Raw genomic sequence first — 57,671 nt, forward strand, 5'->3', positions numbered from 1 at the left:
ATTCATAATTCACAAAATATTCGATAGCGTTGGTTTATTTGTGTATAAATATAACTTATAATTATATAATATGTATTACTTGCTACTTTTTATATTGTGTACATGTTGGGGGAATATAACATGAACGATAAAGATTTAAGAGTGATTAAAACTAAAAAGGCATTAACTCGTAGTTTATATCTCTTACTTGAAAAAGAAATGTTCTCTAACATTTCTGTTAATAAAATTTGTGAAAATGCCCAAATCCACCGTACGACATTTTATAAGCATTTTTATGATAAATATGAATTATTAAATTACCTGCTACAGTTAACGCATAATGCTTACTTTTCAATAGATATTAAAGAGCGATTGAATAACCCTTTTCAAATCTTAGCCGACACTTTCAATAGAGACGAAATTGCGCGTATTGAATTGAAGCAACAGGGAGATAAAGAATTTGAAAAAGCACGACATCTTTATTTAATTGAATTTGTGAAAAATGAATTTAAAGACAATATGCATCAAATTGAGATAGATAATTCAGTACCTTCAAGCTTAGTCTTTTACGTCTTTGGCGCTGTTTTAACAAGTTTTTTGGAGTGGGAACGCAATGAAAATACGACATTTACTCCAAAAGAAATGGATGAGTTATTTCATAAACTTGTAAATATTAAAGCTAAGGAATAAGTAGATAATCGACTTTCCTGTCAAAATTATATAAAATGACCCTTGTAAGCCATTAATTTTAAAGGGGAAAGAAAATGACTGAATTACATCCATATTTGTCTTTTGAAAAAGCTAAAGATGCACTTGAGTATTATGAGAACGTGTTTGGTGCGACTAAAATCAATAGATTAAAAGTAGGAGAAAACCAAGCAGAAGATTTCGGAATGACTAAGGATCAAGTTGAAGATTCAACTATGCATGCTGAATTCGAAGTTCTAGGCGTTAAAATTCTTTGTTCAGACTCATTTGGACGTGTAGCAAATATTAATAATGGTATCTCATTATTAATAGATTTTGATGTTAATGACCAAGAAGATGCAGAGAAAGTTCAACAATTCTACGATAAGATTAAAGATCATGAATCACTTAATATCGAATTACCATTTGCGGAACAATTCTGGGGCGGTAAAATGGGCGTATTTACTGACAAATACGGTGTACGTTGGATGTTGAATGGTCAAGACTATTCTCAAATGCAATAATAAATAAATGAGAGAGATACTCTATTTGAAGTAGAGCATCTCTCTCTTTTTATACTAAAAATATATTTTATTTTAGATGAGTGGCTGTATAGTCATTAACTTTTTTCAATGAATCCGTATTGCAATGACAATCTGATTTGCAGCTACCACAATTACCACGTTTAGCACGTTTAAAGAATTTAACTAATGTGAAAAGCGTATAGCTAATGATAGCTATAAATATAATTAAATTAATTAGGATATACATGATAAGACTCCCTTATATAAATAATTTACTTATTTGATAAAATAAAAATGTTAAAACATAAGCTGTCACTATAGGATAAACTAATGCAAAACCAGTCCATTTCCATGATGATGTTTCTTTACGAATTGTAGCGACCGTCGAAATACATGGAACATAAAGTAAAATAAACACCATAAATGCATAGGCTGAAAGGGGTGTAAACTGTTGTTGTATAACATTAACGAGACCGTCTTCACTTGAAGAATAAAGAATCGCCATAGAACTAATAATGACTTCTTTAGCTAAGAAACCTGGAATTAATGTTGCCCCTGCTTGCCAGCTACCAAAGCCTAGTGGTGCAATTAATGGCGCAACCATTTCTCCTAAAATATGCATAAAGCTTTGATCTATTTTCACATTAACGCCATGTGGTCCAATGTAACTTAAAGTCCAAATAACAACTGATCCACCAAAAATAAAAGTTCCCGCTTTTCTAACAAATCCTTTTGCTTTTTCCCAAGTACTTCTCCATAAAGTTTTTATAGATGGAAAACGATAAGTTGGTAATTCAACGATAAAGATTGCGTCCTCATTTTTCAAAATAAAACGATTTAAAATTGTACTAACGATGAGCGCGACTACAATACCTAAAACATATAAGCTCAATACCACTAAAGATTGATAGTTTTTAAAGAATATACCAACAAATAATGCATATACGGGTAAACGCGCTGAACATGACATAAAAGGAGCTATTAAAATAGTAATTAATCGCTCTTTTTCATTCTCAATGCTTCGGGCTGCCATAATACTTGGAACGTTACAACCGAACCCTATTATCATTGGGATAAAAGATTTACCACTTAATCCTATCGATTCCATTGTTTTATCCATTAATACTGCGATTCTTGCCATATATCCCGAATCTTCTAAAAGAGAAATGAAGAAGAATAGCACCACAATTTGTGGAACGAATACTAGAACAGAACCAACGCCGGCAATAATACCATCCGTAATTAAATCTTGCAGAAATGGTAAAATATGCAAGTGACTCATTACTATTTTTATCCAATCTGTTAATTGATTGCTAATAAAGCTATCCATCTGATCGGATAGTGGCGTACCTACCCAAGTAAATGTAGTTTGGAAAATTAGCCACATTATGCCTAAAAATATAGGTATACCAAAATATTTATTCATTAAAATTTTATCTACTTTTTCAGTTAAAAATTGTCTTTCTTCTTGAGGATAGTTAATTACATCTTTTAATAGCATATCGATATAACTATTTCTAGTTTGTGCAATACGTTCATGTACATTAGTTTCAGATAAACTATTTAATTGATTTTTTAATGGTTTTAACTGTTCTAAAATTTGAGAATCTAATTCTTGAGATATTTTTAAGTTGTCTAATAAATATTGAATAGCAATAAATCTTAAACGCTCAGTTGGATAATCAGTATGTTCCTGAATAATTGAACTAATTTCTTGAATTGCATTTTCAATATCTTCATCGTATTTAATTTTAAATAATTGTCTTTCATCAGGTTTTAAATAATTTAATTCCTTTAATAAATCGTTAGTCCCCTTAGCATTTCTCGCTACTATTGGAAAAACAGGAATTTTCAATTTTCTCATTAGCATTTCATAGTCAATTTTGATGCCTCTTTTTGTAGCAACATCAATCATATTTAAACCAATAATTATAGGACTATTTAATTCTAATAATTGTATAGTTAGATGCAAATTTCTTTTTAATTGGCTCGCATCAATGATATTAATCATGCCTGAAAATGATGAGTTCATTAAATAATCAGTTACTACACTCTCATCTTTTGAAATAGGAGATAAATCATAACAACCAGGTAAGTCAATTAACTCTCCTAAATCTTGTTTCAATTTACCTATTTTTTTCTCAACAGTAACGCCGCTCCAATTTCCTACATATTCATACGAACCTGTTAATGCATTAAATAATGAGGTTTTGCCAACATTAGGGTTACCTAGTATACAAAAGCTATTATCCATATTGCTTACTCCTCTAATACAATAAGATGAGCGTCACGTTGACGGATACTAAGATATTGTCCATTAATTTCGACTACACTAGGACCATTTAACAGACATTTTTGTTTAATTTTAATCGTACTTCCTATTGTTAAACCAAATGCACTTAATCGGTACAACATACTTTTATTTTTTATATTTATTGCTTCAACCTTATAATTTCTATTTTTAATGCCCTTTGTTAGATTTAACATAAAATCACGCTTTCAACTTTCATTTGATAATCATTATCATATACCTATCTTTGCTTTTATACAATATCTCTCAATTCTAAAATATGTCGATTTAATGAAAATGATTTTCAATATTAATTACTCATTTAATTTATATTGTTATAAACAAAAAAATGCCATACAAAGGAAGAGTTTAGTAAGACTCTTCACCTTGTATGGCACTCGTATTGAAATATATTAGAACATTTCTGAAACGACTTTTTGTTCTAAGAAGTTTAATAAGTAGTCTGGACTACCAGTTTTGGCATCTGTACCTGACATTTTGAAACCACCGAATGGATGGTAACCTACAACTGCTGCAGTACAACCACGATTTAAGTATAAGTTACCTACATCAAATTCGTTTACTGCTTTAATCCAGTTTTCACGGTTATTAGTGATGACTGCACCTGTTAAACCGTAATCTGTATCGTTCGCAATTTCGATTGCTTCTTCAAAGTTATCAAATTTAGTAAAGCCAACTACTGGGCCGAAAATTTCTTCTTGCATTACTTGGTCAGAAGATTTTAAGCCTGAAATAATTGTTGGTTTAATGAAGTAACCTGTTGAATCGTCAGCTTCGCCACCGATTTCAATTTTACCTTCTTTACCACCAATTTCGATGTATTTTTTAATTTTATCAAATTGTTTTTTGTTAATAACAGGACCCATAAATGTATTATCTACAGTATTACCTACTGTAAGGTCTTTTGTTAATTCAATTGCTTTTTCTAATACTTCATCATATACAGAGCTGTGTACGATGGCACGTGAACATGCTGAACATTTTTGACCTGAGAAGCCAAACGCAGATGTTACGATTGATTGTGCTGCTAAGTCAGTATCAATATTTTCATCTACAACGATGGCATCTTTACCACCCATTTCAGCAATAACACGTTTTAAGAATGTTTGACCTTCTTGCACAACTGCACTGCGTTCATAGATACGTGTACCAGTTGCACGTGAACCTGTAAATGTTACAAAGTGTGTATGCACTGAATCTACTAAGTAATCACCAATTTCTTTAGGATCGCCAGGCACAAAGTTTACTACCCCTTTAGGAAGGCCTGCCTCTTCTAAGATTTCGATTAATTTATAAGCTGTTAAAACAGTGTCTTCAGCTGGTTTTAATAAGACAGTGTTACCTGCAACTACAGGTGCCATTGTTGTACCAGCCATGATTGCAAATGGGAAGTTCCAAGGTGGAATTGTTACACCAGTACCAATAGGTTTATAGAAATATCTATTGTGTTCGCCTTCACGGTCTAATACTGGTTTCCCATCTGCTAAGTCCATCATTGAACGTGCATAGTATTCAATGAAATCGATACCTTCTGCAGCATCGCCAACCGCTTCATCCCATGGTTTACCTGCTTCATATACCATTACAGCAGAAATTTCTTCTTTACGACGACGAATAATTGCTGCTACACGTAATAATAATTCAGCACGGTCTCTATGTGACCATTTACTCCATTCTTTATACGCTTTATTTGAAGATTCAAACGCTTTTTCCACGTCTTCTTTTGTAGCTTTTGAAACTTTAGCGATGACTTCAGAAGTATTCGCTGGATTAATTGAATCGAATGTATCATCTTTAGTAATATGCTCCCCATCAATGACGATTGGAAGTGTTTGACCTAATTCACTTTTAACTTGTTCTAATGTTTTTTGAAATCTTTCGACATTTTCTTGTACTGAAAAATCAATCCCAGGTTCATTTTTGAAAGGTACTACCATTCTTAATTACCCCCTATGTATTTGTAAGAATTTAAAACACTTGCTATAAAAATTGCCTTATATAAAATGATAATTCGTATCATTACACTCATTCTACTATGTAGTTACCACTTTTTGCAATCGCTTACACTCAGTTATCTGAAAAGTTTTACTTATCTAAATAATAGACACTTTTCCTTCACATTTACATTTTGTAAAATAATATTATTTTATATTCAATTCATATTTTTATAAAAATGAAGTATAATATAATCAGCACAAATTACCGACATCTAGAGAAAAGGAAGTATATTTATGAAAGTATTAATTACAGGGGGAGCAGGCTTTATTGGCTCTCACGTGGCAGAAAAATTTATTAACGAAGACATCGACGTCCACGTTATAGATAACCTTAGCACTGGCTTTTTGGAAAATATCCCTTTTGTCAAAAGAGAAAATATTTATATTAAAGATATCACAGATTATAACTTTGTAACTCATTTAATTAAAAAAGAACAATTTGATTATATTATTCACTTAGCAGCCATGGTAAGCGTGGTTGAAACGATTGAAAAACCTCAACTCTCTAATGAAGTAAATATCGAAGCAACAGTTAATTTATTAGAAGCAACACGCAAATGGAATCCAAATATTAAAAAATTAATATTTGCTTCTTCAGCAGCTGTTTATGGTAATTTACCTGATTTACCAAAATCAGTTTCTGAATCTAAAGTTTTCCCACTTTCTCCATATGCGATTCAGAAATTTTCAGGAGAACAATATGCTAAAATTTATAATAATCTCTATCAAGTCCCTTGCGCTTGTTTAAAATTCTTCAATATTTATGGTCCTAGACAGAACCCAAATTCTGATTATTCGGGCGTGTTATCTATTATGAACAGTAAATTTACTCACAAATCCGAATTCACATTCTATGGAGATGGCGAACAAACTCGTGATTTTGTCTATATTGATGATTTGATTTCTGCATTATGGTTAACCGTTCAATCTTCTGAGACTAATGGACAAATTTATAACGTAGGTACTGGATCACAAACCAATTTGAAAGCGGTCTTTAATGCTTTTGAAAAGGGCTTCGGATATAGCATTCCATATTCATTTAAAGCACCACGACTTGGTGATATTAAGCATTCTTGTGCTGACATTACGCCACTTAAAGCACTAGGCTATACACCTCAATATACTATCGATGAAGGTATCAAAGCCTATTTGGCGTATAATCATAAAAACAAAGTTACTTTCTAATATAAAACCACGGTCATCATATATCTACGTTGACCGTGGTTAAATTTTATTATTTTAAAAGTGAATAAAACTCTTCAATAGCTAATTTATTATATGCTTCAGCATCAAATTCATCGTATTTTTTATTTTGGTTTGTCATAAACACTTCGATTTGTTTAGCTATATCACCTGTATCATGACTAACCAAAGCTCCGTAATTCCCATCATTTAACACATATCTATTAGCTACAATATCTGAAGCTAATACATTCATTTTAAGCGTTAGTGCTTCAAGTAACACCATAGATTGCCCTTCGTAATGAGAAGTTAATGCAAAGACATCTGCTTGTTTCATAATATAAAATGGATTCTTTCTTTGACCTAATAAGTAGACGTGATTTTCTAGTTTTAATGATTTAATTAATTTCTTTAATGTTTTTCTTATAGGTCCCTCGCCCATAATATATAATTTAGTATTTGGATATTTTTTAACTACTTTACTCACCGCTTCAATTAATAAATCAAAACCTTTTTCAGGTGATAATCTACCCACCGTAACAATCTTAAAGTCACTATCATTAAACTCTGTAGCACTAATGTTTCCATTATCGATATTAACTAACACAGGTTTGTAATTTTTTTCGAAATGATCTGAGTCATCTACAACAAGTTGCTTAATTTTAGTTAAATTAATTGTATTTCTTGAGACTACAAATTTTTTATTTAATGATTTTACATTTAAGTTTTCTTTATTTTGATTTTTAGAAGCTTCAGAAACACATACTAGTTTATTAAATTTTGGATATAGTGAAATCACACCTTTTAAATTTTGATGATGTGGTCTAGCTCCATTCACTGTTCTATCCATATCCGCTTTAATATCACTGTGTAAATAAATTAATTTACGTTTTGTGTTTGTCGCTAGAATAAGATTTGCCCAGAACATAGAATAGCCACTGAAATCAATCGCATAATCAAATTGACTGTTACCGAATACCTTTCTTATTTCTCGCTCATATACATTCTTTGGATAAATGAAGCGTTCAATGGCACCTTTTAAGCCTCTTTGTCTAACGAAATCTACTTTGTATGTTTCTTTTAATGAAGCAGCCAATGGCCCTACTCTTAAAATAATTCGTACGTTCTTATTGACGTTACTAATATTGTTTAAAATTTCTTGATTATTACTTCTATTTGTAAAAATAGTTACATCATATTTATCGTAATCTATATTTTCTAATAAATTGATTACTGAAGAAGTTATCCCGTTATTTTTCATTCCTCCAGGATATATTAAAACTCGTTTTTTATTACATTTTTTTGGCTTAGAACTTGTTATTTTATTTTTGAAAAGTGATTTAACGAGTTGTTCTGTGACTTCTCCATTATCTAAATGAGTATATGTATTTTTAAAGTGAGCATATTTATTTTTCACTGATATTGAATTATAAGTCTTATTTTTTATATTCTTAATTACATCTTCAATAGTATGAATGACAGGACCAGGTAACTCGTCACTATTAATATACATTCCTCTTGATGTTTTATAATCTTCATAATCTGGCGTATAGAAGATAATTGGACGATCTGTTACTAGATAATCGAAAAAGATACTTGAATAGTCAGTAACCATTAAATCTACCACTGACAATATTTCATTTGTATCGAAATAATCAGGAATGAGATATGGTTTTAGTTGGTCATTTTTATTAGCCTCTTTAAATATGAATGGATGCACTTTTACGAGCACTTGATAATCGAGATTATTTTTTAGCTTTTCTATTTCATCAACAATATTCTTTAAACTTTCTTCGGGATTATCAACATCTTCCCCTCTCCATGTTGGACAATACAATAATATTTTTTCATCACTAATTTTTATATGTGCTTTCAATTCTTCTATAATTGTTTGAGGGTTTGTTTTTAAAGTTAAATCAATTCGAGGATAACCAATTTCTAAGATTTCCCCACCATAAATATTTTCAAGTTTAAATGCTTTTTTGAATATCTCAGTCGTATGGGGATTAGGACTAATTAAATAATCACTTGCTAGGAAGTTTTTAATAATATTTTGAGATCCTCGTAAGCCATTTTCAATATCTAATCCCATATATTTTAAAGGTGTACCATGCCACGTATTGATATAGACTTGATTTGGTTTTTTAATAAAATAAGCTGGAAAAGTGGAATTATTAAATAAATACTTACATTCTACTAACGCTTTTAAATAATCATTAGATTCCTTAATGACAAATTCAACATTACGATACTTACTCAATTTCTGTTTATAATAGTTCAACGTTTCTTCAGAATCTACTACCCATTTGTGTGAATATTTATTATATTTTTTGTTATTACTTAAGTATTTAAATACTGCATACGGACTGTCAGTAATGCTTTTTCCGTCTCTTACTTGATATAAAATAGAATGATTATCCACTTTAATATCTTCATAGTATTTGGCATACTTCATTATTTTACGCGTATAAGCTGATTTTCTTTGTCTTTTAACAGGTTCAGAAATAAATTTTAATTTGCGCTTGCTTTGATTCGCTATAAAGTTTTTAAGTGTCATACTTCATTTCCTTTCTCAGTTGTTTTATTCTTTCGATGTTTTTAAAGTAATGTGATTCACTTTATTATTTATTAAAAATTTGTTTTGGAGAACAATATCACTATCGTTCCTAATCTTTTTAATTATATCATTTATTTATACTATTTATTATATATTTAATTTCCGCCATAAGTTCTCGCTTTTATTTTCAAAAATAAAAATCCTTCCAATCTTTATCTAATTAATCTCAGACAACAATTGAAAGGATGGTTTTTACTCATCAAGCTTTGGCGCATCTTCTTCAGTGATTGTTCGTATCACTTTCGCTGGGACACCAGCAACTAAACTATTCTCTGGAACATCTTTCGTTACTACACTTCCCGCTGCAATTACTGAACCATCGCCGATAGTCACGCCAGGCGTAACTACTACATTCCCACCAAACCAAATGTTATTACCAATTGTAATGGGCTGTGCTAGTTCAAGACCTTTGTTGCGTTCCTTATATGTAAGTGGATGATGAGCGGTATAAAAGCCACATGAAGGACCAATAAAGACGTCATTACCTATAGTGATACCTCCACCGTCCATAAAATAACAATTACTATTTATGAAGACATTTCCTCCTAGTTTCACATTCCAACCGTAATCCGTATCAAACGGACTAATTAACGCTAAATTTTCCGCTTCATATCCAAATAATTCTGTTAGTATTTCTTTGCGTTTTTCTTTATTACTCGGACGGGTTTGATTGAGTTCAAAGCACAAATCTTTTGCGCGAACACGGTCTGCGTCTAATTCTTCATCAAAGTTAGCATCATACCATTGATTCGCTAACATTTTTTCTTTTTCAGTCATATGTCTCACCTACTTTTATAGTTAGTTAAAGTTTAAACAATCTTTACTTTTTTAGCACGAAAAATCCATTACTTATTAATTATGGCAATAAAAAATCCCCGGAAGTCATTTACTTCCAGGGATGATAATCTCTATATTTATGCCACGATTATGACGTAATATAATCTCCGCCGTTTACATGGATAATTTGACCTGTAATATAAGAGCTATCTGCATTTGTAGCTAAGAATACATATGCAGGAGCAAGTTCGGCAGGTTGGCCACGTCTACCCATTGGTGTGTCGCCACCTTGGTTTTCCACTTTGTCTTCATCAAATGTAGATGGGATAAGTGGTGTATAAATTGGACCAGGTGCTACACCATTTACGCGAATATTTTTCTCCATTAACGTTGTCGCTAATGAACGTGTGAATGATACAATCGCACCTTTAGTTGAAGAATAATCAATTAAATGACCTGAGCCACGATAAGCCGTTACACTTGTTGTATTAATGATGGCATCATTTTCATGCAAGTGAGGTACAGCTGCTTGTGACAAGAAGAACATACCAAAGATATTTGTATCGAATGTTTCTTTAAATTGTTCAGGCGTAATATCTAAGAAATCATCTTGTGGAAATTGAACTGCACCGTTATTGACTAAGATATTTAAACCGCCAAAGTCTTTAACTACATTTTCCACTAAATCTTTAGATTGTTGCGCATCTTTTAAATCATGTGAATAAGCTTTTGCTTCTACGCCGATTTCTTTAAGACGATTAACTGTTTCTTCAGCGTCTTCATGTTCATTGTAGTAACCGATAGCAACGTTTGCGCCTTCTTTCGCAAATAAGATTGCGACAGAGCGACCAATACCTGAGTCACCGCCAGTAATAAGCGCTACTTTACCTTTTAATTTACCCGCAGCTTTATATTCATCTAATTCTGAAACTGGTCTTGGATCCATATCCTTCTCGCTACCAGGTTGTTCCGATTGAGTATAGCCTTTTATTTTTTTATGAAATTCTAATAAATTCATTCATGCTCACTCCTTTGTTATTTACTTAACCGTTCCCATTTCTTGAAATTTTAAAACAATTACCACTCTATTTTTTATTTAGGAAAATTAGATTTAAACCTAAAAAAGTTTGTATTACATCATTCAATTTATTTACAACTTTTGAATGATAGTAAATCCGTACTATGGACGCATGAAATTTATTCAATAACCTTATATAATAAGATTAAATTAAAGAGAAAATTAATTATCCTCAGTAATTTGCCCTAAAAGAGAGAAAGACAAGGAGTGCGATATCACATGAAAGGTATATTCAAAGGAATTATTACGTTGCTCATTATCCTTGGTATTGTGAAAACATTCCAAGACCACGATATTATTAACGAAGCCAATCACTATTACGATGAAGTAAGAAATGGTCAATTTGTTCAAACAATTTCAAGTTATGATTTCAATAATTTAAAAAACTTACATTTTGATCACTTTAATCCATCAGATTTTTTCTAAAATAAATACAGCTTTATTTACAGCACACATGTTAGATTCCCCCTTCTGACATGTGTGCTTTTTATTTTTGAAAAATGGTCAAACAGAGTCATTGACTGAAATACCCTTAGGGGGTATATTAAACATGAACATTCGAGGAGGTGCACAAATGAGCCAAGATAGCAAAACTACGTTAGCGATTACTGGGATGACGTGTGCGGCATGCTCTAACAGAATTGAGAAACGTCTTAATAAAATGGATCATGTGGATGCCCAAGTCAATTTAACGACTGAAAAAGCCAATATTAAATATGCTTCAAGTGAATATAAGGTGAATGATTTTGTCGAGATTGTTCAAAAGTTAGGCTATGATGTTGCCACTGATAAGGCAGAGCTTGATATTACTGGCATGACCTGTGCTGCATGTTCTAACCGTATTGAAAAGGTGTTAAATAAAACTGCTGGTGTGAAACAGGCTACCGTAAACTTAACGACTGAACAAGCGGCGATTGATTATTACCCTGGACAAACAGATGTTGATACATTAATTGGTCGCATTCAAAAGTTGGGTTATGATGCTGAACGGAAACAAACTGAGGAAGAACAAACGTCACGTAAAGAGCGAGAATTGAAGCATAAACGTAACAAGCTTATTATTTCTGCGATCCTTTCTTTACCTTTATTAATGACGATGCTTGTTCATTTATTCAATATGCACTTGCCTGATATTTTAATGAATCCTTGGTTTCAATTTATTTTAGCGACCCCTATCCAATTTATTATCGGTTGGCAATTCTATGTGGGCGCGTATAAGAACTTGCGTAATGGTGGCGCCAATATGGATGTGTTAGTCGCTTTAGGTACAAGTGCTGCTTACTTTTACAGTATTTATGAAATGATTAAGTGGCTAGTCGGCACCACTACCACACCTCATCTATATTTCGAAACGAGTGCCGTATTAATTACACTTATTCTTTTCGGAAAATATTTAGAAGCAAGAGCGAAATCACAAACGACGAATGCGTTAAGTGAATTGTTAAATTTACAGGCGAAAGAAGCGCGTATTGTTAGTGATGATGGCACACAACAGATGGTACCTTTAGATCAAGTTAACGTGAACGATATTTTATTAATTAAACCAGGTGAAAAAATACCGGTAGATGGTCAAATTATTAAAGGCGAAACGGCTGTAGACGAATCGATGTTAACTGGTGAATCCATGCCGATTGATAAACAAGTTGATGATACGGTGATTGGTTCAACGATTAATACCAATGGCGTAATTACGATTAAAGCAACGAAAGTGGGTAAAGATACTGCGCTATCTAATATCATTAAAGTTGTTGAAGATGCGCAAAGTTCTAAAGCTCCTATTCAACGTTTAGCTGATATTATTTCTGGCTATTTTGTACCGATTGTTATTGGTATTGCCGTACTTACGTTTTTAATCTGGATTGTATTTGTTCATCCTGGACAATTTGAAGATGCCTTAGTCGCAGCCATCTCTGTGTTGGTAATTGCTTGCCCATGTGCGCTTGGTCTTGCTACACCTACGTCTATCATGGTTGGGACTGGTCGCGCTGCGGAACATGGTATTTTATTTAAAGGTGGCGAATATGTAGAACGTACTCACCAGGTCGATACGGTGGTGTTTGACAAAACGGGTACGTTAACACATGGGAAACCTGAGGTAACCTATTTCCAAGGAGCAAAAGAAATATTGTCATTGATTGCCTCTGTTGAAAGTAATTCTGAGCATCCGTTGGCTACTGCGATTGTCGGTTATGCGCGTGAACAAGGTGTGGACACTGCTGAGGTTTCTGATTACCGCACATTACCTGGTCATGGGGTGCAAGCGGTGGTTGAGAATAAAATGTTATACGTGGGCAATCGTAAATTAATGACGGATAATGGTATTAATATTAGCGATGTGCTGTCTAAGATGGAAGCACTTGAGGCGAAGGGTCAAACGGTTATGTTAGCGGCGTATGACGGCGACTTGAAAGGCATGATTGCTGTTGCGGATACGGTGAAGTCTTCTGCGAAAGAAGCGATTCAACAGTTAAATGATATGCATATTCATACGGTGATGCTGACTGGAGATAATGAACGTACGGCGCGAGCGATTGCGGATGAGGTTGGCATTGATCAAGTGATTGCGAATGTCTTACCGGAAGATAAAGCGGAACATATTGGCAAGTTACAAGCGGATGATCATAAAGTTGCGATGGTTGGCGATGGCATTAATGATGCACCTGCGTTAGTAAAAGCGGATATTGGTATAGCGATGGATACAGGAACAGAGGTAGCGATTGAAGCGGCTGACATCACTATACTTGGTGGTGACATTCACTTAGTCCCTAAAGCGATTCGTGCGAGTGATAAGACGATTCGCAATATTAAGCAGAATCTATTCTGGGCATTTGGCTATAATGTCGCAGGAATCCCGATTGCAGCGATGGGCTTATTAGCACCGTGGATTGCTGGTGCAGCGATGGCGTTAAGTTCTGTAAGTGTTGTAAGTAATGCTTTACGTTTAAAACGCATGAAATTATAAATGCATTTTATTAACATAATTCTATTTTATTTTTGTTTCATCTATTGAAAAGGAGTAAAATATGGGTATATATATAATAAGTTCTTGGAGGTGACGCAAAAATGATTAATGATGTAATTAAAGTAGATGGTATGAGTTGTGACCATTGCAGAAATACTATTGAATCAGCATTAGCTAAAATCAATGGCGTGAGAAGCGCTGAAGTAGATTTAGATAAAAATGAAGTTAGAGTAGATTACGATGACAATAAAGTTTCAATGAAAGAAATGAAAGATGCCATCGAAGATCAAGGTTATGATGTAAAATAATTCATAACTCTAATGATTGATTTATAGAACTCCTAGAGAGAAGGTTATGTTGCTCCTCCCTAGGAGTTTTTTATTAGTTTACTCTTAATTTTGTGGTGCCTGTGTTTAATACGTCTATGGTAGCGTCTAATGCGTCTACAATTAAATTTTTCACGGCTGCGTCAGTATAAAAAGCAATGTGTGGCGTTAGAAGAATGTCTTCACGTGCAATTAGCTCATCTAATAGCGCATCATCGAAAGCTTTGTCGCGATAATCGCCAGGGAATAATCCTCTTTCATGTTCGTAGGTATCTAGTGCTGCCCCTTTAATATGACCTTCATCAATAGCGCTGAGCAATGCTTTCGTGTCTACGATTGAGCCTCTTGCTGCGTTAACAAAGACAGCGCCTTGTTTGAATTGTGCGAAGCGGGAGGCATCGAACAAGTGATGATTATATTTCGTCGCAGGTATATGCACCGTAACGATATCGGCCTCTTTTAGCGCGTCTTCTAATGTATTTTTATATTCTACATATTGTGCGACGTGTTCATTTGGAAAAGGATCATACGCTACGACACGGCTGTTATAGCCTTTCGCGAATATCTTTGCAGTAATTGAACCAATACGTCCAGTACCAATAACCGCCACAGTTAGTTCGCTAATTGAACGAGATAAGATTGAAGGTTCCCATCTAAAGTCATGTGCACGTACTTTACGTTGAATATCATTTTGATTTCTAACAATATTAATCGCTTGTGTTACCGCAAATTCAGCAATTGAACTTGGTGAATACGACGGAACATTAGACACAATAATATTATATTTTGAAGCTAAATTTAAATCGTACATATCAAATCCTGCACTACGTTGTGCAATTTGTTTGATGCCGTATTGTTGTAACTTCGCAAATACTTCTTCTGATAAAGGATGTTGTTGTGATAAAGACAATCCATCAAATCCTTGAACACTATCCACGTTCTCTTCGGATAAAAAAGCTTTATTTAATTCTACTTCGACTTTATTTTCTGTTGCCCATTCTTCGATAAATGGAATATCTTCGTCTCGAACACTCATTATTTTGATTTTAGTCATGCTATCTCATCTCTTTTCTTCTTAGTTGTTAATCTTGATATAAATGTGATAAAGAGGCTAGTCTATCCGCCGCTTCGGCTAATTGTTCATTGTTAAGTGCTAATGATATGCGGACGTAGTAGCGTCCATTTTCCCCAAAAGGAATACCTGGTGCTACTAAAATAGATTGTTCTTGTAATAAATATTGTTCGAATGTTTCACTGTCATAGCCAGGCGGTGTTTGAAGCCATGAATAGATACCACCTTTAGAATGCACAAATGGTAACTTCGCTTCACTTAAACGTTGTTCGAAGGCATCGCGACGACGTTTAAATGTTTCATTCTGTTGGTCTAAAAAGTCATCATAATGATTTAATGCATAGGTTGCGGCATCTTGTAAGGCACCAAACATCCCTGCATTAGTATGCGTTTGATATTTTTTAAGGGCTTGAATCATATCTTTATTGCCCACTGCAAATCCTACACGGAAGCCTGACATATTATATCCTTTCGATAATGAAAAGATTTCGATTGCAACGTCTTTGCCATTTTCAGAAGCAAGAATACTTGGATTCTTAGCATCAAATCCGAAAGCACTGTAAGCGAAGTCATGAACAATCTTAGTGCGTGTGCCTTTAAATTTCTGAATGGCTTCATCAAATACTTCTTTCGTCGCCGTTGAGCCTGTTGGATTGTTAGGATACGTTAAATAAATGAGGGCAGTATTCTCTAATGTTTCTGGGTCTACTTTGTCCCAATCTGGTAAATAGTCTGGAGGATCTAAATTGAGCGGTACTGGATTAGCATCTGCAAGCATGACGCCCGCTAAATAATCTGTGTAACCCGGGTCAGGCAATAAGACATTCTCTCCTGAATTTACGATACAAGTTGGTAATGCGACTAACCCATTCTTTGTACCATAAAGAATACAGACTTCATCATCTTTATCTAACGTGACATGGTATTGACGTTGATAAAAATTGACGATGGCTTCTTTAAAAGATTCTTTACCGTGGAAGGCGCCGTATTTCTGATTCTCTGGTATGCGTATAGCCTCTGCGAAGTGGTCAACAATACCTTGAGGTGTTTCTCCGTCTGGAATGCCCACTGCCATATTAATAAGTGGAAGAGGTCCATGTTCAACTTTACGTCCCATCGTTTTACCAAAATAACTTTCCGGTATCGCTGCTAATCGTTTTGATATTACCATTTGTATCCATCCCCCTTTTAAAAAATAAAAAAGCTATATGTCATGCTTAGTTAAAAGTGACATATAGCTGATCATCATATATGACACTTACCTTCAGAGAGTTCGCTCTCGTTCCTCTGATTCTTTAAATAAGTTCTATCGAATTAATTTTATTCTATCAGTTCGATAAGTATTGTCAATATTGATAATTTTCTGAATTATTGTTTGTATTTCAAAATTTAATGACCACGGGCGATATCGTCTAACATCGCTTCTGCAGTAATCTTTGCACTTGTCAGAACAATCGGCACACCGGCACCTGGATGGGTACTTGCTCCCGCAAAATATAAATCTTTATAGTCTCTCGACACGTTAGGTGGTCGATAATAATTACTTTGTGCCAATGTGGGCATTAAACCAAACGCCGTACCAAATTTAGCATTATAGCGCTTTTCGAAATCTAACGGCGTAAAGATAGTTTCTGAAACCACATCTTTTCGCACATCTTTTAATGCTTCAATCGTTTGTATCTTGTTGTAAACGACTTCTTTCGCACGTTCAATTGTCGCTGGATCGTTCCAATCAATATTTCCTGTTTTCAATTCAGGCACAGGCATCAAGACATACATTCCTGTTTGTCCTTCAGGCGCTAATGAATCATCTTCTACAGCTGGGAAATACAGATATAGTGACGGGTCGTCAGGCATTTTACCGCTAAATATATCATCAATGTTACCTCTAAAGTCTTCGGCAAAGACGACATTGTGCACATGGACTTTATCTCGTAAATCGCGATTTATGCCGGCATACACTAGAAATGCAGAACATGAGTAGTCCATGTTTTCTACCTTTTCAGAAGAATATTTCTTAAGAGGTGAATGCGATGGCATCAAATGTTGTGCTGCATATGGGAAATCAGCCGTACAAAGCACTTTGTCGAAACGGTGAATGTCGCCATTCACGCGTAAACCGTCTGCGCATTTAAATTTAGGGTCAATGATAATTTCTTGGACATCTGAATTCAAGCGCACTTCTACACCGAGGTCTTGGCCTAATTTCAATAAACCTTGAGCCAAGCTATACATGCCGCCTTTAATGTAATACACGCCATGCACCATTTCTATCATTGGAATAATCGAATAGATAGAAGGCCCCTGTTTCGGATCGATACCTATGTATAGCGTTTGAAAAGCTAAAAGTTTACGTATTTTCTCATTAGCCACGTAATTATCAATCAGTTGATCCGCTTTACTAATCGTACGTAATTTCAAGCCGCGATATAATGACAGCGGATTGTAGAACTCACTCGGTTTGCGGAATGTACGTTCCAAGAAATACTTACGCGCAACTTCATAGCGTTTATACACATCCGTTAGAAATGACATAAATCCTTGCGTAGAGCCTGGCTCAATCGCTTCTAACGCCTGACTCAGTTGTGGCAAATCGGTAGAGACGCTGACTTTATCCTTATCTGAGAAGTAAATATCAAAGATGTGCGTTAACTGTCGCATATCTATATAATCTTCGTAATTTTTACCACTTTCTTCAAATACTGCTTTATATACATCGGGTACCATGACGATGGTTGGTCCCATATCGAAGGTGAAACCATCTTTTTTAAATTGACTCATGCGTCCGCCAACTTGTTCATTCTTCTCAAATAGGGTTACTTGATGACCATGTGCAGCCAATCTTGCTGCTGCCGCTAAACCTGTCACCCCTGCGCCTACTACGGCAATTTTCATACCATTACCACCTAAGCTTTATATTTTTTCTTTAAACTACGGTAAATCTTATTCTTCTTCCAAGTTGACACATAGACGCGTTTATCAAGCGTATAGTCTGCTTTTCTCACTTCATTTAAAATGCCTCGATACACTTCAGCAGCTAATTCAATAATCATACGTGATTCTTTATTGTACACCTCTAAATTGTTAAGTACAGCATCATAGTTATCATCAGCTAACTTGGCATAAAATTCCCAAATACGTTGATAATTCTCTGATGGCTTATCACGCTCGATTTCCTTTTCAATAGAAACATCAAATTCATTTAGACGTTCAATACTGAAGTAAATACGACCATTACGATAGTCTTCTCCTACATCACGTAAAATATTTGTAAGCTGTAATGCTTCACCTAATTGTTTGCCATTATCGTAAGCTTCTTGAGTGGGTGGCGTAGATAAGATTGGAATAAGCAACACGCCGACCGTGCCTGCTACACCGTAACAATAATCTAGTAGCCCTTGATCAGTTTCAAACATCTCAAAGTGTTGATCCGCTTCAACAGTGTCAATCAAGTCATAGAGGGCCTGATAATTCATTTGAAAATGTTTACTCGTATCGGCAAAAGCCAACATAATCTGTTCATCACTTTCAAAAGTCTCAGGTATACTAGCGTGATTTTCAATTAACTGAACATCACGGCGGATTTTATGTAAATACTCAACATCTTGATGTATATCGATACTATCATCAACAATACGACACACGGCATAAATTGCCCACACAGCTTGGCGTTGTTGTTCTGGTAACATATCAAAAGCATATGAAAAACTCTTTGAATACTCTTTCATAATTTGATGACAATATTGATAACTTTCCTCTATAGTTCTCATGGAGAGCCCCCTGTTTATGCGTTAATGATTAATATTAAAAGTACGTCCTTTCCATTGTACCGTTTTTGTAAAATGAATATGACGATAAGAATTCATAAAAATGAACATAAATACTAAAAATAGTATTGGACTTAACATTAAAGATAATATTGAAAACGAGCCAATACGTTTATGTAATTGAATAAATTGTAGCGTAGCTAAGCCGTAGGATAAACTAATACGCTTAAAAGAAATAGATTTTGATAAAAAGCTAAGCATTAAGGCAAATGGCATCAGCATATTTCCTATCATCCACATGATAATTAGAATCATAATGCGTCCCTGTGTTTGAGAGGCACCTACTGCTAAATGTTTGGTCCAGCCTTCAATCAAGCTTCTTGGTCCTTCTTCATACATTCTAAATCCTACATAGTTTTGACCTTCATAACAAGTCACCGGCAACCGTTGTTGGTTGAATGCTTCACCTAATGCGAATCCTTCAATAATATGTTTACGTGCATTGTAATGCCCTTGTGTTAAAGCATAATCCGCTTGGTTCATCACCGTTACAGGCCCGAATGCTAGTGATTGTGGTTCCTTTTTTGCCACACTTGAGAATTGATTCATCCCTACCACCGTCATTAAATTGAATAAAGCCGATAACTGTTCATATGGCTTTTTAACGGTGTGATACGGTTGAATGCTTAGTAATCCACGATATTGTTGCTTCTCATAACTTTGTAAGACGGCCTCTAAAGCGTGGTCATTCAATAATACAACGTCTGCATCGATAAACATGACGATATCTGAAGTCGCGTAGTTCACGCCTTGGTAACAAGCGAAGGATTTCCCGTACCATCTTTTGTTCTTCTCATCTTCAGTTACAGCGTAAACTTTCGCGTCCCATTCTTTCGCGACTCGAACCGTGTCATCTTGCGAGCCATCATCCATGACGATGACTTCTGCTTGTATCGTTTGTCGCTTCAAACTTTTGAGCAAATGCGGTAACCGTTTGGCTTCATCTCTTGCAGGAATAATAATACTGACAGATTGAGAGGCGCTAGCGGTATTCTCTTTTTGAAAATGTAGCAAATGACGACGATTGTACATCAAATATCCACTTAATACAGACGTCCCTATCAAGCCGTGCAATAGTGGTTCTAATACTTTCACTAGCGCTTCTCTCCTTCCATTTATTCTTGCAAGCCGCCCTGTTCTCTAGCATTAATTTTATCAGCAACTTGTTGCCCACTTAGCGTCACCATTGGCATACCGCCACCAGGATTGACTGAACCACCTACAAAGTAGAGATTCTCAAAATACTGACTTTGTTTAGGGAACTTAAAGCCTTTATTTTTTTGCGATCCGCTACAACACCATAAATCGCACCTCTATTTGAAGCATAATGATGCTCAATATCATGCGGTGTCCATATATCTTCATATACTATATGTTGTCTTAAATTCGTTAAGCCCATTCGCTCTAATTTATCTAATACACGTTCGCGAAATTTACTATATTGTTCTTCGGTAAACGGTTTATCCTGAATATATGGAATATGCGGTAACACTTTCAAATTCTCATAACCTGCGGGTGCTTGCGTTTTATCCGTTTTGTTACTGTTCACGAGATAAATTGTTGGATCTTGTGGTAAGACCTTTTCATGAAAGACTTCGTGATAATTACGTTTAGAATCGCTTGAGAATAAGAAATTGTGATGTGCTAATTGCGGATATTCTTTATCCACGCCTAGATGCATGACATATCCTGAACTTGCAGGTTCAAATGTTTTTTCTAATTTCGCTAGTCTTTTCTCTGAAAAGTGCATCAAGTCACGATAGGTAGGAATCACTTCTCTATTAGAAACAATGTAATCTGCATCAACATGATCGCCATTATCTAATCTCACACCTGTCACATGATTAAAATATGTATCAATGCTTCGGACATCTATTCCAGTGTGTATCGTTACGCCTTCTTCCCTAGCAAGTTGTTCTAAGGCTTGCGCTAAATGATGAATGCCACCTTTAACGTACCATAAACCCTGTTCATATTGCATATGAATGAGTAATGTTAACACTGCCGGCGCGTCATAAGATGAAGATCCTACATATTTAATAAAATAACCCAACATATCTCTCAATTCTTGTTTTTCAACATATCGATTAATGGCTTCTTGCATTGTTGAAAAGTAATCAACACCTTTTAAAGAATTGAAAGGCCCTTGATATTTAATAATTTCGCTTACCGTATCTAAGCCTAATGCAAAATATCCTTCTTCAGTAAAACGATGAATTTTTTCAGCATATTGTAGAAATTGATGTAGCTGTTGGACATCTTCTTCATTTAAACTTTGATTCATTTGAGACATTATTGTTAAATCTTCATATAAATCAATCACTTCGCCGTTAGTAAAGAAACTTCGCCACTGTAATGGTAATCGCTCAATAGTAACGTAATCCGACATTTTTTTATGACTATATCTAAATAAATTTTCAAAGATATAAGGCATAGTAAGAATTGAAGGTCCTAAATCGAAGCCAAATCCTTCTTCTTCTAGACGATTTACCTTTCCGCCAATATGATTATTCTTCTCATAAAGGTTCGCTTCAAAGCCACTTTGTGCTAAACGAATAGCAGCTGAAATACCACCTAAACCGCCACCAATAACTATTATTTTTTTCTTAGTCACGATGGGCACCTCTTTTCAATTTTAATTGATACACTTTTTCTAATCTTGGACGATTATAACGTTGGGTTATTATAATAGGAAGATTCGCTAATACGACATAAGAAACATTAATGATTTTGATATATGTCGGTGCTTTAAGAAACGCTAGCACAGGCAACATTGATAGCCAATGCACAAATTCAGCACGTCTCATTTCTATTATCATTGTATGTAAATCATTCAATTTAAATGATGTTAATTGTTTTTTATTGTATATATTTTGGTTTAACTGACTACCTTCAGGAATGTAATGTTTCCATTTATTAATCTTAAACAAGTCGTTCCATATTTTGCCTTCCTTTTCCCAGGAAAATGACTTAAAAAGTTGGCTATACTTTGTAAAGAACGTAGGAGGAAGCTTTGTACCTAAAGAAGCTAACGCCATTTGTGTCGTAGACCAATATATACTATGAAAAATTCCAAGTTTTAATAGTTTTTTTAATGTCATTTCGCCCAACACTTTCCTATTATTTCATTTTATACATAGTCTTAATTCATTCCCTATATTGAAAAAAGCTAAACTCTCTTAAAAATGGGCATAAAAAAAGAGGCCGACTTATGTCGACCTCTCTTTCCGATAACTCGATGTGCTATCCAGTTATCTTAGTAAATCTTACCACCAACCGTGAGAAGCACGGAAAGCAACTGCGTTATCTAATGAACCGTAACGGCTGTTAGCGTAGTTTACTAAACCTTTAGTTTGTTGAGCTACTGAACCAGTACCCCATGATTCCATAGTTTGACCTAAACCGTGGTATCCGTTTGGAGATACAGCGTTAGGGTTACCACCTGATTCTGGCATTACGATAGCGTTCCAAGCAGCTTCAGTACCACCGTTAGCTAAGAATTGAGCTTTAACTGAACCACCAGTTGATGCTGATGAAGCAGCTGGTGCTGAGTATGTGCTGTATGATGGAGCTGATACAGTTTTAACTTGAGCGTGGCTAGCTTGTTGGTTAGAGCTTACTGATTGATTAGAACCTTGGTTGTAAGATGCTGAGTAATCAGTTGCTTGAGATTGTTGAGCTGGAGCAGCTTGAGTAGTTGTAGCTGCAGCTGTGTCAGCAGCACCAGTGTAAGTGTAGTTCCAAGACCAAGTTGAACCGTTTGAAGTAAAGTTGTATTGGAAACCATCTTTAACGAATGAGATATTGTAAGCGCCAGCTTGAACTGGATGAGAGTTTAATTCAGATGGGTTATTTTGAGCTAAGTTAGCTAATTGTGCGTAGTTTGAAGTTTGTTCAGATGCGTGTGCACTGTGATCTGTAGTTAATGCATAACCTGTTACTCCTAATGCTACTGCTAATGACGAAGCGATAACTGTCTTTTTCATAAAAATAATTCCTCCAAAAATTTAGTTTATATTTTCGATTTGTTAATTTCTTTTGTGTTAATGCGTTTGTGTTTTTTGTTTAACTTTTGACATTAGCTACTATAACACAAAAAAATACTAATAATATTACGCTTATCTTACAAAAAATTACAACAGAGATTATATTTTGTAATATTGAAATATTACTGAAGTGTGTTGTAACAATACATTTTTGGGTTTTAAGTTTAAAATTTCATTATAAAATAAGGATTTACATTACTCTTTTAAGAATTTTACAATCGTTTTACATTATCCGTAATATTACAAATTACGGTTTTGTTACACACCTGTAATATTTCTAACATCTTATTTTTCATTGATTTTTTCTATTTAAAACAAAAAAATCAAGAAACTATTCTATAAAATAGTCTCTTGAAATGATTTACTTGGTTTAAAAAAGTAATGTCAACTAGTCACTTTTAATAATCTTTAACGCCCCATAGTACTTTTTCACATTTACGAATAATGTATTTTAATATTTCTATGCGTGATGTTTTTTTATGATCTGCTGGAACAACTAACCAAGGCGCATATGATGTATTCGTTTTTTCAATCATATCGTGACTTGCTTCGACATATAAATCCCATTTGTCACGATTACGCCAATCTTCGTCAGTAATCTTCCATTGCTTATCGACATTTTGTTCACGATCTTTAAAACGTTTTAATTGTTCATCTTTATCTAATGTAAGGAAGAATTTTAAAAGAATTGCCCCTTCGTCTGTCCACATTTTCTCAAAAGAATTAATTTCATCGTACGCACGTTGCCATTCCTTTGTAGTCGCAAAGCCTTCAATTCGTTCAACAAGCACACGACCATACCAACTGCGGTCAAATAATTCAATATGTCCGCTTCTTGGCATATCTTTCGCAAAACGCCATAAATAATGATGTTTTAGTTCTACATCTGTTGGCGCACTAATTCCATTTACTTCATAACCTGTTGGGTCAAGTTTTTCTCTAGTACGTTTAATATTGCCACCTTTACCGGCTGCATCCATACCTTCAAATACTAAGATAAGCGGAATCTTTCTATCATATAGCGCAAATTGAATTTCTCGCATACGTTGTTGTAATTCTGTAATTAACTGCTTATATTCATCTTTCGACACTTTATCTACATTAATATCAAATAAATCTGTTTTAAAGTCTGGCGTAAATTCACCGTCAACATGCTTTTCTTGTTTTTGATGTTTATCAATCGCATGTTCTAAACGTTCTATTATATGAAGATACATTTTTTCAATCGCATTTTGACGTTCAGTATAATCAATAATCTTCCATTGTTTATCCTTTTTAATAAATTGATGCATATCATCTAAATACGTTTCAGTAGGTAAGACATTGCCGTATTCTTGTACTTTCCAACGCATTAAAGGATTCTCTTTTGTTTGTTTAATGTGCTCTTGACGTTTTTCTTCATTAATTTCAATGAAGAATTTAATAATTTCATAGTTATCTTTTTTCAGCATTTTTTCAAAAGAAGCAATCTGTTCTTTCAAAACATCATAATTTTTATATCTATTATGTTTAATTTCATTCTCACGATAATCTAAATAATGTGAATACCAACTGCGGAAATAAATATTAATATCTCCCTTTGCAGGCAATGTGTTCCAATATTTTTGTAAGAATTGATATCTTAAATCGTCTGCCTTTGGTGATTGTGTGGCAATAAAGCGCGTATATTTCGCATCAAAGTTTAATAATAATTCATTTGATAAGCGCGTTTTACCTGAAGCCGGAACCCCTTCAAATAAAATCATGACAGGAATGCCTAATTCATGTGTTTGTCTTGTTAACTCTGCCGTTTTTAGTGCTAATGTTTCGATTTTATTAGCCATATACCATCCATCCTTTTGTTTAATCACTATTTATTTTATTGTAACACTATTTACTCACAAGCTATTTTATAATAATTTTATTTTTCGAAAAATAAGGAATCAATAATTGGTCATAAAGACATCATTATCAATTCCTCATAAAAATATTATTTCAAAAAATTTACAGCCTTAGCCCATAAATTTATAAATATCGTTAGTATATAATTTTAAAACTTTACGTAAGACAATATCTAGAATAAATGCAGTTAATAACGGTACTACGAAGAATCCTAATACAATTAAGATAATACTCATCATAGCCGAATCCAAATGTAAAAACTTAAATGCACTGATTGGTCCAATCATACCGATGAAACCAAAACCTGCTGATTCTTTTGTACCAGCAATACCAATTAAACTTCCGGCGATACCTGAAACTGCTGCCGTAATTAAAATAGGTAACATAATAATTGGATATTTCACCATGTTAGGCATCATCATTTTTACCCCACCAAAGAAGATAGAAATTGGTACGGCAACACGGTTCACTTGGCTTGTACCAATTAGCAATACCGCTTCAGTAGCTGAAATCCCAATTGAAGCTGATCCAGCAGCTAGACCTGTAATACCAATCGCAATTGCTATTGCTACCGTTGATAATGGCGAAATAATAATGAAACTAAATACCATTGAAATTAACATACACATTAAGACTGGTTGTAATTCAGTGAAACTATTAACCATATTTCCGATACCAGTTGTAATCATATGAACATAAGGTAGAATTAACACACCAATTGTCGCTGATAATCCACCCACTACAGTCGGATAAACAATAAGCGCCATACTGCCCACACGTTTTTCAACTAATAAAATTAAAAGTACTGCAATGGCAGCAGTAATCATCGTATTAATTAAGTCACCGATACCTGCGATAATCCATGCGCCATTCTTAAATTGAGCAGCGCCACTTCCTACATACGATGCACACGCTACAACAGCGATAGCAAGTGGCGTCATTTCAAATTTCAAGGCGATAAGTGCACCGATTAAAGCTGGAACGGTAAATTGCATGGCTTGTACAACATGTAGAAATGTCGCAAACACGGGATGATGATGCATAAGTGCTTTAAAGATTTCACCTAAAATAGCATTAGGTACTAAACCTACAACGATTCCAATAGCTACCCTGGAAAGTACTCTAAACGTAAAATCTCTGACTCCTATTTTTTTAAGCTCTGTTGTCATATTGAAACCTCCTAAGATGTTGATACACGCTTAAATTAGTGATGATGCATCTTACTATAACATAATATCTAAATTTTCAGAATATTTATTTAATCTTTTATTTTTAAATAGTACAATTTAAGCACAAAATGAAGAAACTCAAGTTCAAATATTTAATTTTTTAGCTCTATTCCTACATTAGATGGGTTTTATTAATAGAAGAAAATAATAAAAAAGAAACGCGTTTCTACTATTATAATAGTAAAAACGCGTCAACGTTATTGTCCATCTTCTAATCACCGATTGCTGGGTCTTTTTTTGGTTCATCTAAATCAATGCCTTCTTTACGTTTCTCTTTCTTATAACGTAAGAACATTAAGCATAATACTGCTAACCATGCCGGTGCAACTAACACACCAATTCTGATATCTTTATCTAATGCAAGTACGATAAAGATAAAGACGAAGAACGTTAGAATTAGATATGCGCTTACTTTACCACCTGGTAATCTAAATTTACTTTGTTCATGTAGTTCTGGTTTATTTTTCAAGAAGCCAAGATACGCAATCATAATAATTGTCCAGATGATGATGTTAAGCACGGTAGATACTGTTGTGATATATACGAATACTTCAGTGGCATTTGGAATAACGTAGTTTAATACTACGGCGATAAGTAATAAGCCACATGTGATTAAGATTGAGTAGTATGGCACGCCGTGTTTATTCGTTTTTTGCAAAAATGGAGGCGCCTGTTTACGTGTAGCTAAACCATACATTGTTCTACTGTCAGCAAAGATACCGCTATTACATGCAGATGCAGCAGCTGTTAATACGACAAAGTTAATGACACCAGCCGCAAATGGAATTCCTACCAATCCAAATAATTTTACATATGGGCTGTCAGCTGGATTCAATTTATCCCACGGTACTACTGACATCACGACTGCTAATGAACCGATATAAAAGATTAGAATTCTGTAGGGTACATTATTGATCGCTTGTGGAATAGTTTTATGAGGATTTTTCGTTTCCCCAGCCGTAATACCAATTAGCTCAATACCAATGAATGAAAAGATAGCCATTTGGAATGAAAGTAAGAACCCTGTCATACCGTGTGGGAAGAAACCACCGTGACTCCAAATATTAGATAACTTCGCTGTACCACTTGCTGTATGCATTCCCATAACAATCATGACAATCCCTACTACGATTAATGCGATAATTGTCGTTACTTTAATTAATGCGAACCAAAACTCTAATTCCCCAAATATTTTAGCGCTCATTAAATTTAAAGCCATCAATACTAATACTGTAAATAAAGCCGTTAACCAACTTGGAATAGTCGGCCACCAGAAATTCACATACTTCGCAACTGCAGTTACCTCTGCCATACCTGCTACGATCCAAGTAAACCAGTACGTCCAACCTACAATAAATCCCGCTAATGGTCCGATATACTGATGCGCAATATCGGCAAATGATTTAAATCCTAAATTCGAAAGAAGCATCTCTCCCATTGCTCTCATGAATAAGAATAATACCAAACCTACAACAATGTAAGTTAATAAGATTGATGGTCCAGCCAAATGAATTGATTGACCTGCCCCTAAAAATAACCCTGTACCTATTGCGCCGCCAATTGCAATTAATTGAATATGCCTATTAGACAATCCTCTTTGTAGTTTATCTTCCATAGTCTTCTTCTCCATCCTATGGAGTAAGCTATTCAGTTTGATAAATTCTAGATGTACAGTTAAACAACATACCCCTTTGTTTTTTAAAATGCTGAGTAACAAGTAACTTTTTGAATATTTATACTTCTTTGTTAAATAATATACTTTAATTTGTCTGAAAAATCAAATTATTTATAGTGAAGAATTGTCTTTCTATTTCAGAAAAAAACGATATAATTAATTTTACTATTATATAAAAAATAAATAATATATGTATTGGTTAGTGTGAGTTATGGATTACTTTATAAAGGAGGTTCAAGAAAATGAATATAGACCAAATCAATCTTCAATTTAACAAGACAGTGACGAACTATGATTCTGTTTTAATTGTTTTAACCTATCAAGGACATCTTGTTTTTGTTAAAAATAAAAAAAGAGCACGGGAATTGACTGGAGGAAAGGTTGATAATAATGAAACTATGAACGAGACTGCTATCAGAGAAGCTTATGAAGAATCTGGTGCTATTATCAATGAGAGTGATATTGAATATATAGGATACTATGTACTTCCTAACGGTCATACTACTACAATTGTGAAAGCTGAAGTAAGTTATTTTAAAGATATTCCTAAAGAATCAGAAACTACTGAAAGAATACTTACGAAAGAATCATTAGATAAAAATTTATTATCGTTTCAAGATGGGTTATATGATGAAATATTTAAATATTTAGAGGCGCGTCATGAATAATGCTAAAAAAGGTTATTTATTTAATATCGTTTCCGTAGCTATCATGTCTTTGACGCCCATATTAAATAAAGTTTCACTCAATGATTTGTCGCCCATTCAAGCGAGTTTTTTAAATGCTTTATTTTCAACTTTAATATTATTAATAACTGTATTACTGGCTAAAAGTAAAATTAATATACATCACAATAAGTTTATTTGGCTATTAGGTATTACTAATACAATAGGCATTTTACTACAATATATAAGTTTAAGTTTATTAGATCCAGTTAGCGTAGGATTATTAGGAAGATTTTATATTATATTTGCGTTACTTCTTTCAGTGCTTTTTCTAAATGAAACATTATCCAAGCATGATGCACTTCCTATTGCATTTGCTATCATAGGTTCATTTTTGATTACTCATTTTTCAGGTGATTTCAACAGTATATTAGGCGTGATTGCCGCTCTATCTTATACATTCTTTTTTGCGCTAACGAATATGTTAGCTAAAAAGACCGTCAAAGACATTGATTCTAAAACCATTCTGCTATACAATCAGGCAACTTCTACTTTGTTGCTAGGTATCATATTAATTGTGACTAATCATTTACATACCATACATATAGGTATAGGTTTATTCTCTATTTTACTTTCTGCTTTGTGCAGTGGCGTAATAGGACTCTTATTATTTTATGAAGGCCTGAAATACATTTCGTTTCGCGAAGCAAATATTATAAGAACCCTCAATCCTATATTTGTGTTTATATTTTCTTTTCCGTTTTTCCCTTTACCATTAACACCTAAATTTATAACCGGCGCAATATTGATCATTATTTCTATAGTCTATATGAATCTATATAAAGGTCAAAAAACGTCTTCCTGATAACTTCTTTATATTAAAAATGCACCTCAAAATTAGATCGTATTCTAACTTTGAGGTGCATATTAATTGGTGTAATTTATAAAATTTATTTAACTAGCAAACCAAGAAATTATATTTATGTCCATCTGGATCTGCAAAAGTTGCACCATAATATCCTTGATAGACACCAGGTTCCTCTATCACTTTGCCACCTGACTCTACAACTTTTTCGACTAAGTCATCTACTTCGTCATTTGTTTTGACTCCTAATGAAATGATTACTTCATTAGGTTGAGAAGATACTGTGGCATGCGTAACTTTCTCAAAATGGTTATTCTCAATTAAGATAATGATTGTTTGACCTATTTGAATTCCTAACATTTTATCTAACATATCTGGATTTTTATTTATTTCAAATCCTAAATTTTTATAAAATTGTTCACTACGTGCCAAATCTTCTACGTGCAAATTAAACCACATTGATTGAATCATGTGCATTACCTCATTTTCAAAAAGATTAGAAACCTACTTTATTAATCCATTGTTCTAACGTTAAGCGATTAGGATTGATGTCATCCATTTGATTGAAATTAACGACATAACCTTTCTCTTCAAGCCAGCCACGTTCAGCAGTGCCACTTGAGAATGAACCTCTAATTTCAGTAGGTTTACCTGTAGCTGTGGCAAATGTTTTTACTACTTCATTTAATGTAAGTTCATCTGAAGCGATTTCGATAGCTTGATGATTAAAACGTTCAGTATTTGCAAAAATGTTAGTAGCAATTCTAGCAATATCGATAGATGAAATCATCGCAAATTTCACATCTCGATTAATAAATTCTGGGATATAAATTTCACCATCTTCAACTTTTGTAATTCTTAAGAAATTATCCATAAAGAACGATGGTTTAATGATTGTATAATTTAATGAGCTTGCTTTAAGTTCATTCTCAATTTCAGCAAGTGCTTCAAAGTGAGGACCTGTACGATCACGGTTCACGCCACCTGCTGTACTGTAAACCATATATTCTACACCTTGTTGTTCTGCTGTATGAATAATCATTTTACCTTGGTGTAATTCCTCTTCTACATTATCAACAATGATAGGTTGAACACTGTAAACACCGTATTGACCTTCCATTGCTTGTGTTAGACTCTCTTCATTACTTAAGTCGCCTTCGAAGACTTCTAATTTTTCATTATCAATAGATGTTAATTTGTCATTATTTTTATTACGTGTAAAGGCACGTACTTTCCAACCATCTTCTAATAATTGTTTAACTACTGCATTACCTTGTTTACCTGTAGCCCCAATAACTAAAATACTTTTATCCATTACTTATCTCTCCTATTGTAAAAACCAATAATCTTCTTTTTCGCCTTTTAAGTACGTATATTCTTTAGGTGTATCACCATTCATTTTTATATCGTTATTAATTAAGTCACGGATGTCCCAAACTAAATGAATAAATTTTTGTAATTTATTTCCAAAGAAGCCATTCGGCGCATCCATGTTCAATACCTTTTCCACATCTTCCACAGAAATATTCATCTCTTCAGCAATATTTTCTAAACTTAATGTTGATTCATGAAAATGAGCTTTAAGTTCTTCACTTGTCACACGTCTTTGTTCTTTATTTAATGACATCTTCATCCACTCTTTTCTAAAAATTTTTTCAATGTCCAAAACTTAAATATTTGAAATATAAATTAACACGTTTTATAATAAACGGAGCGTTATCCGTTTGTCAATAATATGAATTTTAAAGAGGTGATATGATGCGCAAAGATGCATTAAAAAATAGGCAACGTATTGAAGATAAAGCGATTGAATTGTTTCGTGATGAAGGTGTAGATAATGTAAGTATGAATCGATTGTCTAAAGAACTAAATATTGGTATGGGCACCCTTTATCGTCATTTCAAAGATAAAGGAGATTTATGTTACCACATTATTGAACACGACTTCGACGAGATCATGAACCAAATGCTTGAAGTCAAACAACGCTATGCTTCTAAAAGAGATATTATGAGCCGTTCACTCGACATATTTTTGCAATTTAAAACGGATAATAGTAATTTACTTACTTGTATTGAAGGCAACGATAATGCTGAATTATTTAGAGCAAGTAACTTTTTCAAGAATTTAAATCAATATTATTATGACTTATTTAATGATTACGATAACGAGGCATGGGCTATATTCAAAACAGACATGCTTTTAAAATCTTTAACAACGGCAACATTTGAATTTCAAAAAAATGTAAGGCAATTATCAAATGAAACATTTCGTGATAATTTAATTCGACTATATTTACCTAATGAGGTGACAGAATAATGGAAAGAATCACGTTAATTACTGGCGGAAATAAAGGTTTAGGCTTTGAAACTGCGAAAGAATTAAAAGAACAGGGCCATAGAGTTTATATTGGCTCTCGTGATGAAGCACGCGGTCAAAAAGCAGCTGAAGAACTTGGCGTTGATTATGTGCAACTAGATGTTACGGATGATGCTTCAGTTCAAAATGCTTATAAAACAATCGAAGATAAAGAAGGACGTTTAGACGTATTAGTGAATAATGCAGGAATCTCTGGTGGTTTCGCTAAACCTGCAGATTTGACTGTTGAAGACGTAGAGAAAGTTTATAACACAAACGTCTTTGGAATTGTAAGAATGATGCATACATTTGTTCCACTTCTTGAAAAGTCAGAACAACCAGTTGTAGTAAATGTAAGTAGTGGTTTAGGTTCATTTGGTATGGTAACTAATCCAGATACGCAAGAATCTAAAGTGAATTCACTCGCTTACTGTTCATCTAAATCGGCAGTCACAATGTTAACATTGCAATACTCTAAAGGCTTACCACACATTCAAATCAATGCTGCAGACCCAGGTTCAACGAACACAGATTTAGTTGGTGATTTCAGTAATAACTCTAAACCAGCATCTGAAGGTGTTATCCCAATTGTGAAACTTGCAACGATTGATAAAGATGGTCCAACTGGTACATTCATCGATGGTAATGGCACAATGCCTTGGTAATTTAACCTTAATGAACAATTAATATTTAGGAGGCCTTTTCAAATGAAAAGTATTAACTTTGAAGAACACTATGTTGTAGATGAAATTCAAAAAGAAACAATGAAATATATGTCATCTGATCCTAAAGGCGTACCTATGAAAACAATGCTAGATGGCTTAGAACAAAAATCAGGTTTCACGGATGCAGATGAAATTACTCATCATGAGAAACGTATTAAATTTATGGATGAGCATGATGTTGAAATGCAAGTATTATCTTACGGTAACGGTGCCCCTTCTAACTTAGAAGGCGAACGCGCTATCGAATTATGTAAGAAAGCAAATGATACTTTAGCAGAATATGTAAAAGAACATCCAGACCGTTTCGTAGGTTTCGCTACATTACCTATTAATGAACCTGAAGCAACTGTTAAAGAATTCAAACGTTGTATTAACGAATTAAACTTCAAAGGCGCATTAATTATGGGCCATCCTAAAAGCGGTTTCTTAGACCAAGATGAATATGATGATTTATTCGCAGCAGCCGAAGAACTTAATGCACCTATTTATTTACACCCATCTCCAGTACAAAGTGATGTTTACCAAGCATATTATAAAGGTAATTATCCAGATGTAACTGCTGCAACATTCGCTTGCTTCGGTTACGGTTGGCATGTTGATGTAGGTATCCACGCTATCCATTTAGTTCTGTCTGGTGTATTTGATCGTCATCCAAACTTAAATGTCATTATTGGACATTGGGGTGAATTCGTACCATTCTTCTTAGAACGTATGGACAGTATTTTATTTGCAGATCACCTAGAACATCCAATTAGTTATTATTTCAAAAATAACTTCTACATTACACCAAGTGGTATGTTAACTAAACCACAATTCGACTTAGTAAAAGCAGAAGTTGGTGTAGACAGAATTCTTTACTCAGCAGACTATCCTTACGTGGAACCTGAAGAATTAGGCACATTCCTAAGCGAATTAGGCCTAACTGAAGAAGAACAAGAAAAAATCAGCTACAAAAACGGCGCAAAACTATTAGGCCTAGATAAATAAAAAAGTATAGTTGAGTGACGCCTGAGGGAACAGTGATTTGATGAACTTAAGTGCTTATCCACTTAAGTAAGTAGTTCTAAAATGGATAATGGAACGTAGTTGAGCGACGCCTGAGGGAGCAGGATGAGTGTCGAGACCGTGGCTCGACCCAGCCCCCTAGGCAAGCGTCTCAACTTAAGTGCAATGACAATCCATTTCAGAACTACTTTTCCCACAGGAACGCGAGCAACTAAAGTGAGTGACTCTCTATCTTAGAAATATTTAAAAAATATATATTAATCGGAGGTTTTATATATGGAAACTTTAGAATTAAAAGGTGCTAAATTACGTTATCACAAAGTAGGCAATGGCCCGTATTAATCTGCATCCCTGGTGCTAATGGCACAGGCGACATCTACATGCCACTTGCACAACAATTAAAAGACAAATTCACAGTCGTAGCTGTAGACCGTCGTGGCTATGGCCAAAGCGAATTAACAGAACCCCTACCAGACGAAGTATCAAACCCAGACAGTCGCTACCGTGTTAAACGCGACGCTCAGGACATCGCAGAATTAGCAAAACACTTAAGCGACGAACCTGTATATGTATTAGGGTCAAGTTCAGGTGCTATCGTAGCAATGCACGTATTAAAGGAACACTCTGACATTGTTAAACGTATCGCATTCCACGAACCACCAATCAACACATTCTTACCAAACGCTAAATATTGGCAAGATAAAAACGCTGAAATCATCGATATTGCTGTTAACGAAGGTATGCCACAAGCAATGAAATTATTCGGCGAAACACTAAACACTAGTCAACTTGACCGACAATATATGTCTAAACCAGCGCAAGCTGAAGACGACGCTGAAAGTAAAAAACGCTTTGAAGAAATGTTAGGTTGGTTCAAATATGAAATCCGCCAATATACTGAATCAGATATTTCTATCGAAGACTTAAACAAACATAAAGACATCATTACTTTATTAAATGGTACCGCTTCTAGAGATTCATTCCCTCAAGAAGTTAACTTCTACATTTCTGAACAAACTGGCATCAAAATTATTGATATCCCTGGCGGCCACCTTGGTTATGTTCAAGAGCCAGAAGGTTTCGCAAATGTAGTACTTGAAATGTGGGGTTAATCAATATAAAGGAGTGTTCGGACTGTGCTTTTCACAAGAAATAAGCCGTATACGAATGAAACGTTATTAGCGAAAGAAGACATTCTAGAACTGATTCAATTTGAGCGTTTCTGTCGTGATAATTCACTATGGAATAGTATGGAGTCATGTTTCGCTGAAGATTCTTACGTGAATATTTCGTGGTTTAAAGGAACGGGTCATGAATTCGTTGTTTCTTCAAAAGAGATGAATCGTTACGCGCCACACCAAATTCATAATTCACAAATTTGGATTAATGACACACGTGCGGTAGCGATTATGCAAGCTACGATTCAAACCCGTTTAACGATTCAGAATGTGGAGATGGAACTTCAATCTGATGCCAAATTAGTTTATTGCGTTGAAAAAGATGACCAAGGCGTTTGGTACATTACACGTCTTGAATGTATTTATGAAAAAGATAGCTTAACACCGGTCAAACCAACGACGATTAATTTACCGAAAAAAGATTTTGAAGGCTATCGACAAAGTTATGCATGCTTGTCTTACGCTTTAAATGAAATTGGTTATGACGTAAACAGTGAGCTTCAAGGTATTGATCGACCAGATGAGGTCAACGCATATTATGAAGAAATCGACAGTTGGTTAACTTTTAAAGAAAAGGAAGCGTAAATAGATATGAAGAAAATTGATTTACACGCGCATTATATTTCTCCGGGATTCTCAAAATTCCTAGATAAATATTTCAATGGGAAAGGTGACGGTGTAGCGACGCCTGCCTTCTCTCCTGAGGGATATTTAGATTTAATGAATCGTATGGAAATTGAATACGGGGTACTCTCTATTTCAAGCCCTCACATCAGTGCCGCCCCTGATAGTGAGATGGTTGAATTAGCGAAAGAAGTAAACGACTATGCGTCTTCTTTCACTCATAAATATCCTGAGCAATTAGGATTCTTTGCAACATTACCATTACCGTTAGTAGATGAAAGTATTGCTACTATCGATGAGGCATTGGATCAACAAGGTGCATTAGGCTTCACTTTACCTACTAACGCACGCGGTGTCTATATCGGCGATGACCGTTTAGACAGTGTGTTAGCTAAGTTGAATGAACGTCATGCACTCGTTGCGTTGCACCCTAATGAACCGAAGCCAAATATTGAGGCGATGAGTGAAGTCGTTCCTGCACCATTAATGGAATTCATCTTTGATACAACACGTACCATCATTTATATGAGTCAAAACAACGTGTTCAGTAAGTATCCAAACATTAAATGGATTGTGCCTCATTGCGGTGCATTGTTACCAGTGATTGCGCAACGTGTCGCTATGGGTAATAAAATGTTTGGTAGCGAACGTCAACCTGATGATTTAGAACAAGTGATGAAAGAGCTTTATTTCGATTTAGCTGGAAAAGTATTACCATATCAATTGCCAAATCTCGCGCAATGCGTAGATATGGATAAAATCGTATATGGTTCAGATGCACCATACACAACAGATCAAGTTGTTACTATGTTAGCAGATGAACTTGAATCAACAGAGTTAATCTCACGTCACGAACTCGAAAAAATGTTATATGACAATGGTAAACAGTTGATTAAAACAGTCACAGATGGTGAAGATGGAGAATAAAAATATTAAGGAGGCACAGGTACATTGATACCTATGCCTCCTTAATTTTATGCCTTTATGCTAATATTTCGTCCATTGAGCGGTTAACGCTACTTGCATACATATTACCAAATTTAAGTAAGTGCACCATAAATAAATATAATCTATAAAATTCTAAACGTTTACGTGCGCCTTTTCCAGAAGGATAATGTTTCTCATATTCATCATAAAATTCTTGCGTAAATCCGCCAAACACAGTAGTAATACCTAAATCAAACTCTCTATCGCCGTAAAATGGTGCTGGGTCGAATAACGAAGGACGCCCATCTTTAAGGAACATATAATTACCGCCCCATAAATCGCCATGTAATAACGACGGCTTACTATTATGTGCCTCCAATTCATTAACCATTACAGTACGCACTTGTTCGTACACTTTATTGTCTTCTTCGTTCCATAGCCCTTTGCGCATCAATTCATCTCTTAAGTGATCCATGCGACGTTCCACAAAGATTTCAATCCATGAATCTGACCATGAATTATCGAATGAAATGTCCCCGCCTTCATGTGGCAAATCAAATCCAAATTGCCCATCCGGCTGTTGTTGACTATGCATCTTAGCTACAAGTTGGCCTAACTCACGTTGACTTCCACTCGTTCCTTCATCTAAATAACTTAAGATTAAGTACGCATCACCGTTAATTTCACCATTCGCAATAACGCGTGGCGCTGTTACATCCGCTTCTTCAAACGCATTAAGTCCCGCAATTTCCGATGCATAGAAAGATTTATCGCGATTGCGTTGAACTAATAAGAAATACGGTTCATCTTGCGTCGTTATCTTAAACGCTTCGTTCACATCCCCACCACTCACTGATGTAATGTCTTGTATATGATCTAACGGTAATTGGTCTTGCCATTCTTTTTTCATAACGTTAGCCTCCTTAAATTTTGTATCAGTATTTAATTATTATATTTCCTGAAAATGCCTCCACTAATCTTTCACGAAAATCTCTTTATTCAAATTTGTAATTAAAGTTAAGGCAAATTTTCAAACACTAAAGAATTTAACTATGCAATTACTGGTGAAAATGCTAGTCTAATATAAGAATGTTTTTCAATGATATTAAATGAGGATAGTAAGCCTCAAATACAATGAAATAGGAGCATTATTATGTACAAATTAATTAAACCACTTTTATTCAAATTCGACCCTGAAAAAGCACACGGCATGACTATCGACGCTTTGAAGTTTGCCCAAAAACAACCTTTCTTATTACCAATCATCCACAAATTATTCACTTATGATAACCCATCACTGTCTCAAACAATTAAAGGTATTACATTTAACAACCCTGTTGGCTTAGCTGCAGGTTTCGATAAATCATGTGAAGTACCTAAAGCCCTTCAACATGCTGGCTTCGGTGCCTTAGAGTTAGGCGGTATTACACCTAAACCTCAAGACGGTAACCCAAAACCACGTATGTATCGTTTAATCGAAGATAACGCGTTAATTAACCGCATGGGCTTCAACAACATTGGTATGAATAGAGCGCTGTGGAACTTACGTCGTCATGCATACAATATTCCAGTTGGCTTAAATGTAGGTGTAAATAAAACAACACCTTATAACGAACGCTATCAAGATTACATCAAAGTAATTGATACGTTTAAAGCCGATGTTTCATTCTTCACTGTTAATATTAGTTCTCCAAATACTGAGAATTTACAAAGTTTCCATGATAAAGATGAATTTTCAATGTTATGTAAAGCATTGAAAGATTTTAAAGCTCATACAGAAGTTAATGTTCCTATTTTCTTAAAATTAACTTCCGATTTAGAACTCGATGGATTTAAAAATATTTTACCAGCAATTACTGAAACATTTGATGGAATGATCTTAGCAAATACTACACGTAAACGTGACGGCTTAACATCATCTAATAAAGTGGAAGATGGCGGCCTAAGTGGGAAACCCCTTTTCAAAAGAAACTTAGAGTTAGTGAAATGGGCGTACCAACAAACAAATGGTGAATTCTTAATTATTGGTACAGGTGGTATCTTTAGCGCAGAAGATGCAATTCAAATGATGAGAAATGGTGCATCATTAGTACAAATTTATTCATCTTTAGTAATTGAAGGACCTGGATTAACTAAGAAAATCAATAAAGACATTGCGTCTTATTTAAAACAAAACAACTACAATAACGTAAGTGAGATTATCGGTTTAGACGCCAAATAATCATAAATATACTTTACTTCCCGGCAGAAAGTAATATACTGAAACCAAAGATAAGAAAGTTTATCGGAGGAGTATTGCATGGCTATAGAAGATAAAGAGAAAAATCTAGCTAACCAACAATCATCGACAAAAGAAACCGAAACTTCTACACAAAATAATAAACAACATGATGATGACGATAATAGTATTGGCTACAACGGAGAGAAAAAAACTGCCCTCGATCTTGAAATAGAACGTGAATTATTAGAAATGATGGAAAATAAAGATCCAGAACCTGAAAAAGAGAAAAAAGGTTTAAAAATAGCCGGCCTTATTTCTACAGGAGTTATAGCAGTTTTAGCGATTATTCGTTTTATCAACCGTACAATATAAAAAACAAATGTCCCAACTTGAATTTATAATCCGATTCAAGTTGGGATATTTTTATGCCATTTAAAATTGTTGAAGAAACGCTTTTGCTTCCTGGTTAATCGTTTTAAAATCAATGCCTTGTGCCATAGCAGCAAAGACGCACCCGCAATAACATTGTCTAAAGATATTATAATCATTACACATTTCAATCGAACGCTCATAACCTTTATTCTTCTTAAAGTCACTTGGTAAATAGCTCACATCATATATATTTTGAACTTCCATACCTAATTCATTAATAAGTTGCGCATTCTTTTTAGGTGATAGTGTTAATGCACTGCCAAAATAGTCATATCCGTATTTCACTGCTGCTTCTGCCACTAATTCTAAACGCATTTCAAAACATGCTGTACAGCGTAATCCACCTTCTGGCTCATCAGTCAAACCACGAGATTTCGCCATTTTCATAAATTCATGAGGTTTATACTCTGCTTCAATATATTGAACATTCTGGCCTGTTCTTTCATTGAAGTCCTTTACAAATTGCTCTTGAACTTTAGCGCGACGTAAATATTCATTTTTAGGATGAATATTCGGATTAGCAAAATAGATTGCTACATCTGCATATTGTGTTAAATACTCTAGTGTATAAGTGCTACACGGTGCACAACAACTATGGAGGAGAATTTTAGGACGTAATTCTTGACGTTCCCATTGATTAATTAACTTTTTTAGTACTCTGTCATAGTTAATTTTTTGATTCTTCATTTTCGCTATAATCGGATCAGCTTTTAACATAAAAACGCTCCTTAAATATTTTATAAATTAATTATATAATATTTAAGGAGTTTAATATATCAATATTCTTTCTTTATCATTAGTACATAATAGATAAACATTGCGCCACCAAATATTAATCCTGAAATACAACACTTCACAAACTGACTTTGAAAATGAGGCGCTTCATGGAAAATATACGGGAAGAGCACCCCAGTTAAAATAAACATCACTATAGCAAAGTAGAATACTAAAAATATACATTTAATAGCCTTTTTCTTTATTAAACTTTGATATTCTTTTCGAGAATAAACTTTAGATTCGTCTAAACGATTTCTTCTATTTATATATAATGAAACGATAGTTAATACCGCAAATAAAATTAAAAGACTTATCGTTCCAAAACTTATTGAATTTTTAGTGGCATCAACAAGAAAACTTATAAAACTTAGTATCGCAATACCAATATATGTTAATAAAAACATGATGGCTAGATTATGTTCTAATACGCTTTGTTCACGTTCGTCTCTGCCAGTAGAATTTTGAGTAAACCAGTTAAATAATTTTTCATTAAATTTATTCATCATGCTCTACTCCTTTTTTATAATTTTATTTCTTCTTTATGTAAAATATAAACGACATCTTCATTTATGTAAAATATAAACGACATATTCAACTATAATTTGCTGATTTCATAGTGTTATGGTACAATAAATGTAATAAAAAACACCTAGTTGGTTTTGAAGATTAGACTAGGTGTAAAAATAAAGGACATATTACTGACTTAAAGCTAAGCCAATATGTATCTCCAATATCTATTATTGGGCTAACGTTTTCTTAACTGCCATTAAGAAAACGTTTATTTTTTTTGGTTATATTTTAACCACATAAAAATAATTTGGCCCACAAGAAAAATAATAATATTTATTGAAAGATGAACCACTATATAAATAGTCATCATGATCTCCTCCCCTCACCCAATTGGATTAATAGAGTTGGAGATACACAATAACGTAATAGGTTCCCTCATTTTTATGGTATTAATTATACATCGTATGCCATAGAATAAAATTCTATTTTGTATGTAAAACAATATACATCTAATAAAATACTATTTGATTATTGATTGATGTTATATTATAATAAAAGTAACAAAACACACTTAGTGTTTTGAGAGGGCTACAGTTATAAAAATAACTGGATTGCTTATTTATTGGAAGATGAACCGTTATAACTATAGTTATCATGATCTACCCTCTCACCCAATGGGAATAATAGTTTTGGAAATATATCATAACGTAATAAGTTCATTTCATAGCTCTTGCAATAAAAAAACACCTAGGTTGTTTTGAAGATTAGACTAGGTGTAAAAATAAAGGACATATTACTGACTTCTAGCAAGCCAATATGTATCTCCAATATCTATTATTGGGCTAACGTTTTCTTAATTGCAGTTAAGAAAACGTTATTTTTATATTTATTTATTAATTTCTCTTTGTATAATAGTGGCCGGACCGTGATTAACGATGTCATAAAAGTAATTAATTAAATCTTCTTTAGGTATACGTTGATTGTCTTCTACCCAATGTCTCAAAAAGGATAATCCTGCTCCTGAAACATAGCTCATAAAATATGAAAATGGTATACCACTTATTTCTCCCTTCATGCTTGTAAAGCTATTTAAATAATTATTTAGCAAGCTATATAATTTTTCATGTAAGGTAGAGTCTTTACCTACTTTAAACATTAATTGATAAAATTCGATATTCTCTTCAATATGAGAAATTAGAAATTCCATTATTTCTCGTAAATCATCAGTAGTAAATTTGCCTCCACTGTTTTGTTTACTTTCTTCAATAAACACTCTAACTTTTTCCACTTGTTCGTCTTCCAATTTTTCTAATAAATCATATTTATCTAAATAATGCGTATAGAATGTACCACGATTAATATCAGCTAAATCAGTAATTTGTTGTACTGTTATTTCATTAAAATTATGTTGATGAAGTAATTCAAGAAATGCTTGTTTAATTGCATTTTGTGATTTTCTAACTCTACGATCTTGAACCATAGTTTAGACCTCTCTTTATACGGTATGTTCTTATACAATTATATCTATTTTGTTGGTTTTCGTACAATGTCCCCTCTGTTGATTGTTGTATGCTCTTACTATAACCCTTACTATGAAAGTGTATTCGGAAGTGCATTTTCAAAAAAAAGAAAGGATGAACTAAGATGATAAATAATAATTTAGGAAATCCAAAATTAGAAGTTACAAATGTGGAAGAAGTTAAAGAAGGATTAAATCATATTGTAGTAGATAGCGTGCAATACGGTAATCAAGAAATGATTATGGAAAAAGATGTACCTGTTACTATGAAAGATGGCGAAATATTATATGTCAATGTGTTCCGTCCAAATAAAGATGGTCAATTTCCAGTAGTCATGTCTGCTGACACATACGGTAAGGATAATAAACCAAAAATTACAAATATGGGGGCTAATTGGCCAACATTAGGTTCTATCCCTACATCAAGCTTTACTCCTGAAGAATCTCCAGATCCTGGCTTTTGGGTGCCAAATGATTATGTCGTGGTTAAAGTCGCATTACGAGGCAGTGCTGGTTCAAATGGTGTCTTATCTCCTTGGTCTAAACGTGAAGCTGGAGATTATTATGAAGTAATTGAATGGGCGGCTGAACAAGAATGGAGTAACGGTAATATTGGTACAAATGGCGTGTCTTACCTAGCTGTAACACAATGGTGGGTAGCAGCTCTAAATCCACCTCACTTAAAAGCGATGATTCCATGGGAAGGATTAAATGATATGTATCGTGAAGTAGCCTTTCATGGTGGTATGCCAGATACTGGCTTCTTCCGTTTCTGGATACAAGGCATCTTTGCGAGATGGGAAGATAATCCAAATATTGAGGATTTAATTCAAGCGCAAAAAGATCATCCATTATTTGATGATTTCTGGAAACAACGTCAAGCACCACTTGCGAATATCACTATACCATTGTTAACTTGCGCAAGCTGGTCTACTCAAGGATTACACAACAGAGGTTCTTTTGAAGGGTTTAAACAAGCAAGCTCTGAAAATAAATGGCTTTATGTACATGGTCGTAAAGAATGGGAAAGTTATTATGCTCGTGAAAATCTTGAACGTCAAAAAGAATTCTTCGACTATTATCTAAAAGAAGAAGATAATGATTGGTTAGAAACACCACATGTGATTTATGAAGTTCGTGACAAATTCTATCGTGGGCAATTCAAAACAGCAGAGAACTTCCCGCTTCCAAACACTAATTATCAAGCATTATATTTAAACAACTCAGATATGTCACTCAATGACCAATCTATATCCACAGATACAGTTGCTAGTTATAACTCTGAAAGTAATGAAGATGAATTACGCTACACTTATACTTTCAACAAAGATACAGAACTCGTTGGTAATATGAAATTAAAATTATGGGTAGCCGCTGAAGAAGCAGATGATTTAGATTTATTTGCGGGAATTAAAAAATTAGATTGTAGAGGTAATGAAGTTCACTTCCCTGATTTCAATCATATTGAAAAAGGACAAGTCGCAACAGGCTGGCTACGTGCTTCTCATCGTGAACTAGATGAAACTAAATCTACAATTGCACAACCATGGCATACACATGAACATGAACACAAAGTGAGTCCAAATGAAATTGTGCCAGTTGAAATAGAATTATTACCATCTGGTACATTATTCAAAAAAGGTGAATCCCTAGTAGTGGTTGTTAAAGGTAACGAAATTATTAAAGGTAATAGCACACCATTACCTAATATGAAAACACGTTACGAACATGAAGATACAGTAAACAAAGGTAACCACCTAATTTATACTGGTGGCGATTATGATTCACACTTAATCATTCCAGTAAGTGAATAATAACTTAAAAATTTATATTTACTAAAAATGCATCCTTTAAAAGTTATCATTAACAAATGAATGTTTTTAAAGGATGCATATTTTTATTTTACTAATATTAATTAATCATTCTCTTTTTCTTTTTTATAATCATCTATATCTTTTTCATCAAATTTTAATTTAGTGTCGATGATGCCATATTGATCTTCATCCCCACGTAAATCATCAATATTTACTACATTTGATTTATATGTTTTACCCTTTATCTTCATGGTAGCGTAAATATTTTCATTTTCACCGTAGACGAAGGGACCGTAATTAGTCCATCGATCATATTTACCCACTTTTTTTCCATTAACATAAATATAAAAATCATTGATTAAAGGTCCTTTAATATCAGTAACCTTAACGTATTTTTCATTAAAGTCTTGAGTCACAACTTCGCGTTCGTTATTTGTATTAATAACTAAATTACCTTTATGAACTCTATCATTAACTTTTTTAGTTGCTTTAAGAGTATACTTACCTACAGGCATATAACCTAATTCTATAGTTTTATCTTTTTCTAATTTAATATGATATTCTTTACCATTTAAATTATATGTAATCTCACCTTCATCTGAAGACTTAATATTAATATCATTAGTAGGCACAGTATATTCCAGGTTATCAAATAATAAATACTTTTTCCCTTTCTTTTCCACATTAAATATTCTATTGAAATTACCATGTCTTAGGCTTACACTTGCCTCTCTTTTTCCTCCGTCATTTACCTCACTTATAGCTTTTTCAATATCATTTGAAATATCAACGAGATTACCATCTTCTTTTAATAAGCTGATATACGCTTTAGTCTCCTCTACAGTTAATTGTTTCTTTTCAGTAGATAAGTATTTAGATAAAGTTTTAGCATCTTCATCTCTTAAAGCTTTTACAATATGATTGACATCTTTTTCTGGTGATAATTGATGTTTTGCCACAAAGTAAGCGCCTACTAATATAACTAGTAATACAGCTACTAAGATTTTTACTAGTACAGGTATTTTTCTCGATTTTCTCGGTTCATTTTGAAAAGGCGGAACTCGACTAGTCTCTGTGACTAGTCGAGTTCCACATTGTGTACACACTTTCTGGCCCGGAACTATTTTACTTCCACAATGTTTACAATAAGCCATGGCGTCCACTTCCTAAAATATCCCATAAATATTTCGTATCCCAGAATTGGTTAATAAGTGATGAACCATAGAAATAAAATACCAAGCTCACGATAATGATAAGAATAATTGAGCTATAAAAGCTTGGCACACGTAATAATTGATGTGCACTATATTTAGAAATTAAATAAATACCTGAGCTAATTAATACAAAGAAAGATAGTACTATAAGAAGACCTCCAACTTTATATAATTGAAGGAAAATAGAAATTAATCCTAACAATAATATAGAAACTGTAAGTGTATTCACTAATACAAAATCAGAAAGTACTTTCTTAAATTGTACAACGGATACTACTGTTAAACGTATAACGGCAAACGTCGCAATGCTTACTACCCCCGTTAAAATAGCAACACCTACGACTATACGTGTTGTAATTGACGTACGTGTAATACCGAATTCTTCAATTGCATCAGGTATAAATGAATGCACAAATAAGCCTACAATAAATAATCCTAGAATAATTAAAGAAACTAATAAAGTATAACTAAAAGCATGTGGACTTTTAATAGTAGCGTCATGACTACTGAATGCTTGTCTGAAGAACTGTTTACTTTCATTTACTACTGCTCTGACTTTAAAAGTAAACGGACCTGGGGCATAGCGTTGTTGATATGATGGGTAACCTTGCGCATATTGCGATTGATAATGTTCATTTTGATTTACATTTTGAGAATGAACACTCTGATTTGAATGTACTTCACTCGTACTTTCAGCATTAGGTGTAGATGGTGTTGTTGATGTTGCTACCTTCTGAGTATTGCTTTGATTATGATCCAAGTTTAATGATTCTGATGTTGATGGCGTTGACTGTGAAGTTGCAGCTGGCAATTTTGTTCCACATTCTCCGCAGAATAAATCTCCTGGTTGATATGTCTGACCACAATTTGGACATTGCATCTTGATGTACCTCCGAAAATGAAATTTGAAGTTATTATACCACTAAATCATATTGTGTAATATATTATTTTAATAATTTTAAATATAAAAAAGAGATAAGTATATCATCTCCAATACGATGTACACTTATCTCTTCATTATTTTTATGAAAATATATTTACTCTATTCTGCTTCTCTGATTTCAGCATCTACATCTGCATAATCAATTTCAGTTTCTGTAAATGTCTTGTTATTAATTGGGAAATGTTGTTCGAATGTTTCAAAGTTTTGAATTTCGACTTTAACATCATCCACTTCAAAATCTAAAACATGTCCACCAAAGTTGCGATCATCGTTTGCAAAGTGAATATGGAAACCTGCAGAACCAATACCATGGAATAATTCTGGTGTGAAGAAACCAATAATTGTACCGTTAATATCTTCACGTGTTTCTTCAGGTTGACGACGTGCAGAATCAATTAAACGTGTATATGGCGGTTCTTGTTTAGGCATCATACGTACGTGCATTTTTTTAAATTTACCGCTGATTTTTACTGCTGAGAATAAATTATCACTTATCATGTGTTCTTTAACTTCATTTAATACATTTTCAGAATCTTTATCAGCTGTTTGATACGTATGATCCGCTTCAAAACGCGTAACAGTTGCGTATGGTGTCATTTCGTCACCATTTAATTTCTTAAATTCTTTGTGCTCATTCGCATGAAAAGCTTCGCCATTAAGGAAGATAACTTCGCCATTAGAACCTGTTAATGTAGCTAGTCCTGAATCACCATGTTCTAATAACTCATCAATTGTAGCGGTACCTTCTAATAGTCCTGCCATCAATGTCCCTAATGTACCGTGTTGATATAATACGTGACTCATATTATTATTCACTCCCGTTGATTTGTTTGCTTAAAATTAGTTTAAAGAATCTGGTAATACGTTTGTAGATAACTTAATGTTATCTTTGTAGTTTACTGGAATATCAATTAATACTGGACCTTCAGTTTCATAGCCTTCTTTAAGTGCAGCTTCAAGTTCTTCTTGGCTTCTTACACGAAGACCTTTAGCACCAAATGATTCAGCATATTTCACATAGTCAACTGGTCCAAATTCAACACCAGATGAACGGTTGTATTTCATTTCTTCTTGGAATTCTACCATATTATATTTACCATCATTCCAGATTAATTGGATGATGTTTAATTTTTTACGGACAGCTGTTTCAAGATCTTGACCTGAGAATAAGAAACCACCGTCACCTGCAACTGATACAACTTGTGTATTAGGTCGTACTAAGGCAGCTGCGATTGCCCATGGTAATGCTACACCTAATGTTTGCATACCATTACTGAATAGTAAGTGTCTAGGATTGTAACTTCTAAATTTACGAGCCATCCAAATGTAATGGCTACCTACGTCTACAGTAACAGTAGTATCATCAGTTAAAGTGTTTTGCATTGTTTCGATAATTTCTAACGGATGCATTACACCATCTTCATGTGTATATTTAATTCCAGTTGCTTCAATAATATCCGCTCTTAATTGTTCTAAATCATCTAAGTGTTTTTGATCAATGATTGTGCCATCAATATGTTCTGATAATAATTGGATTGTACCAGCAATGTTACCTACTAATTCTTTTTTAGGACGTAAGTAATTAGTAATCTCTGCTTGGATTTCATCAATTACAATAATTTCTGTGTCTAATTCTTTATTCCAGTTACTTGCTTCATATTCAATTGGGTCATAACCAATAGTGACTACTAAATCAGCTTTTCTTAATAATTCGTCACCTACTTGGTTACGGAATAAACCAACACGACCAAAGAAGTGGTTCTCTAATTCGCGGTTAAGTACACCAGCGCCTTGGAATGTTTCTACAACTGGTAAGTTTGTTTTTTGAACTAATTGACGAATGGCTTCAGTTTCTTTCTCACTTGAACTTCTCATACCTGCAAGTAATACAGGGAATTTAGCTTCTTTAATATCGTTAATAACTTCTTTAATATCATCTACTGATGGTACGCCTAAACGTGGTTGTTGGCATAAATCAATAGCTTTCGATTGTACAGGAGCTGAAATAACGTCTTGAGGAATACTGATGAAACTTGCACCATTTTTACCTGAAGTAGCAGTACGAATTGCATTTGTCATAACTTCAGATAATGATTCAGGGTCTTGGACTTCTGCGCTATATTTAGTAGATGATTTTAATAATGAAACATTATCTACCGCTTGGTGAGTTTGACGTAATAAGTCATTACGTTTAACTTGACCACCAATTGCTAAAACAGGGTCCCCTTCTGAAGTTGCAGTTAATAATCCAGTTGTTAAGTTACTTACCCCAGGACCACTTGTTACTAAAGCTACCCCAGGATTACCTGTAATACGTCCTACACCTTGTGCCATCATAGCCGCATTTTGTTCGTGACGCGTTACAATAAGTTCTGGACCATCATCTTCTAAAGCATCAAATAGATAATCTATTTTCGCTCCAGGAATTCCAAATACATAATCAACGTTATTATTTTTCAAAGTATCAATGACCATATCCGCAGCAGAATAATTTTCTTTAGTCATTTACATTCATATCCTTTCAAACAATCTTTTAGTTTTGTATAAAAAAGAAGCCACATTACACATGTCTATTTTTTAAGGGAAAAAGAGGGAAAGACTTAGTCACATGTTAATTGCGGCTTCTTTATATTTTAAGTTACTTCATTATTTCAATGTTGCATTGTAATCTCAGTTAAATAAGCATATACAAATGTGAGATGGGAGTCTTCTATTTTATATGTCATTCTTGTGTAAACAATTCACTTCTACATAGTGACTATTGCTTCTTACAATCTTTTAGGGGAATGATTGTAAAACACATGGATAGAAACATTTGAATATGATGTAACTTCATTACGTTTTTTATTATAGTATGCTTTGATATATTAATAAAATACATATTTTCGATAGAAACCATTCCATTTTGGAATAGGTCAACTAACTTTAAACAATTTATACGTATTTTTTCACTTTAAAAGGTCTAATCACTTGACTTATCGATAATTATTAGAGTGCTATTAGGGACAATAATCCTACTTTTTATCTTTTTGGTGTTATTTTATACTTTTTTATAGTTTTTATTTCTTTCATATCTGATATAATCAAGTCTATCATTTAAAATTTACTTGTTAGGCTGTGTCATTTTATAAAAAGTAAGAAAACTTGAAATTTTCTGAAATTTTAGACAAAATATCAAGTTTTTGTGTTATGATAATACATGTCAATTAATTAACAAGTTATTAAATAGAGAGAACAAAATATTCAGTGGAGGTTCATCATCATGGCCAGTGTTTTCAAAAATTTTACCAGAAAAGAAGATCCCACTATCTATCAAAGTAAAGATGGACACTTAAAACGTACTTTACGTGTTCGAGATTTTCTTGCATTAGGTGTAGGTACTATCGTATCAACAGCTATTTTCACCCTACCTGGAGTTGTAGCTGCTGAACATGCAGGACCTGCAGTATCATTATCATTCTTATTAGCTGCTATCGTAGCTGGTTTAGTAGCTTTTTCATATGCAGAAATGGCGTCAACTATGCCATTTGCCGGTTCGGCGTATTCATGGATTAACGTATTATTCGGAGAATTTGCTGGATGGGTAGCCGGTTGGGCACTTCTAGCCGAGTACTTCATCGCCGTCGCCTTTGTAGCTTCCGGTTTCTCCGCTAACTTACGCGGACTTATTTCACCATTAGGTATCGTGTTACCTAAATCACTGTCTAATCCTTTTGGCGCTGACGGAGGCGTTATTGATATTATCGCAGCACTCGTGGTTATCATTACAGCTATTATCTTATCTCGTGGTGTGACAGAAGCAGCACGTGTGGAGAATGTTTTAGTTATTTTAAAAGTATTTGCAATTGTTTTATTCGTCATCGTTGGTTTAACAGCTATCCATGCTTCAAACTATGTTCCATTTATTCCTGAACATAAAGTAACAGAAAACGGTGACTTCGGTGGATGGCAAGGTATCTATGCTGGGGTATCAATGATCTTCTTAGCATATATCGGATTTGACTCAATCGCTGCAAACTCTGCAGAAGCAATTGAACCAGAAAAAACAATGCCTCGTGGTATCTTAGGTTCTTTAGCAGTAGCAATCGTATTATTCGTAGCAGTAGCATTAGTATTAGTAGGTATGTTCCACTATTCTAGATATGCTGGTAACGCTGAACCTGTAGGTTGGGCATTACGTCAAAGTGGACATGGCATTATCGCAGCAGTTATCCAAGCAATTTCAGTTATTGGTATGTTTACTGCCTTAATCGGTATGATGTTAGCTGGTTCACGTTTACTTTATTCATTTGGACGTGACGGCTTATTACCATCTTGGTTATCAAAATTAAATCATAACCATTTACCAAACAGAGCACTTTTAATCTTAACAATTATCGGTGTGTTAATTGGTTCAATGTTCCCATTCGCATTCTTAGCACAATTAATTTCAGCAGGTACATTAGTAGCATTCATGTTCGTATCTCTTGCAATGTATAGCCTAAGAAAACGTGAAGGTAAAGACTTACCAGTACCAGCATTTAAAGTACCAGGTTTCCCAGTATTACCAGTCATCACATTTATCCTTGTTTTACTTGTATTCTGGGGCTTAAGCTTCGATGCTAAACTTTATACTTTAATTTGGTTCCTTGTAGGTATTGTTATTTACACATTCTATGGTGTAAGACACTCTAAGAAAAACGACGAAAAAGATTATGTCGTACCTAAAGACTAATTAATATTTTAAAAAGGTAGGCATCTCGCCTACCTTTTAGTTTATCGACAAAGTATTTAAAATTTTAAAGACTGATAGAAAACCCTTCTCAATCGAGGAAATGAAATGCGTAACGACGGGAGTTTACTACGCGTAAATGACCTAGGCACGCATAAGGTGACGATGAGTGAAAGGGTTTGCCTACAGTCTGAGAAAGCCTATCTCAAATTGTGAGATAGGCTTTTTTAATCTTTTACCAACCTTGGCCTTCGATACTATAATTATCTAATTCTCCTTTTTCCAATGCTTGTAGTGCATCTTCTATAACATCTAAAGCATGGTCAAGTTGTTCATACGTAATGACTAATGGTGGTTGGAAGCGTAGGACGTTCCCTGCTACTGCGATAATCACGACACCATGGTCAAAACAGTAATTGCAAATCTTCAATGCTTCTTGAGAAGCTCTTGTCTTCGCTTGTTTATCTGACACAATATCAATGCCAATTGATAAACCTATGCCTCGCACATCGCCTACGTATTGATATTTCTCTACCCATTGATCCATGCGCTGACGTACGTGGCGTCCCTTTTCAGAACTAGCAGTTAATAAATCGTCTTCATCAATCATCTCTAGTGTAGCTAAAGCCGCTTCACAACTCACTGGATTTGCACCGGTTGTAAATAGATGAGCTGGCGCTTCTAGGCTATCAATAATTTCTTTGCGTCCCACAATAGCTGACATTGGTAAACCACCAGCCAATGATTTACCAAACGTAATTAAATCCGGTGTGAAGTTGAAATGCTCTACTGAACTCCAAGTGCCTGTACGACCAAGCCCCTGTTGGATGTCGTCTACCGCAAGTAAAATGCCATGTTCGTGACACAAGGCCTCAAGCGCTTCAAAATAACCTTCTACCGGCTCTAGTAAGCCTCCGTCACCTTGGATAGTTTCAACAACGATACACGCCACTTCTTCAGCTGGCACATACTTCGCAAACATTTCTTTAAGCGGTGCGAGATATTCTTCGACCGTATTCGCATTTGGTTGTTCATACATCCCTCTATATTTATCTGGAAAAGGAATATGGTAAAAGCCATTCAGCAATGGGCCATAGTGTTTACGCATATTCAAACTAATCGCTGACATAGAGAGCGAGCCAAACGTTGACCCGTGATATGCATTCGTAAAACTAATGATATAAGGACGGCCTGTATATGCACGTGCAAATTTAATAATCCCATCATTGGCATCCGAGCCACTCAATCCAAATGTGACACGCTTTTCATAATCCCCTGGGGCAATTTCACATAATTTCTTAGATAACTTAACTGCTGGTTCATGGTACATGTAAGCGGGCGTATAGTGGATGAACTTCTCCGCCTGTCTCTTAATCGCATCAGTGACACGTTTCGGTGCATGTCCCACATTTTGAGAACTTGCACTGGAAAGTAAGTCAATGTACTCTTTCCCATCTACATCGACTAATGTCGCCCCGTATCCATGATCAATCGCTAACGGATAATATTTAATTCTCCCAGATGCTGCAAAATATCGTCCGTCTTCTTTAATTAATTCCTCTGCCTTACTCATGATCACTCATCCTCCCAATACGTGCCTTCCCTTATACTTTTATATTTTTGAAAAGTTTTGGTCTCCGCAATAAACTTCGTTTAATGATAGTAATCAATATCTTACTAATAATTATCAGATTTGTAAATATATTCTGAATATTTAAAAAATATAACTTTTTTACTCTTCTTTTATGTAAAATAAATTGAATTCTTAGAATATATGGAAGTGTGAATCATTCATTATAGGGAATAATAATTTAAATTGCTTAAAAGGAAGGACCATTATGTTACGCTACGCCTATCACTTACTCAGTGCTTTGTTTATCAGCATAATATTGCTTATTACTATGGCAGTTATGGATGTTTTAGCACAGTCGACCCATTTGACATTATTGTTAATTAATATAGATTTTCTTGCAGATCCTAGCAAAACACCATTAATTCTTGAATTACTGATCCATGTATTCATTGGGTTTATCATTTATATTATTTTCTTAGTGATTTATCGTATTTCTAAACCGTTTTATAGAATCAGTTACTTCTTATTATTCATTGTTTTTGCGGTATTATATCCCCTATTAATTGTTATGGCTCAACGCTCATTTTTCCACTTTAGTTGGGGAGAATATGGTTTATGGATGATTGCGCATTTGATTTTTATGATTTTAATGGCTTTTGCAATTCCTTACTTTTCAAAAAAGAAATTCTAAAACAACTACATGAAAATCTTAAAAAAATCTTAACTATCATTAACTTATATTTACAAACTATCGTTTCTTTAACTTAGGTTAAAAATTCAATATTGTTTACTTTAAACCCCTATTCAATTGTTATATCAGTGCTACACTAAAGCTGTAATTGATAATAAATGAAATGGGGTTTTCATTGTGAAGAAGGTCTCTTTAATTGCATCAACTGTTTTAACAAGTACAGTATTACTAACTGTAGCAAATCCAGCTCATGCATCTGCTTCAGAAGTTGTAACGCAAGATAATGCCCAACAAGTTGCAACAATGGCGATGTCAAACAGTGGAGGCAACCCTAATTTACAAAACTTCAAACAAGCAGTAGATAAAGGCGATTACTATGAAATCGTTAGTCAAAATAAATTAAATGCCGGTAAAGGTATTTACAGAGTTTACAAAACTGGCGAAGTAGACTATAAAAATGATAAATATAGCCAATTTAGTAGACTTCAAGATGGCGAGACACATGCCGAACATGGCATTGCTAAAGCAGCTGAAGTAGAACCTCAACATAAAGGAGAAGCTAAAGTCGCTTCCGTAGATTGTGCACGCGAACTTAATGCATACTATGTAGGAAATGTAGATTCTTCTGAAGTTCCTTCTACAAAAAAAGTAAAAGCGCACACTTCAAAACAACATGCTTCAAATAAATCTTTACCTCAAACAGGCGAAGGCCAACATGAACCCACAAGTCAATTATTCGGTGGCTTATTCCTCTTATTAGGAAGCGCCTTAATGATAAATAGAAGAAACAAAAAAGTTTCATAAGTTATAATGTGCGTCTTTCAGCCATATGTGTTGAAAGGCGTTGTTTTATGACGAATTTATGAAAAGTATAGTTTAAAGCCCTTACATTTGAATAGGCAAATTAGTGACGGGTATATCCTTAATGTAGATATTGAATTCACTTTATACTCAAGTAATTTAAAGATGAATTCTCTAAGGAGGAATCGAATTATGAAATATGTAGTTGTTGGTACTTCACATGCAGGATATGAAGTAATTGAAACACTTTTAAAAGAAGATTCAAATGCTGAAATTGAAGTATTCGAAAGTGGAGATAAACCATCTTTCTTATCTTGCGGTATTCAAAGTTATTTAGAAGATGTTGCACCATCACTTGATTCATTACACTATGCTTCCGAGCAATCTTATAAAGATCAAGGTGTAAACATTCATACAAATAGTACTGTTACGGATTTAGATGCTGATAAAAAAGTGATTACAGTAGAACAAAATGGCCAATCAAATGAAGTTTCATATGACAAATTATTCCTAAGCCCAGGCGGTAAACCTGTCACACCACCTGTAGAAGGCATTGATAAATATAATAATGTGTTCTTTATGCGCGGTCGTGAATGGGCAGATAAAATTAAACAACGCATGCCTCAAGCTAAAAAAGCTGTTGTAGTAGGCGGTGGCTATATCGGTATTGAAGCTGCAGAAGCTTTTGCTAAAGCTGGTATAGAAACGACAATCGTTGATATTAACGATAGAATTTTAAGCACTTATCTCGACAAAGAATTCACTGACATTTTAGAAAAAAATTCTGAAAAACATGACCTTTATTTTAAAGGTGGCGAAACAGTTAAATCACTTTCAGGAGATAACGACGGTAATGTTACAAAAGTAACGACTGATAAAGCAGAATACGAAGCAGACACAGTCTTATTCGCTGTAGGTGTTGAACCTGCCACTGAATGGTTAGATGGCAAAATTGATTTAGGCAAAAAAGGCATAATTAACATCAACCATCAACAACAAACTTCTGCTAAAGACGTATATGCAGGTGGCGACGCAACACTTATTCCATTTGAACCAATTGAAGAAGATCGTTACATTGCCCTAGCAACTAATTCTCGTCGTCAAGGCGTAGTAGCAGCTAAAAATATGGCTGGTAAAGAGATGACTATGCCACGCGTTTCAGGTACATCTGGATTACAATTGTTTGATTATAAATTTGGTCAAACAGGTGTACATGGTTCTGAAGCAGATAGCTATGATGGTAATCTAGGTCAAAAATATGTCGAAGAACTTATTCATCCTAAATTTAGACAAGATGATACAACTATTCACATGAAAGTGATTTACGATGAAGACAGCCATAAAATTTTAGGTGGCCAAGTGATGTCTACTGAAAATGTAACTGATGCTATCAATGTGATTTCTATGGCAATATCAGCTGGCTTTACTTTAGAACAATTAGCAGTCCAAGACTTCTTCTTCCAACCTGATTATGACCGTCCATGGCATTATCTCAATGTACTTGCTCAACAAGCATTGGGCGATACATTTGGAAGCGACAAGATGTTATTCTAATCTAATTGGATAAATTAATTAAGCTCAGTGAGACGCTATACTTCGGCGTTTCACTGAGCTTTTTTAAGATGAAAAAACCCCTTAGTGCCCATTACTCATGGCACTAAGAGGTTTAAATATTAATTATTGTTGATTATCTTGATTACTTTGCTCTTCTTTGTTGTCTTTATTTTGGCTATCTTTACTATTAGAATCTTTGTTATTGTCTTTTGATTCTTGTTCTACACCTTCAGGATCTTGCTCTTTCGCATTACCTTTTTTAGGGTTGTAGTTTGCACCTTCAGTATATTCATTACCAGCGTTCCATAATAAGAATTCATTAACGCCATTATCTTTCAATGCTTGTACCTGTTCTGACACTTGTTTAGCATCATAATCGATATAATTACCGCTACCTAAGTATGAAGCAGTGAAATCTTGAATCCATGGACGAGAAATAGGTTTATCTTTACCAAGTGTATCCAATAAGTTATTTTCTTTTTGGATGTAACGGTTAACTGTTTTATATGGTTCAGTATCTGGTGCTTGTAAACCGAAATCACCATTACTCCAGTGAGATGGATAAATCATTGATGAAATCGCATCTACATTTTTAGAAATTTTAGGGAAACTTTGACCAATACCAGGTGCATTTTTAACTAATGCTGAGTAACCGAATACGTCAGCAGAAACGTTTACGCCCATCGGTTTCAATTCTTTATTCGCATGTTCTAAGAATTTAGTAATCGTATCAACACGTTGATCTCCAGAACTTAACTTACTATTTTTATAGTCACCTTTGTTGTATGTTAAGCTGTCTGCTTCATTTTCAAAACCTTCTGGGAAACGGACATAGTCAAATTGAATGTCTTGGAAACCAGCTTTAGCAGCCGCTTTAGCTACTGTAATATCGTAATCCCAAACTTCTTTCATAAATGGATTGATAAAGCTATCGCCTTTACCATTTGTCCATACTGAACCATCACTGTTTTTAAATGACCATTCAGGATGTTCTTTCGCTAATTTTGTATCTTTAAACGTTACGATACGTGCAATAGGATAAATATTGTTGTCATGTAATTTTTTCAATAATTTCTTACCATCAACAATATCTAATGTATTTTTGTCTACATTTTTATTACCAGTATTTAATTTCATTGTAATGTTACCTTCGTCATCTTTCACGTCGATAACCATTGTATTCAATTTAGAATCTTTGATGAATTTAATTAACTCATCTAATTTTTCACCTTGTGTCGAATTACTAGTAACATAGATACCTTTAACGCCATCTTTAGGATAGTCAACTTTGTTAGAGTTATCGTTCTTCTCGTTATTCTTTTTCAACTTGTCACTTTGACTGTTGCTAGATGTTTGTTCGTTCTTTTGGCTGTCCCCTTTTTGCCCACTATCAGAAGAGTTATCTCCATTACTACAAGCGGCGAGTAACAAAGCACTTGTTGTTAGTACAGCAAATATTTTGTTCTTTTTCATTCCCTTAGCCTCCGAAAATTAATAATATGTATAATTAGGCTCTCATTATTTAGAATAATAAGCGATTATAAGGTTTAAAATATCCTAAATAAGAGAACCTAACTTTCATCTAGAATAGCATACTTTTAGCAAGAATATTCAATCATACGAAATTTTATAAAATAAATTATCTAATGATTGTATATTTTTAAATACAAATAATATTAATAGTGTTCTCATATATTTAATTCTTTATAAATATGACGATTATTACCAATCAGCCATTGAATTTTATTAGAGGTTTGAAGGTGATAATGTTCCATAGTAGCGTAATTATTTTCTGGAAACTCCCAAATATATTTAAGGAATTCAAAACTTATAGTTTTAGGATTTGCTCCAACTATTTGTTTCTTAAATAAACTAGATATATAACGTTTTATTACTCGATAAATACATTTCCATCTTGGCTCTTTAATCCATATAATCGTCGTTGCACGTTCTACTCTAAAAGACATGGTTTCCGTATAATTTCCATCAATTATCCAAGACTCAGTCACAACAAGGTTTTTTAATGCTTCTTTTAAGACCTCGGGAGCTACCGTTTCTTTGTTATTGAGCCATTGAATTTTGTCAATGTGATAGAAAGGTACATGATATTTTTCTTGTAATCGCAATGATAAAGTTGACTTACCCGACCCTGGACTTCCAATAACTAAAATACGATGTTTCATCATTTCTCCTTTATATAGCTTATTTTTGAAAATCAATTCATAAAATAGAACAATTTATTGAACTATAAACTGTGAATTAAGAATTTTCAATAAATATAAGTTATTTAGCTTGAGAATGTAGGTGATTTTTATCATAATAAATATGAAAGTTAATTAAAGGAGTGGAAAGAGTAATGAATAAAGAACAATTAGAAAAAGTATCTAAAGGAAAAGG

Annotated in this window: 52 protein-coding genes and 2 pseudogenes (1 of these 54 running past the window's edge); 22 read left to right on the forward strand and 32 right to left on the reverse strand. The window is 34.1% G+C overall.

The window, feature by feature from the left end:
* The first annotated feature begins 120 nt into the window (after positions 1 to 120).
* Both CD127_RS02250 and CD127_RS02255 read left to right on the forward strand, forming a co-directional pair.
* Entirely contained in the window at positions 121 to 669 is a 549-nt protein-coding gene (locus CD127_RS02250) for a TetR family transcriptional regulator (protein ID WP_103297189.1), read from the forward strand.
* A gap of 74 nt (positions 670 to 743) precedes the next feature.
* Positions 744 to 1,190 (forward strand): VOC family protein, encoded by a 447-nt coding sequence (locus CD127_RS02255; protein WP_103365597.1) that lies wholly within the window; start codon positions 744 to 746, stop codon positions 1,188 to 1,190.
* A 67-nt stretch (positions 1,191 to 1,257) separates the two neighbouring features.
* Here the strand turns inward: CD127_RS02255 and CD127_RS02260 are convergent, their stop codons facing one another.
* The 4 genes from CD127_RS02260 to pruA all read right to left on the reverse strand — a co-directional run bounded on the left by CD127_RS02260 (position 1,258) and on the right by pruA (position 5,438).
* Entirely contained in the window at positions 1,258 to 1,437 is a 180-nt protein-coding gene (locus CD127_RS02260; protein WP_103365598.1) for a FeoB-associated Cys-rich membrane protein, read from the reverse strand.
* 12 nt (positions 1,438 to 1,449) lie between these two features.
* Complete coding sequence (gene feoB, locus CD127_RS02265) at positions 1,450 to 3,444, reverse strand: ferrous iron transport protein B (RefSeq protein WP_103365599.1); 1,995 nt, start codon at positions 3,442 to 3,444, stop codon at positions 1,450 to 1,452.
* A gap of 5 nt (positions 3,445 to 3,449) precedes the next feature.
* Positions 3,450 to 3,677, reverse strand: a complete 228-nt coding sequence (locus CD127_RS02270; protein ID WP_103297186.1) for a FeoA family protein — start codon at positions 3,675 to 3,677, stop codon at positions 3,450 to 3,452.
* Between the two features lie 216 nt (positions 3,678 to 3,893).
* Complete coding sequence (pruA, locus tag CD127_RS02275) at positions 3,894 to 5,438, reverse strand: L-glutamate gamma-semialdehyde dehydrogenase (RefSeq protein WP_103297187.1); 1,545 nt, start codon at positions 5,436 to 5,438, stop codon at positions 3,894 to 3,896.
* Positions 5,439 to 5,732: 294 nt separating this feature from the next.
* Between pruA and CD127_RS02280 the strand changes: the two genes are divergently transcribed.
* Positions 5,733 to 6,683: an NAD-dependent epimerase/dehydratase family protein gene (locus CD127_RS02280; RefSeq protein WP_103365600.1), complete on the forward strand. Its 951-nt coding sequence runs from the start codon at positions 5,733 to 5,735 to the stop codon at positions 6,681 to 6,683.
* A 49-nt stretch (positions 6,684 to 6,732) separates the two neighbouring features.
* On the opposite strand, the gene CD127_RS02285 is transcribed toward CD127_RS02280, so the two are convergent.
* The 3 genes from CD127_RS02285 to CD127_RS02295 all read right to left on the reverse strand — a co-directional run bounded on the left by CD127_RS02285 (position 6,733) and on the right by CD127_RS02295 (position 11,092).
* Positions 6,733 to 9,237 carry a glycosyltransferase gene (locus tag CD127_RS02285; protein WP_103365601.1) on the reverse strand — a complete coding sequence of 835 codons (2,505 nt, stop codon included), beginning with the start codon at positions 9,235 to 9,237 and terminating at the stop codon, positions 6,733 to 6,735.
* Between the two features lie 252 nt (positions 9,238 to 9,489).
* Positions 9,490 to 10,074: a sugar O-acetyltransferase gene (locus tag CD127_RS02290; RefSeq protein ID WP_103365602.1), complete on the reverse strand. Its 585-nt coding sequence runs from the start codon at positions 10,072 to 10,074 to the stop codon at positions 9,490 to 9,492.
* A gap of 148 nt (positions 10,075 to 10,222) precedes the next feature.
* Positions 10,223 to 11,092, reverse strand: a complete 870-nt coding sequence (locus tag CD127_RS02295; RefSeq protein ID WP_103365603.1) for an SDR family oxidoreductase — start codon at positions 11,090 to 11,092, stop codon at positions 10,223 to 10,225.
* A gap of 279 nt (positions 11,093 to 11,371) precedes the next feature.
* Between CD127_RS02295 and CD127_RS02300 the strand changes: the two genes are divergently transcribed.
* The 3 genes from CD127_RS02300 (at position 11,372) to copZ (ending at position 14,422) form a co-directional block, all read left to right on the forward strand.
* A complete protein-coding gene (locus CD127_RS02300) occupies positions 11,372 to 11,578 on the forward strand; it encodes a hypothetical protein (RefSeq protein ID WP_103298113.1) in 207 nt (68 codons plus the stop codon).
* Positions 11,579 to 11,726: 148 nt separating this feature from the next.
* The gene (locus tag CD127_RS02305) at positions 11,727 to 14,114 is read left to right on the forward strand and encodes a heavy metal translocating P-type ATPase (RefSeq protein ID WP_103365655.1); all 2,388 of its coding nucleotides are present in this window, start codon (positions 11,727 to 11,729) and stop codon (positions 14,112 to 14,114) included.
* Positions 14,115 to 14,215: 101 nt separating this feature from the next.
* The gene (copZ, locus tag CD127_RS02310) at positions 14,216 to 14,422 is read left to right on the forward strand and encodes a copper chaperone CopZ (RefSeq protein ID WP_103298111.1); all 207 of its coding nucleotides are present in this window, start codon (positions 14,216 to 14,218) and stop codon (positions 14,420 to 14,422) included.
* 73 nt (positions 14,423 to 14,495) lie between these two features.
* Here the strand turns inward: copZ and CD127_RS02315 are convergent, their stop codons facing one another.
* From CD127_RS02315 to CD127_RS02365, 11 genes and pseudogenes are all read right to left on the reverse strand, one after another.
* Positions 14,496 to 15,494 (reverse strand): D-lactate dehydrogenase, encoded by a 999-nt coding sequence (locus CD127_RS02315; protein WP_103365604.1) that lies wholly within the window; start codon positions 15,492 to 15,494, stop codon positions 14,496 to 14,498.
* A 28-nt stretch (positions 15,495 to 15,522) separates the two neighbouring features.
* Complete coding sequence (locus tag CD127_RS02320) at positions 15,523 to 16,683, reverse strand: aminotransferase class I/II-fold pyridoxal phosphate-dependent enzyme (protein WP_103365605.1); 1,161 nt, start codon at positions 16,681 to 16,683, stop codon at positions 15,523 to 15,525.
* Positions 16,684 to 16,901: 218 nt separating this feature from the next.
* Positions 16,902 to 18,407 carry a phytoene desaturase family protein gene (locus CD127_RS02325; protein WP_103365606.1) on the reverse strand — a complete coding sequence of 502 codons (1,506 nt, stop codon included), beginning with the start codon at positions 18,405 to 18,407 and terminating at the stop codon, positions 16,902 to 16,904.
* Between the two features lie 11 nt (positions 18,408 to 18,418).
* A complete protein-coding gene (locus tag CD127_RS02330) occupies positions 18,419 to 19,282 on the reverse strand; it encodes a phytoene/squalene synthase family protein (protein WP_103365607.1) in 864 nt (287 codons plus the stop codon).
* A 21-nt stretch (positions 19,283 to 19,303) separates the two neighbouring features.
* A complete protein-coding gene (locus CD127_RS02335; protein WP_103365608.1) occupies positions 19,304 to 20,434 on the reverse strand; it encodes a glycosyltransferase family 2 protein in 1,131 nt (376 codons plus the stop codon).
* Between the two features lie 20 nt (positions 20,435 to 20,454).
* Positions 20,455 to 21,953, reverse strand: a pseudogene (locus tag CD127_RS02340) (phytoene desaturase family protein).
* Positions 21,946 to 22,440 (reverse strand): glycosyl-4,4'-diaponeurosporenoate acyltransferase CrtO family protein, encoded by a 495-nt coding sequence (locus tag CD127_RS02345; protein ID WP_103365609.1) that lies wholly within the window; start codon positions 22,438 to 22,440, stop codon positions 21,946 to 21,948. Before CD127_RS02345 ends, CD127_RS02340 begins: the two are co-directional and overlap by 8 nt.
* Before the next feature lie 165 nt (positions 22,441 to 22,605).
* Entirely contained in the window at positions 22,606 to 23,325 is a 720-nt protein-coding gene (locus CD127_RS02350; protein WP_103365610.1) for an aggregation-promoting factor C-terminal-like domain-containing protein, read from the reverse strand.
* A gap of 458 nt (positions 23,326 to 23,783) precedes the next feature.
* Positions 23,784 to 25,208, reverse strand: coding sequence for a phosphate--AMP phosphotransferase (locus tag CD127_RS02355; protein WP_103365611.1), 1,425 nt, complete (start codon positions 25,206 to 25,208; stop codon positions 23,784 to 23,786).
* Between the two features lie 168 nt (positions 25,209 to 25,376).
* Positions 25,377 to 26,435, reverse strand: coding sequence for a PTS sugar transporter subunit IIC (locus tag CD127_RS02360; RefSeq protein ID WP_103365612.1), 1,059 nt, complete (start codon positions 26,433 to 26,435; stop codon positions 25,377 to 25,379).
* Between the two features lie 271 nt (positions 26,436 to 26,706).
* Complete coding sequence (locus CD127_RS02365; RefSeq protein ID WP_103365613.1) at positions 26,707 to 28,110, reverse strand: amino acid permease; 1,404 nt, start codon at positions 28,108 to 28,110, stop codon at positions 26,707 to 26,709.
* A gap of 302 nt (positions 28,111 to 28,412) precedes the next feature.
* Between CD127_RS02365 and CD127_RS02370 the strand changes: the two genes are divergently transcribed.
* Together CD127_RS02370 and CD127_RS02375 are read left to right on the forward strand one after the other, a co-directional pair.
* Positions 28,413 to 28,838 (forward strand): NUDIX domain-containing protein, encoded by a 426-nt coding sequence (locus CD127_RS02370; RefSeq protein WP_103365614.1) that lies wholly within the window; start codon positions 28,413 to 28,415, stop codon positions 28,836 to 28,838.
* Positions 28,831 to 29,700, forward strand: a complete 870-nt coding sequence (locus tag CD127_RS02375) for a DMT family transporter (protein WP_103365615.1) — start codon at positions 28,831 to 28,833, stop codon at positions 29,698 to 29,700. Before CD127_RS02370 ends, CD127_RS02375 begins: the two co-directional genes overlap by 8 nt.
* Positions 29,701 to 29,793: 93 nt before the next feature.
* Here CD127_RS02375 and CD127_RS02380 read toward each other — a convergent pair whose 3' ends face one another.
* The 3 genes from CD127_RS02380 to CD127_RS02390 are packed head-to-tail and all read right to left on the reverse strand — an operon-like array spanning position 29,794 to position 31,327.
* Complete coding sequence (locus CD127_RS02380; protein ID WP_103365616.1) at positions 29,794 to 30,171, reverse strand: VOC family protein; 378 nt, start codon at positions 30,169 to 30,171, stop codon at positions 29,794 to 29,796.
* A gap of 25 nt (positions 30,172 to 30,196) precedes the next feature.
* Positions 30,197 to 31,015 (reverse strand): NmrA/HSCARG family protein, encoded by an 819-nt coding sequence (locus CD127_RS02385; RefSeq protein ID WP_103365617.1) that lies wholly within the window; start codon positions 31,013 to 31,015, stop codon positions 30,197 to 30,199.
* Between the two features lie 12 nt (positions 31,016 to 31,027).
* Positions 31,028 to 31,327, reverse strand: coding sequence for a DUF2316 family protein (locus tag CD127_RS02390; RefSeq protein ID WP_103365618.1), 300 nt, complete (start codon positions 31,325 to 31,327; stop codon positions 31,028 to 31,030).
* A gap of 131 nt (positions 31,328 to 31,458) precedes the next feature.
* Between CD127_RS02390 and CD127_RS02395 the strand changes: the two genes are divergently transcribed.
* From CD127_RS02395 to CD127_RS02420, 6 genes and pseudogenes are all read left to right on the forward strand, one after another.
* Positions 31,459 to 32,016, forward strand: a complete 558-nt coding sequence (locus CD127_RS02395) for a TetR/AcrR family transcriptional regulator (protein WP_103365619.1) — start codon at positions 31,459 to 31,461, stop codon at positions 32,014 to 32,016.
* Complete coding sequence (locus CD127_RS02400; protein WP_103365620.1) at positions 32,016 to 32,720, forward strand: SDR family NAD(P)-dependent oxidoreductase; 705 nt, start codon at positions 32,016 to 32,018, stop codon at positions 32,718 to 32,720. The genes CD127_RS02395 and CD127_RS02400 overlap by 1 nt, the downstream gene beginning before the upstream one ends.
* 42 nt (positions 32,721 to 32,762) lie before the next feature.
* Entirely contained in the window at positions 32,763 to 33,767 is a 1,005-nt protein-coding gene (locus CD127_RS02405) for an amidohydrolase family protein (RefSeq protein WP_103365621.1), read from the forward strand.
* Positions 33,768 to 34,061: 294 nt separating this feature from the next.
* Positions 34,062 to 34,897: pseudogene (locus CD127_RS02410) on the forward strand (alpha/beta hydrolase).
* Between the two features lie 24 nt (positions 34,898 to 34,921).
* On the forward strand, positions 34,922 to 35,548 hold the full coding sequence (locus CD127_RS02415) for a nuclear transport factor 2 family protein (RefSeq protein WP_103365622.1): 627 nt from the start codon (positions 34,922 to 34,924) through the stop codon (positions 35,546 to 35,548).
* A gap of 6 nt (positions 35,549 to 35,554) precedes the next feature.
* The gene (locus tag CD127_RS02420; RefSeq protein WP_103365623.1) at positions 35,555 to 36,514 is read left to right on the forward strand and encodes an amidohydrolase family protein; all 960 of its coding nucleotides are present in this window, start codon (positions 35,555 to 35,557) and stop codon (positions 36,512 to 36,514) included.
* 55 nt (positions 36,515 to 36,569) lie between these two features.
* Here CD127_RS02420 and CD127_RS02425 read toward each other — a convergent pair whose 3' ends face one another.
* Positions 36,570 to 37,424, reverse strand: coding sequence for a fructosamine kinase family protein (locus CD127_RS02425; protein ID WP_103365624.1), 855 nt, complete (start codon positions 37,422 to 37,424; stop codon positions 36,570 to 36,572).
* Between the two features lie 243 nt (positions 37,425 to 37,667).
* Between CD127_RS02425 and CD127_RS02430 the strand changes: the two genes are divergently transcribed.
* Together CD127_RS02430 and CD127_RS02435 are read left to right on the forward strand one after the other, a co-directional pair.
* Entirely contained in the window at positions 37,668 to 38,735 is a 1,068-nt protein-coding gene (locus CD127_RS02430) for a quinone-dependent dihydroorotate dehydrogenase (RefSeq protein WP_103365625.1), read from the forward strand.
* 78 nt (positions 38,736 to 38,813) lie between these two features.
* The gene (locus CD127_RS02435; protein WP_103365626.1) at positions 38,814 to 39,107 is read left to right on the forward strand and encodes a hypothetical protein; all 294 of its coding nucleotides are present in this window, start codon (positions 38,814 to 38,816) and stop codon (positions 39,105 to 39,107) included.
* A 60-nt stretch (positions 39,108 to 39,167) separates the two neighbouring features.
* On the opposite strand, the gene CD127_RS02440 is transcribed toward CD127_RS02435, so the two are convergent.
* From CD127_RS02440 to CD127_RS02450, 3 genes are all read right to left on the reverse strand, one after another.
* The gene (locus CD127_RS02440; RefSeq protein WP_103365627.1) at positions 39,168 to 39,884 is read right to left on the reverse strand and encodes an epoxyqueuosine reductase QueH; all 717 of its coding nucleotides are present in this window, start codon (positions 39,882 to 39,884) and stop codon (positions 39,168 to 39,170) included.
* Between the two features lie 59 nt (positions 39,885 to 39,943).
* Positions 39,944 to 40,447 carry a DUF3278 domain-containing protein gene (locus CD127_RS02445; RefSeq protein WP_103365628.1) on the reverse strand — a complete coding sequence of 168 codons (504 nt, stop codon included), beginning with the start codon at positions 40,445 to 40,447 and terminating at the stop codon, positions 39,944 to 39,946.
* Positions 40,448 to 41,340: 893 nt separating this feature from the next.
* On the reverse strand, positions 41,341 to 41,934 hold the full coding sequence (locus tag CD127_RS02450) for a TetR/AcrR family transcriptional regulator (RefSeq protein WP_103298082.1): 594 nt from the start codon (positions 41,932 to 41,934) through the stop codon (positions 41,341 to 41,343).
* A gap of 164 nt (positions 41,935 to 42,098) precedes the next feature.
* On the opposite strand from CD127_RS02450, the gene CD127_RS02455 reads away from it, so the two are divergent.
* A complete protein-coding gene (locus CD127_RS02455; RefSeq protein ID WP_103365629.1) occupies positions 42,099 to 43,787 on the forward strand; it encodes a CocE/NonD family hydrolase in 1,689 nt (562 codons plus the stop codon).
* A 101-nt stretch (positions 43,788 to 43,888) separates the two neighbouring features.
* Here CD127_RS02455 and CD127_RS02460 read toward each other — a convergent pair whose 3' ends face one another.
* From CD127_RS02460 to alsS, 4 genes are all read right to left on the reverse strand, one after another.
* Positions 43,889 to 44,941, reverse strand: coding sequence for a TcaA second domain-containing protein (locus CD127_RS02460; RefSeq protein ID WP_103365630.1), 1,053 nt, complete (start codon positions 44,939 to 44,941; stop codon positions 43,889 to 43,891).
* A complete protein-coding gene (locus tag CD127_RS02465) occupies positions 44,928 to 45,881 on the reverse strand; it encodes a zinc ribbon domain-containing protein (RefSeq protein ID WP_103365631.1) in 954 nt (317 codons plus the stop codon). Before CD127_RS02465 ends, CD127_RS02460 begins: the two co-directional genes overlap by 14 nt.
* A gap of 162 nt (positions 45,882 to 46,043) precedes the next feature.
* Entirely contained in the window at positions 46,044 to 46,748 is a 705-nt protein-coding gene (gene budA / locus CD127_RS02470; protein ID WP_103298078.1) for an acetolactate decarboxylase, read from the reverse strand.
* Between the two features lie 36 nt (positions 46,749 to 46,784).
* Positions 46,785 to 48,449, reverse strand: a complete 1,665-nt coding sequence (gene alsS, locus CD127_RS02475; RefSeq protein ID WP_103365632.1) for an acetolactate synthase AlsS — start codon at positions 48,447 to 48,449, stop codon at positions 46,785 to 46,787.
* A gap of 757 nt (positions 48,450 to 49,206) precedes the next feature.
* Between alsS and CD127_RS02480 the strand changes: the two genes are divergently transcribed.
* A complete protein-coding gene (locus tag CD127_RS02480) occupies positions 49,207 to 50,658 on the forward strand; it encodes an APC family permease (RefSeq protein WP_103365633.1) in 1,452 nt (483 codons plus the stop codon).
* A 232-nt stretch (positions 50,659 to 50,890) separates the two neighbouring features.
* On the opposite strand, the gene CD127_RS02485 is transcribed toward CD127_RS02480, so the two are convergent.
* The gene (locus CD127_RS02485) at positions 50,891 to 52,228 is read right to left on the reverse strand and encodes an aspartate aminotransferase family protein (protein ID WP_103365634.1); all 1,338 of its coding nucleotides are present in this window, start codon (positions 52,226 to 52,228) and stop codon (positions 50,891 to 50,893) included.
* A 265-nt stretch (positions 52,229 to 52,493) separates the two neighbouring features.
* On the opposite strand from CD127_RS02485, the gene CD127_RS02490 reads away from it, so the two are divergent.
* The 3 genes from CD127_RS02490 (at position 52,494) to CD127_RS02500 (ending at position 55,274) form a co-directional block, all read left to right on the forward strand.
* Positions 52,494 to 52,919, forward strand: a complete 426-nt coding sequence (locus CD127_RS02490; protein WP_103365635.1) for a hypothetical protein — start codon at positions 52,494 to 52,496, stop codon at positions 52,917 to 52,919.
* A gap of 177 nt (positions 52,920 to 53,096) precedes the next feature.
* On the forward strand, positions 53,097 to 53,723 hold the full coding sequence (locus tag CD127_RS02495; protein WP_103365636.1) for an LPXTG cell wall anchor domain-containing protein: 627 nt from the start codon (positions 53,097 to 53,099) through the stop codon (positions 53,721 to 53,723).
* A gap of 189 nt (positions 53,724 to 53,912) precedes the next feature.
* Complete coding sequence (locus tag CD127_RS02500; protein WP_103365637.1) at positions 53,913 to 55,274, forward strand: FAD-dependent oxidoreductase; 1,362 nt, start codon at positions 53,913 to 53,915, stop codon at positions 55,272 to 55,274.
* A 123-nt stretch (positions 55,275 to 55,397) separates the two neighbouring features.
* Here the strand turns inward: CD127_RS02500 and CD127_RS02505 are convergent, their stop codons facing one another.
* Complete coding sequence (locus tag CD127_RS02505; protein ID WP_103365638.1) at positions 55,398 to 56,747, reverse strand: putative glycoside hydrolase; 1,350 nt, start codon at positions 56,745 to 56,747, stop codon at positions 55,398 to 55,400.
* Between the two features lie 215 nt (positions 56,748 to 56,962).
* Complete coding sequence (locus CD127_RS02510; RefSeq protein ID WP_240623876.1) at positions 56,963 to 57,460, reverse strand: P-loop NTPase family protein; 498 nt, start codon at positions 57,458 to 57,460, stop codon at positions 56,963 to 56,965.
* Positions 57,461 to 57,630: 170 nt separating this feature from the next.
* On the opposite strand from CD127_RS02510, the gene CD127_RS02515 reads away from it, so the two are divergent.
* A protein-coding gene (locus tag CD127_RS02515) for a fructose bisphosphate aldolase (RefSeq protein ID WP_103365640.1) crosses the window boundary here: on the forward strand, positions 57,631 to 57,671 show its 5' portion. It continues 850 nt past the right edge of the window; only the first 41 of its 891 coding nucleotides appear in the window; it begins with the start codon at positions 57,631 to 57,633; its stop codon lies beyond the right edge, outside the window.

The organism is Staphylococcus petrasii, assembly GCF_002902565.1.
Classification (GTDB): Bacteria; Bacillota; Bacilli; order Staphylococcales; family Staphylococcaceae; genus Staphylococcus; species Staphylococcus petrasii.

Coding starts and splice junctions, on each gene's coding strand:
- CD127_RS02250 (WP_103297189.1), top strand. CDS start 121: ATGAACGATAAAGATTTAAGAGTGATTAAAACTAAAAAGGCATTAACT.
- CD127_RS02255 (WP_103365597.1), top strand. CDS start 744: ATGACTGAATTACATCCATATTTGTCTTTTGAAAAAGCTAAAGATGCA.
- CD127_RS02260 (WP_103365598.1), bottom strand. CDS start 1,437: ATGTATATCCTAATTAATTTAATTATATTTATAGCTATCATTAGCTAT.
- feoB (WP_103365599.1), bottom strand. CDS start 3,444: ATGGATAATAGCTTTTGTATACTAGGTAACCCTAATGTTGGCAAAACC.
- CD127_RS02270 (WP_103297186.1), bottom strand. CDS start 3,677: ATGTTAAATCTAACAAAGGGCATTAAAAATAGAAATTATAAGGTTGAA.
- pruA (WP_103297187.1), bottom strand. CDS start 5,438: ATGGTAGTACCTTTCAAAAATGAACCTGGGATTGATTTTTCAGTACAA.
- CD127_RS02280 (WP_103365600.1), top strand. CDS start 5,733: ATGAAAGTATTAATTACAGGGGGAGCAGGCTTTATTGGCTCTCACGTG.
- CD127_RS02285 (WP_103365601.1), bottom strand. CDS start 9,237: ATGACACTTAAAAACTTTATAGCGAATCAAAGCAAGCGCAAATTAAAA.
- CD127_RS02290 (WP_103365602.1), bottom strand. CDS start 10,074: ATGACTGAAAAAGAAAAAATGTTAGCGAATCAATGGTATGATGCTAAC.
- CD127_RS02295 (WP_103365603.1), bottom strand. CDS start 11,092: ATGAATTTATTAGAATTTCATAAAAAAATAAAAGGCTATACTCAATCG.
- CD127_RS02300 (WP_103298113.1), top strand. CDS start 11,372: ATGAAAGGTATATTCAAAGGAATTATTACGTTGCTCATTATCCTTGGT.
- CD127_RS02305 (WP_103365655.1), top strand. CDS start 11,727: ATGAGCCAAGATAGCAAAACTACGTTAGCGATTACTGGGATGACGTGT.
- copZ (WP_103298111.1), top strand. CDS start 14,216: ATGATTAATGATGTAATTAAAGTAGATGGTATGAGTTGTGACCATTGC.
- CD127_RS02315 (WP_103365604.1), bottom strand. CDS start 15,494: ATGACTAAAATCAAAATAATGAGTGTTCGAGACGAAGATATTCCATTT.
- CD127_RS02320 (WP_103365605.1), bottom strand. CDS start 16,683: ATGGTAATATCAAAACGATTAGCAGCGATACCGGAAAGTTATTTTGGT.
- CD127_RS02325 (WP_103365606.1), bottom strand. CDS start 18,407: ATGAAAATTGCCGTAGTAGGCGCAGGGGTGACAGGTTTAGCGGCAGCA.
- CD127_RS02330 (WP_103365607.1), bottom strand. CDS start 19,282: ATGAGAACTATAGAGGAAAGTTATCAATATTGTCATCAAATTATGAAA.
- CD127_RS02345 (WP_103365609.1), bottom strand. CDS start 22,440: ATGACATTAAAAAAACTATTAAAACTTGGAATTTTTCATAGTATATAT.
- CD127_RS02350 (WP_103365610.1), bottom strand. CDS start 23,325: ATGAAAAAGACAGTTATCGCTTCGTCATTAGCAGTAGCATTAGGAGTA.
- CD127_RS02355 (WP_103365611.1), bottom strand. CDS start 25,208: ATGGCTAATAAAATCGAAACATTAGCACTAAAAACGGCAGAGTTAACA.
- CD127_RS02360 (WP_103365612.1), bottom strand. CDS start 26,435: ATGACAACAGAGCTTAAAAAAATAGGAGTCAGAGATTTTACGTTTAGA.
- CD127_RS02365 (WP_103365613.1), bottom strand. CDS start 28,110: ATGGAAGATAAACTACAAAGAGGATTGTCTAATAGGCATATTCAATTA.
- CD127_RS02370 (WP_103365614.1), top strand. CDS start 28,413: ATGAATATAGACCAAATCAATCTTCAATTTAACAAGACAGTGACGAAC.
- CD127_RS02375 (WP_103365615.1), top strand. CDS start 28,831: ATGAATAATGCTAAAAAAGGTTATTTATTTAATATCGTTTCCGTAGCT.
- CD127_RS02380 (WP_103365616.1), bottom strand. CDS start 30,171: ATGATTCAATCAATGTGGTTTAATTTGCACGTAGAAGATTTGGCACGT.
- CD127_RS02385 (WP_103365617.1), bottom strand. CDS start 31,015: ATGGATAAAAGTATTTTAGTTATTGGGGCTACAGGTAAACAAGGTAAT.
- CD127_RS02390 (WP_103365618.1), bottom strand. CDS start 31,327: ATGTCATTAAATAAAGAACAAAGACGTGTGACAAGTGAAGAACTTAAA.
- CD127_RS02395 (WP_103365619.1), top strand. CDS start 31,459: ATGCGCAAAGATGCATTAAAAAATAGGCAACGTATTGAAGATAAAGCG.
- CD127_RS02400 (WP_103365620.1), top strand. CDS start 32,016: ATGGAAAGAATCACGTTAATTACTGGCGGAAATAAAGGTTTAGGCTTT.
- CD127_RS02405 (WP_103365621.1), top strand. CDS start 32,763: ATGAAAAGTATTAACTTTGAAGAACACTATGTTGTAGATGAAATTCAA.
- CD127_RS02420 (WP_103365623.1), top strand. CDS start 35,555: ATGAAGAAAATTGATTTACACGCGCATTATATTTCTCCGGGATTCTCA.
- CD127_RS02425 (WP_103365624.1), bottom strand. CDS start 37,424: ATGAAAAAAGAATGGCAAGACCAATTACCGTTAGATCATATACAAGAC.
- CD127_RS02430 (WP_103365625.1), top strand. CDS start 37,668: ATGTACAAATTAATTAAACCACTTTTATTCAAATTCGACCCTGAAAAA.
- CD127_RS02435 (WP_103365626.1), top strand. CDS start 38,814: ATGGCTATAGAAGATAAAGAGAAAAATCTAGCTAACCAACAATCATCG.
- CD127_RS02440 (WP_103365627.1), bottom strand. CDS start 39,884: ATGTTAAAAGCTGATCCGATTATAGCGAAAATGAAGAATCAAAAAATT.
- CD127_RS02445 (WP_103365628.1), bottom strand. CDS start 40,447: ATGAATAAATTTAATGAAAAATTATTTAACTGGTTTACTCAAAATTCT.
- CD127_RS02450 (WP_103298082.1), bottom strand. CDS start 41,934: ATGGTTCAAGATCGTAGAGTTAGAAAATCACAAAATGCAATTAAACAA.
- CD127_RS02455 (WP_103365629.1), top strand. CDS start 42,099: ATGATAAATAATAATTTAGGAAATCCAAAATTAGAAGTTACAAATGTG.
- CD127_RS02460 (WP_103365630.1), bottom strand. CDS start 44,941: ATGGCTTATTGTAAACATTGTGGAAGTAAAATAGTTCCGGGCCAGAAA.
- CD127_RS02465 (WP_103365631.1), bottom strand. CDS start 45,881: ATGCAATGTCCAAATTGTGGTCAGACATATCAACCAGGAGATTTATTC.
- budA (WP_103298078.1), bottom strand. CDS start 46,748: ATGAGTCACGTATTATATCAACACGGTACATTAGGGACATTGATGGCA.
- alsS (WP_103365632.1), bottom strand. CDS start 48,449: ATGACTAAAGAAAATTATTCTGCTGCGGATATGGTCATTGATACTTTG.
- CD127_RS02480 (WP_103365633.1), top strand. CDS start 49,207: ATGGCCAGTGTTTTCAAAAATTTTACCAGAAAAGAAGATCCCACTATC.
- CD127_RS02485 (WP_103365634.1), bottom strand. CDS start 52,228: ATGAGTAAGGCAGAGGAATTAATTAAAGAAGACGGACGATATTTTGCA.
- CD127_RS02490 (WP_103365635.1), top strand. CDS start 52,494: ATGTTACGCTACGCCTATCACTTACTCAGTGCTTTGTTTATCAGCATA.
- CD127_RS02500 (WP_103365637.1), top strand. CDS start 53,913: ATGAAATATGTAGTTGTTGGTACTTCACATGCAGGATATGAAGTAATT.
- CD127_RS02505 (WP_103365638.1), bottom strand. CDS start 56,747: ATGAAAAAGAACAAAATATTTGCTGTACTAACAACAAGTGCTTTGTTA.
- CD127_RS02510 (WP_240623876.1), bottom strand. CDS start 57,460: ATGATGAAACATCGTATTTTAGTTATTGGAAGTCCAGGGTCGGGTAAG.